At 52.3% G+C, this 49,213-nt stretch carries 37 protein-coding genes; 7 read left to right on the top strand and 30 right to left on the bottom strand.

Annotated elements, in window-relative coordinates; genetic code table 11:
- A partial coding sequence (locus ACK5LI_RS04995) for a transposase (RefSeq protein ID WP_416945781.1) occupies nucleotides 1–107 on the bottom strand: 107 nt, incomplete at its 3' end.
- Nucleotides 108–292: 185 nt separating this feature from the next.
- On the bottom strand, nucleotides 293–1,645 hold the full coding sequence (gene nhaA / locus ACK5LI_RS04990) for a Na+/H+ antiporter NhaA (RefSeq protein WP_416946837.1): 1,353 nt from the start codon (nucleotides 1,643–1,645) through the stop codon (nucleotides 293–295).
- A gap of 244 nt (nucleotides 1,646–1,889) precedes the next feature.
- On the opposite strand from nhaA, the gene ACK5LI_RS04985 reads away from it, so the two are divergent.
- Nucleotides 1,890–3,128 carry a glycosyltransferase family 92 protein gene (locus ACK5LI_RS04985; protein WP_416946835.1) on the top strand — a complete coding sequence of 413 codons (1,239 nt, stop codon included), beginning with the start codon at nucleotides 1,890–1,892 and terminating at the stop codon, nucleotides 3,126–3,128.
- 281 nt (nucleotides 3,129–3,409) lie between these two features.
- Here the strand turns inward: ACK5LI_RS04985 and ACK5LI_RS04980 are convergent, their stop codons facing one another.
- Both ACK5LI_RS04980 and ACK5LI_RS04975 read right to left on the bottom strand, forming a co-directional pair.
- Nucleotides 3,410–4,942, bottom strand: a complete 1,533-nt coding sequence (locus ACK5LI_RS04980; RefSeq protein ID WP_416946833.1) for a YifB family Mg chelatase-like AAA ATPase — start codon at nucleotides 4,940–4,942, stop codon at nucleotides 3,410–3,412.
- A gap of 452 nt (nucleotides 4,943–5,394) precedes the next feature.
- Nucleotides 5,395–5,604 (bottom strand): hypothetical protein, encoded by a 210-nt coding sequence (locus ACK5LI_RS04975; protein WP_416946831.1) that lies wholly within the window; start codon nucleotides 5,602–5,604, stop codon nucleotides 5,395–5,397.
- Between the two features lie 1,033 nt (nucleotides 5,605–6,637).
- Here ACK5LI_RS04975 and ACK5LI_RS04970 point away from each other — a divergent pair.
- A complete protein-coding gene (locus ACK5LI_RS04970) occupies nucleotides 6,638–8,812 on the top strand; it encodes a bacteriohemerythrin (protein WP_416946829.1) in 2,175 nt (724 codons plus the stop codon).
- Between the two features lie 661 nt (nucleotides 8,813–9,473).
- On the opposite strand, the gene lepB is transcribed toward ACK5LI_RS04970, so the two are convergent.
- Nucleotides 9,474–10,079, bottom strand: coding sequence for a signal peptidase I (lepB, locus tag ACK5LI_RS04965; RefSeq protein WP_416946827.1), 606 nt, complete (start codon nucleotides 10,077–10,079; stop codon nucleotides 9,474–9,476).
- 85 nt (nucleotides 10,080–10,164) lie between these two features.
- Complete coding sequence (lepA, locus tag ACK5LI_RS04960) at nucleotides 10,165–11,970, bottom strand: translation elongation factor 4 (protein WP_416946825.1); 1,806 nt, start codon at nucleotides 11,968–11,970, stop codon at nucleotides 10,165–10,167.
- Between the two features lie 407 nt (nucleotides 11,971–12,377).
- On the opposite strand from lepA, the gene ACK5LI_RS04955 reads away from it, so the two are divergent.
- Nucleotides 12,378–13,079, top strand: a complete 702-nt coding sequence (locus ACK5LI_RS04955) for a periplasmic heavy metal sensor (RefSeq protein ID WP_416946823.1) — start codon at nucleotides 12,378–12,380, stop codon at nucleotides 13,077–13,079.
- 71 nt (nucleotides 13,080–13,150) lie between these two features.
- On the opposite strand, the gene ACK5LI_RS04950 is transcribed toward ACK5LI_RS04955, so the two are convergent.
- Both ACK5LI_RS04950 and ACK5LI_RS04945 read right to left on the bottom strand, forming a co-directional pair.
- Nucleotides 13,151–14,476, bottom strand: coding sequence for a radical SAM/SPASM family putative metalloenzyme maturase (locus ACK5LI_RS04950; RefSeq protein WP_416946821.1), 1,326 nt, complete (start codon nucleotides 14,474–14,476; stop codon nucleotides 13,151–13,153).
- 343 nt (nucleotides 14,477–14,819) lie between these two features.
- A complete protein-coding gene (locus ACK5LI_RS04945) occupies nucleotides 14,820–15,245 on the bottom strand; it encodes an arsenate reductase ArsC (RefSeq protein ID WP_416946819.1) in 426 nt (141 codons plus the stop codon).
- Nucleotides 15,246–15,693: 448 nt separating this feature from the next.
- On the opposite strand from ACK5LI_RS04945, the gene ACK5LI_RS04940 reads away from it, so the two are divergent.
- Both ACK5LI_RS04940 and acs read left to right on the top strand, forming a co-directional pair.
- A complete protein-coding gene (locus tag ACK5LI_RS04940; RefSeq protein ID WP_416946817.1) occupies nucleotides 15,694–16,617 on the top strand; it encodes a LytR/AlgR family response regulator transcription factor in 924 nt (307 codons plus the stop codon).
- 3 nt (nucleotides 16,618–16,620) lie between these two features.
- Nucleotides 16,621–18,600 (top strand): acetate--CoA ligase, encoded by a 1,980-nt coding sequence (acs, locus tag ACK5LI_RS04935; RefSeq protein ID WP_416946815.1) that lies wholly within the window; start codon nucleotides 16,621–16,623, stop codon nucleotides 18,598–18,600.
- A gap of 153 nt (nucleotides 18,601–18,753) precedes the next feature.
- Here acs and ACK5LI_RS04930 read toward each other — a convergent pair whose 3' ends face one another.
- The 16 genes from ACK5LI_RS04930 to amrA all read right to left on the bottom strand — a co-directional run bounded on the left by ACK5LI_RS04930 (nucleotide 18,754) and on the right by amrA (nucleotide 39,542).
- Nucleotides 18,754–19,836 (bottom strand): hypothetical protein, encoded by a 1,083-nt coding sequence (locus ACK5LI_RS04930; protein WP_416946813.1) that lies wholly within the window; start codon nucleotides 19,834–19,836, stop codon nucleotides 18,754–18,756.
- Between the two features lie 208 nt (nucleotides 19,837–20,044).
- Entirely contained in the window at nucleotides 20,045–20,239 is a 195-nt protein-coding gene (locus ACK5LI_RS04925) for a hypothetical protein (protein WP_416946811.1), read from the bottom strand.
- Nucleotides 20,240–20,560: 321 nt separating this feature from the next.
- Nucleotides 20,561–24,478, bottom strand: coding sequence for a DUF748 domain-containing protein (locus ACK5LI_RS04920; protein ID WP_416946809.1), 3,918 nt, complete (start codon nucleotides 24,476–24,478; stop codon nucleotides 20,561–20,563).
- 155 nt (nucleotides 24,479–24,633) lie between these two features.
- Entirely contained in the window at nucleotides 24,634–26,103 is a 1,470-nt protein-coding gene (locus ACK5LI_RS04915; protein WP_416946807.1) for a carbon starvation protein A, read from the bottom strand.
- 279 nt (nucleotides 26,104–26,382) lie between these two features.
- Nucleotides 26,383–27,576, bottom strand: coding sequence for a tyrosine--tRNA ligase (gene tyrS, locus ACK5LI_RS04910; protein ID WP_416946805.1), 1,194 nt, complete (start codon nucleotides 27,574–27,576; stop codon nucleotides 26,383–26,385).
- 102 nt (nucleotides 27,577–27,678) lie between these two features.
- Nucleotides 27,679–28,458, bottom strand: a complete 780-nt coding sequence (locus ACK5LI_RS04905; protein ID WP_416946803.1) for a TIGR00282 family metallophosphoesterase — start codon at nucleotides 28,456–28,458, stop codon at nucleotides 27,679–27,681.
- Nucleotides 28,458–29,723 carry a gephyrin-like molybdotransferase Glp gene (glp, locus tag ACK5LI_RS04900; RefSeq protein WP_416946839.1) on the bottom strand — a complete coding sequence of 422 codons (1,266 nt, stop codon included), beginning with the start codon at nucleotides 29,721–29,723 and terminating at the stop codon, nucleotides 28,458–28,460. The genes ACK5LI_RS04905 and glp overlap by 1 nt, the downstream gene beginning before the upstream one ends.
- 299 nt (nucleotides 29,724–30,022) lie before the next feature.
- Nucleotides 30,023–30,688, bottom strand: a complete 666-nt coding sequence (locus ACK5LI_RS04895) for an ABC transporter ATP-binding protein (protein ID WP_416946801.1) — start codon at nucleotides 30,686–30,688, stop codon at nucleotides 30,023–30,025.
- Between the two features lie 14 nt (nucleotides 30,689–30,702).
- Nucleotides 30,703–31,401 carry an ABC transporter permease gene (locus ACK5LI_RS04890; RefSeq protein ID WP_416946799.1) on the bottom strand — a complete coding sequence of 233 codons (699 nt, stop codon included), beginning with the start codon at nucleotides 31,399–31,401 and terminating at the stop codon, nucleotides 30,703–30,705.
- A gap of 142 nt (nucleotides 31,402–31,543) precedes the next feature.
- The gene (locus tag ACK5LI_RS04885; RefSeq protein ID WP_416946797.1) at nucleotides 31,544–32,356 is read right to left on the bottom strand and encodes a substrate-binding domain-containing protein; all 813 of its coding nucleotides are present in this window, start codon (nucleotides 32,354–32,356) and stop codon (nucleotides 31,544–31,546) included.
- A gap of 457 nt (nucleotides 32,357–32,813) precedes the next feature.
- A complete protein-coding gene (locus ACK5LI_RS04880) occupies nucleotides 32,814–34,715 on the bottom strand; it encodes a sigma 54-interacting transcriptional regulator (protein WP_416946795.1) in 1,902 nt (633 codons plus the stop codon).
- A complete protein-coding gene (locus ACK5LI_RS04875; RefSeq protein ID WP_416946793.1) occupies nucleotides 34,715–36,265 on the bottom strand; it encodes a PAS domain-containing protein in 1,551 nt (516 codons plus the stop codon). Before ACK5LI_RS04875 ends, ACK5LI_RS04880 begins: the two co-directional genes overlap by 1 nt.
- Complete coding sequence (locus ACK5LI_RS04870) at nucleotides 36,250–37,077, bottom strand: universal stress protein (RefSeq protein WP_416946791.1); 828 nt, start codon at nucleotides 37,075–37,077, stop codon at nucleotides 36,250–36,252. Before ACK5LI_RS04870 ends, ACK5LI_RS04875 begins: the two co-directional genes overlap by 16 nt.
- 12 nt (nucleotides 37,078–37,089) lie before the next feature.
- Complete coding sequence (locus tag ACK5LI_RS04865; protein ID WP_416946789.1) at nucleotides 37,090–37,605, bottom strand: hypothetical protein; 516 nt, start codon at nucleotides 37,603–37,605, stop codon at nucleotides 37,090–37,092.
- 122 nt (nucleotides 37,606–37,727) lie between these two features.
- The gene (locus tag ACK5LI_RS04860) at nucleotides 37,728–38,909 is read right to left on the bottom strand and encodes an MFS transporter (RefSeq protein WP_416946787.1); all 1,182 of its coding nucleotides are present in this window, start codon (nucleotides 38,907–38,909) and stop codon (nucleotides 37,728–37,730) included.
- Between the two features lie 66 nt (nucleotides 38,910–38,975).
- Nucleotides 38,976–39,542 (bottom strand): AmmeMemoRadiSam system protein A, encoded by a 567-nt coding sequence (amrA, locus tag ACK5LI_RS04855; protein ID WP_416946785.1) that lies wholly within the window; start codon nucleotides 39,540–39,542, stop codon nucleotides 38,976–38,978.
- A 116-nt stretch (nucleotides 39,543–39,658) separates the two neighbouring features.
- On the opposite strand from amrA, the gene ACK5LI_RS04850 reads away from it, so the two are divergent.
- Together ACK5LI_RS04850 and ACK5LI_RS04845 are read left to right on the top strand one after the other, a co-directional pair.
- Nucleotides 39,659–40,789: an ABC transporter substrate-binding protein gene (locus ACK5LI_RS04850; protein ID WP_416946783.1), complete on the top strand. Its 1,131-nt coding sequence runs from the start codon at nucleotides 39,659–39,661 to the stop codon at nucleotides 40,787–40,789.
- Nucleotides 40,786–43,023 (top strand): ATP-binding protein, encoded by a 2,238-nt coding sequence (locus tag ACK5LI_RS04845; RefSeq protein WP_416946781.1) that lies wholly within the window; start codon nucleotides 40,786–40,788, stop codon nucleotides 43,021–43,023. The genes ACK5LI_RS04850 and ACK5LI_RS04845 overlap by 4 nt, the downstream gene beginning before the upstream one ends.
- A 214-nt stretch (nucleotides 43,024–43,237) precedes the next feature.
- Here ACK5LI_RS04845 and ACK5LI_RS04840 read toward each other — a convergent pair whose 3' ends face one another.
- From ACK5LI_RS04840 to ACK5LI_RS04815, 6 genes are all read right to left on the bottom strand, one after another.
- Entirely contained in the window at nucleotides 43,238–43,873 is a 636-nt protein-coding gene (locus ACK5LI_RS04840) for a LysE family translocator (protein ID WP_416946779.1), read from the bottom strand.
- 106 nt (nucleotides 43,874–43,979) lie between these two features.
- The gene (locus tag ACK5LI_RS04835) at nucleotides 43,980–44,909 is read right to left on the bottom strand and encodes a LysR family transcriptional regulator (RefSeq protein ID WP_416946777.1); all 930 of its coding nucleotides are present in this window, start codon (nucleotides 44,907–44,909) and stop codon (nucleotides 43,980–43,982) included.
- Nucleotides 44,910–45,435: 526 nt separating this feature from the next.
- A complete protein-coding gene (gene purN / locus ACK5LI_RS04830; protein WP_416946775.1) occupies nucleotides 45,436–46,110 on the bottom strand; it encodes a phosphoribosylglycinamide formyltransferase in 675 nt (224 codons plus the stop codon).
- Between the two features lie 61 nt (nucleotides 46,111–46,171).
- Nucleotides 46,172–46,609 (bottom strand): MOSC domain-containing protein, encoded by a 438-nt coding sequence (locus tag ACK5LI_RS04825; protein ID WP_416946773.1) that lies wholly within the window; start codon nucleotides 46,607–46,609, stop codon nucleotides 46,172–46,174.
- 235 nt (nucleotides 46,610–46,844) lie between these two features.
- Entirely contained in the window at nucleotides 46,845–48,356 is a 1,512-nt protein-coding gene (cobA, locus tag ACK5LI_RS04820; protein ID WP_416946771.1) for a uroporphyrinogen-III C-methyltransferase, read from the bottom strand.
- Nucleotides 48,357–48,616: 260 nt separating this feature from the next.
- Nucleotides 48,617–49,213: class I tRNA ligase family protein (locus ACK5LI_RS04815; protein WP_416946769.1), on the bottom strand; the 597-nt coding region annotated here is incomplete at its 5' end.

The following is a 49,213-nucleotide window of genomic DNA, read 5'->3' as shown; positions in this document are numbered from 1 at the left end:
GCGCGCTTCTTCTCTCCGTAAAAAACTTGCCGCCGATACTTTGGCGCAAACACTACGTGGTATTTGCAGTTCCATTTTGTGTGGGCTAAACTCTTAGTGTCACCCATTGTGGCCTCCTTTTGATTTGCCACCTGCAGTTGCCAGACCGCAGGGATTAGTTAGCAAATCAAAAGGAGTTTTACTAATATCTCTATAGCTTTAAGCTTTACGGAACCCCCCGCCTAGCGGGGGGTTTTCTGCATACAAAAAAAAGGGCGCGATAACGCGCCCTTCATATTCAACCTATCCTACATTACGATTCGGAAGACTCTCTGCCGCGCAACAGAACCTTCATAAGCAGGTAACCACCAAGACCGGCCACAAAAGAGGCACAAAGAATACTCATCTTTGCGGCTTCAACGTGGGCGGGATTCTCGAATGCCAGTGTGGCAATAAAGATAGCCATGGTGAAGCCTATACCAGCAAGCCAGCCTATTGCGTAGAACATGCCTATACCGATACCCTTGGGCAACTTGGCAATGCCGGTCTTGACCAGCAGCCACACCGCCAGGGTTACGCCGCCCTGCTTACCAAGCAGCAGGCCGAAGAAAATGCCCAGCGAAAGAGGTTCAAACAGCATGCTTACCATTTCACCGGAAACGGTAACACCGGCGTTTGCCAGAGCAAACACAGGCATGATGAACCACGCAACCCACGGATGCAGTGCATGTTCAAGACGCTGCAGCGGGGTGCCTGCCTTTTCGGCGATCATTTCTACGTGATGAATGGCATGTTGCTTGTCGTCACAGGCCAGCACGGGCTTGTCTCCCTGCAATGCATTTTCAAAGACCGACAAAGCCTGACGGGCAGTGCCACGCAAAGCCTGAGGAGCAAGAGCCGCACGGGCAGGAATAGCCATAGCGCCAAGCACACCGGCAATAGTCGCATGCACACCGGACTTGAGCAGTGCAAACCACAGGACAATACCCACCAGCAGGTACGGGGTGATACGGCGCACGCCAAGCCAGTTAAGCAGCAGCATAACGGCAAAAGCAGCGGCACCAAGCATCAGGAAGCTGAACGAAAGATCCGCGGTATAGAACAGTGCAATAACCAGAACAGCGCCAAGGTCGTCAACAATTGCTACTGCAGTCAGGAAGACCTTAAGGCTAAGCGGCACTCTGTCACCTAGCAAGGAAAGAATGCCCAACGCAAAGGCAATATCCGTAGCCATGGGAACACCCCAGCCGGAAGCTGCCGCGGTACCGCCGTTGAACATCAGGTAGATGCTGGCAGGCACAACCATACCGCCGATGGCAGCAGCAATGGGCAGTGCCGCCTGTCGTGGTGATGCAAGTTCACCTGCCAGAATTTCACGTTTTATCTCAAGACCGACAACAAAAAAGAATATTGCCATCAGACCGTCATTAATCCACAGAATCAGCGCCTTAGAAAGCGCGTAATCGCCAAAACCGATAGTAACCTTATTCGCCCACAAAGCATGGTACGAATCGGCAAGGCCGGAGTTGGCCCATACAAGCGCCAGCACCGTTGTGGCCATCAGCAGGATACCGCTGGACGCCTCTATGGCGAAAAAACGCCGGAATGGCGCCAGCAGCTTGTCAATGGGCTGCGCTTGCGCCCCGGGTATTTCGTGGTGTTGCATGAGAGATCCTCCCGTTTTTTACTGTTTGTCTCCGGTAAACTGACATAACATTTTTTAGCTCCCAAGATTCAAAACAGAACGAAACGATACTACATCTACAGTATCAAAATGCTTCATTTTAAATCAAAAAGAACAGACATGCCTACACATCAATGACAAATACCTTGAAAAAACATACCCATACTTGTTACTATTGGCACTCTGCATACCTAGTAAAAACACAACCTTTCACGGAGAAGGCTTCATGCAATCATACTACGCAGGCATTTGCGCCATAGTTAAAGATGAAGATCCTTTCCTCGAAGAGTGGATATTCTACCACCACCTGCTGGGGTTCGAACATTTTATTTTGTTTGATAACCAGAGTGCTATCCCGCTTACCCGCAGCTTAAAGCGTTTTGTAAAAAACGGCCTTGTAACCGTACATGAAATTGCAGGCAAAAGCATGCAGCTACCTGCCTACAGGCAATGCCTGCAACAGCACGGCCACCAGTTCAAATGGCTTGCCTTTTTTGATCTGGACGAATTTCTGGTGCTGAAAGAACACAAAGATGTTCGTTTGTTTCTGGATGAATACAGGGACCATGCCGCCGTTGCAGTGCACTGGGTACCGTTCGGTTCCGGCGGGTATATTTCCCGTCCGCAGGGTCTGGTTACAGAACGATATTTTGAAACACTAAACTCGCCGGTCGAAAGGATGCACGTAAAGTGCATTACCCAGCCCCGCTATACAGACGGCACGCGCGACCCCCACTGCTTCAGCTACGTCGCAGGGCTCTACTGTGTGGATGAAAATCAGAACCCTGTAATGAATGCCCTTGCGCCTTTCACAGTCCGAAAAGCACAGCTGAACCACTACCATTTTAAGTCACAGCAGGATTATGAAGAAAAAAAAGCAAAAGGAAGGGCTGACAACGTTAACTTGAGCCACAGCCGCAAGCTGGAAGACTTTTACGCACAATCACGTGCTCACACAGAAAAAGACTACGCAGCCATGAGGCAGAGCCCGCATGTCCGCAGCGCAATGAACGATTCAGCACTGCCGGATCTGACAAAGATTACGCAGCAGCGCGTAAACGATATGGAGCTGTTCGAGATTATAGATTCCGTGCAGCAACGACTCGCGAAGGGAGATGTTCACTGCGCACTTATGTACCTGCTGCTGGCAGAAACGCGCTTTGCCGATATTCCCACCCTGCTGCACGCGTTTATTCTGGCGTACCTTGCAGCCGGCAACACGCACAGGGCAGAACAATATGCCCGTAAGCTCATATCCATCCAACCTGCCACCACGTCGTACTACCTGCTATTTCTGGTGCAGGTGAAAAAAGCAGATCGGGAAGCCGCCAGTAGTCTGGGCAAATACATCAGGCATGCCAGCACAATTTTTCCCAGCCCGAACCAGCCGGAAAACAACGAGATGCTGCGGGAATTGAAAAGGCAGGACGAAGCCCTAGGACTAGGTATCTGGGAGTTGGAGTAAGCGATCGTATCGGGCAGAATGCCAGCGGCTATCTTGTATGGCGCCGCGTAAAACCTGCCGAGCCGACACGACGGCGTGCAGCATCACGTCGAACGTCAATCGCCCCGTAAAGTAAAAGATAAAAAAGTCTGAAAAACGGCAGAATACCCATGCGGCGGCGCCAGTAAAAGCAGTACGATACACGCGACAACAAGACGCAAAGCTGTGTGATAGCATAAGATTCTTGGCATGCCGTCACGCACTTACAATTCACACCGGCCCACTGAGGCAGGATTAAGCTGCTACAAAGTCTGTCTGTCCAGCGTGCGGCAGTTCACCGCCTCTGCAAGATTGGCACATGAGATATCTTTCTGCCCTGAAAGATCGGCAATGGTGCGGGCTATGCGCAGAATTCGGGTATAGGCTCTGGCAGACAACGCAAGCGTTGTTACTGCTTTTTCCAGAAACGCATGTTCAGCCGCTCCCAGCCTGCAGTATTCCTCCAGCCATTTACCGGAAAGGTCGGCATTGGTCAGACAAAGGCTACCCGCGTACCGTCCTGCCTGCACTTCTCTTGCCCGTAAAATCCGCTCGCGCATTGCTGCAGAGTTTTCTCCCTTTCCGGCAGCTCGCAAATCATCATATGCAACAGCCGCCACCTCAACATGCAAATCAATACGGTCAAGCAATGGGCCCGACAGCCGGGAACGATAACGCTGAATCTGCGCAGCCGTACAATGACAGACATGCCGTTCATCAGAAAGATAGCCGCATGGACAAGGGTTCATAGCTGCGACCAGCATAAAATCCGCGGGGTAACTTAACGACATTGCAGCGCGCGAAATAGTTACGTTGCCATCTTCCAACGGTTGCCGCATTACCTCAAGGACGCTTTTTTTAAACTCCGGCAGCTCATCCAGAAAAAGCACCCCTCTGTGAGCAAGTGAAACTTCTCCAGGTCTGGGATGAGCACCGCCCCCTACCAGTCCGGGATCTGAGATAGTGTGGTGCGGCGTACGAAAAGGGCGCTGTGTAACCAATGAATTATCTTCGCCAAGCTGGCCGGTAACAGAGTAGACTTTGGTCACTTCCAGCGCTTCGTCAAAGGATAATGGAGGCAGCACGGTAGAAATACGCTGAGCAAGCATGGTCTTTCCGCTGCCGGGAGGACCGATCATCAGCATATTATGTGCGCCTGCGGCGGCTATCTCTATGGCGCGCTTTGCATGCTCCTGCCCTTTGACCTCGGCAAAATCGATATGCCAGTGGTCCGCCTGCGTCCAAAGATCATGCGCTGTGCACGGATGCGGGCACGGATCGGATTTACCGGCAACAAAAGCTACAGCCTCCCCCAGCGACGCCATGCCCCATACGTCCAGCCCTGCGACAACAGCAGCTTCAGCCGCGTTGCCTTTTGGCACCAGCACGCCATGCGCACCCGAAGCCTTGGCCAGCAGAGCAAGCGGCAGAACGCCCGGAACAGGTTTAATCTCGCCTGTCAGCGAAAGCTCACCGGCAACAAACAATCCGTTTAGGCGCTGCTGCGGTATCACTCCCGCCGCCACTAAAAGCCCCAATGCAAGAGGCAGGTCATACCCGCTTCCACCTTTTCGCAACGATGCCGGTGCAAGGTTTACGGTAATCCGCGAGGGGGGCAGCTTGTGCCCCGTATTGCGCAATGCCGCAAAAACGCGCTCTTTGGCTTCGCGAACAGCCCCTTCTGCCAGCCCGACAATGGAAAATGAAGGCATGCCCTGCCGCGCCAGATCAATTTCAAGATCAACACGACAGGCATCCACCCCTTGCAACGCTCCGCACGCGACTCCAGCCAGCATGACTCCTCCCCGAAATACAAATAGCAGCAACACCCTGTAACCATAGAGCGTTCATCTGTACACGAAAGGAGAGGCAACAACAATACGGGCAAAACGCTCTTTACCCGAGGGCATAGTCAGCGCAGTTGGTCAGGGTTTGAGCTTTCCATGTTCTGCGACGAGTAGGAAAATAGGCAGCCTATCGCCTTACTAATGCAGTCATCGGCAACAAGAGGCATAAAACGGCAAGAGAAAGATGCGCAATCCGGCAGGTGCGCGAAAGCAAAGTGCATTCAACAGTAGCAGATACATTTTGCATGCTCTTTCCGATAGATAGCAAGGTCGCAACAAATATCCCGCCATCACGGCCACTGTAACATTAATAAGGAAAGCTCCCTACTCCAAATGCTCCTTTCCTGTTGAAGCCTCCTGAAAGCAAGGCCGGATAGGTTACACCCATCCGGCCCATGAAGCTAATTAGCCAAAAGATGCAGCTCGCTTATTGCAATTACGGCAAAAAACACTGCAGCTACTGCCGCAAACTTTACCGCCATTACAAGCAGCTGTCTGGTGGAATATGTACGGGGTTCATACAAATTGGCAGGATCAGGTTCTGCAGGCACAGCAGGTCCCGCCGCTGCTTTTTTCTGGTTAAGAGCAGCAGATTGCACGTCGCTTTTCATGACGTCTCCTTTATTCAACGGGCATAGAAAAACCACAGGCAGCTTAAGCACCCGGGCAGCCATGTGAATCGTTAGATCAAGAGTTGAACAAGGAAGGCGGAGCCCTGACCGGGCTAAAAGAAAGAAAAGGACACGGGGCACTATTTTCCCGTGCAGATAAAGGAATGAAAACCCTTAAGTTATCATGCCCTGCTACCGATACGACAGAAGGAAGCAACCAACTATGCAGGTCTGCGAAATAATCCGGGCTGCTCTGCGGCTTTGCAGTAACGGCAAATACAACTTGCTGCTGCAACAAGCCGGAAACAAGAGCGCTTTGCTGTGAACGTTCCTGACAGTGAGTGGCTGCAACAAAACCGCTTCCTGCAAGCAGGGGCAGCAGGTAAAGCAGAAGCAGCACCCCGCCGAAGCGGGTAATTTTTTCATGTCGTACAGACATCCGGCTCACTCACAAAACATGCGTAGTTCACAGCAAACGACGCAGAATCACAACTGGAAACCTGACTGAATCGCAGGAACAATCCTGCTTTTCTATGGACAGGTCAATACGATAACAATAGCTAAGATGCTTCAGGTGCATGGTCAACCGCACACGGCATATTTTGATGTACTCAATTTTTACCTGCGATAACGCTGGGGGAATAAAAGGCGGACAGGTGCAGTATCCGCAAAAATTCTAATTCATTTTTCACCATGTTTGCTGTTTTAGTAAGGATAAAAGACTCAGCCGGGGCTCTGCCGCCGGATGAAGCAGTCCGTTTTTGGCGTATTTTTTTCTTATGCACAACAAAGCAAAATATTATAATCAGTTATCAAGACATGAAACGCACAACGCCCCTGCCTAACAGGTAGTGATCAAAAGTAAACACAAGGGCCAGCACCATCACAAATGAAAGTTGTGCACTCATTGCCTTTAGTCGCCATCGATGCTAAATGAGAAGAATTACCAAAATATAATACGGTCGTTCTTTTTCGGGGGGCAAAGAATGACTGTTCTGTCTTACCTGCCAATTCCCCTCACCATGAGGAAACAATGACCATACGTACGAGACTTTTATCATCGTTATTTTCCGTCCTTGCGCTGGCAGCGATTATGTTTGCCACCAACCTGTATGTTATCGATACGCAGGAATCTGACGGTGTCTCCATTAACCTTGCCGGCAGACAGCGCATGCTGGCAGAACTCATCTCCGGCCGCACCGTGGCAGTTGCACTGGGAGAACAAACCGGCACGCCGGATGCAGAATCCAGACAACTGCTTACAAAAGCCATTGCGGCTTTTGAAGCTACACAAAAAGCCCTGTCCGGCAGAGGCATGGCCCCCCTTACCTTAAACACTTCCGGCCCTTCAGTGGCGCTGTCGACACCATCAGCAGAGTCACTTGCGCTGCTGCGAAAGGCAGACCAATTGTGGTTGGGAAATAAAGGATTGGTAGAGCGGGTTCTGCAGGGAGATGCGGAAGCTTTGCCCAAGCTGCTGGCTAACACGCCGAAGCTGCGCAGCGCCCTGAACGACTTTGTGTTTGCCCTGCAAAAAGAAGCTGAACAAAAAACTTTCACACTGCTCGTAGTGCAGACAACGGGCACCATCCTTATTGCCGTTCTACTGGTGCTGACAGTTGTATCAAGCAGAAAATCTCTGCTTGCGCCGCTCGACAGACTGCGGGCTTACGCACGTGAAATCACCAACGGCAACATGAACGCACAGGCGCAGGGTACATACATCGGTGAACTGGCTGCCCTGAAAGACGACATGACCACCATGGTGGAAGGGCTCAAGCAGACAATGCAGGAAGCCCGCGACAGCCAGCGGGAAGCCAGTGAACATGCTGCAAACACCGGCGTGGCTCTTAAAGAAGCCCGTGAGCATCAGGAGCAGGCAAAAACGCTTCTGAACGCAGTCAACGGCGCCAGCAGCAAAGCACAAGGCTTTTCTGAAAACGTGTACGCAGCCATGGAAGAACTTTCAACCCGCATTGAGCAGGTAAACGCCAACGTCGACATCCAGCGTGATCGCATGATGGAAACTGCCACCGCCATGGAAGAAATGAATGGCACGGTGTACGAAGTAGCCCGCAACGCTGCGGACGCCGCGCAAAGTGCTTCGCGTTCAAAGGAAAACGCCCAGACCGGAGCGCAGGGTGTACAAAGCGCGGTAGCATCCATTCAGGTAATTGAAAAACGATTCCTGAAGCTTAAGGACACCATGAGCCAGTTAGGCACGCAGGCGGAAAGCATCGGCAACATTATTGTTACCATTAATGACATCGCAGACCAGACGAACCTGCTGGCCTTGAACGCTGCAATCGAAGCAGCCCGTGCAGGCGATGCAGGCCGCGGCTTTGCCGTGGTTGCAGATGAAGTACGCAAACTTGCAGAAAAAACCATGACCGCCACCAAAGAGGTGAGCGACAGTGTAAAGCTTATTCAGGACCATACCCGTGAAAACCTTGCCGCAGTGGAACAGACCGCGGCAGACCTTGAAGCAAGCACCCGCACTGCAAGCGAATCCGGCAAGTTCATGGAAGAAATCGTCTTGCTGGTTGAAGATACCGCAACACAGGTAGAGTCCATTGCCGCGGCTTCGGAAGAACAATCCGCAGCGTCTGAAGAAATTAACAAAGCGGTATCCGATGTTACCCGTGTTTCCGCTGAAACTGCAGAAGGCATGAGCGCAGCTGCCCACGCCCTGATGGAAGTCTCCGGTCTGGTAGAAGAACTTGACCGTATTCTGCGCGACCTTGCCACAACCAGTAACGGAAGCGGAAAAAAACAGGTCAGTGAAAATGACAACGGAAACGGCAAGTTGTTCGAATGGTCTGACAGCCTTTCGGTTAAGATTGAAACTATAGACTCGCAGCATAAAGGCCTTGTGAACCTAATCAACGAGCTTCACGCAGCTATGCGTCAGCGCAAGAGCACAAGCCACCTTGTCGGCATCGTGGGTAAGTTGAAAGACTACACCGTCAACCACTTTGACACCGAAGAAAAACTGTTCAACCGTCACGGCTATCCGGCAACAGAAGAGCACATTCAGGAACACCGCAAGTTTGTTGAAAAGGTCCTTGCCTTTGAAAATGATCTCAAACAAGGCAAGGTTACCGTAACAATGGATGTTATGCGCTTCCTCAAAAACTGGCTGACGGGTCACATCAACGGTACGGACAAAAAATACAGTAAATTCCTTGTGAACAAGGGAGTCCGGTAGGTTCTGCAATTACCGGCACGCCTTCATACTAATTACAGCGAAACAAGCCACCCTGCTCTAAACACGGGTGGCTTGTTTTATTTATTCCAAGCAGCTGCAAACCAGACACCCCAATCAATTTCAAGGTAGTGCGTGTAACAGCGCTGTGCCAGCTGTGGAGGCTAGTACTTACCCTCCCCTAACCTCTTATCCTCAGACAAAACACCATGCTATTCCCTGTAGTTTGCGCAGTCTGGCCCTTATAGAAATTCTATCGATATACTCCACAAATTGGGGCTAACGCCTGCCATCGCGTGGGAATGGGGCTCCGCACTATCCGCTTGGCGTGTTTAAAAACACTGAGGGAAAAGGAAAAGCTTAATGTTGACAGTATACAATATGATATTGCCAAGTTCTAAGGCCAAGGTGCTTTTTGCCGAAAAAGTCGCTGCAACAGCTTGTCTGCTTGTCGTAAATCAAAAACAGCCTGCAGTTTTCCATTATCCTCTCACGACACAGCATCTGCCTGTTAACTGAGCAAGCCCGCCCCAGCAGTACGATACCGTGCCTCCTGTCCACCAATCACAGGCAACAAAAAAACACCTGCTCCGGTTAAACCGGAGCAGGCGTATACGTTCAGCATTGCTGATGCCAAAAAGGCGTTGCAGCGGATAGGCACCGATTAGTGCACAAGCGAGCCGATGCGTCCCCAGCGAATGTTGGAAATACCATCCATCGACCAGTAAATTACCAGAGCCTTACCGCGAATGGCTTCTTTTTTAACAAAGGTATTGCGCCATAAACGCGAATCCTGTGACTGGTCGCGGTTATCACCCATGCAGAAATAGCTGTCTTCCGGCACGGTTACAGGGCCGAAGTTATCACGCCGCAGCTCAAACCCGCTGTCCTTATGAATGACATACGGTTCATCAAGCATTTGCCCGTTGCGGTAAACCTTTTTATCGCGCACTTCAATTACGTCACCCGGCACGCCGATGACACGCTTGATGTAATCCACATCAGGGTTGTCGGGGTATTCAAACACGATAATATCGTCGTGTTCGGGGCCCGAGCGTTCCATGATATAATTGTGGGTAAACGGAACTTTAACGCCGTAGCTGAATTTGTTTACCAGCAGGTAGTCGCCTATCTGCAGGGTTTCAAGCATGGAGCCGGAAGGAATGGTGTAGGCCTGTACAATAAAAGTACGAATAATAAGAGCCAGTACCACCGCTACTGTAATTGCTTCCAAAAACTCCACGAACGGGTGTTTCCTCAATTCCGACATTGTCTTTCCTTTTTCGTTACGCGGCGGCACGCACGTCGCCGAGCTTTGTTTGCATCGTTACGTTGCTGTGCCCTGCGCTACGCGTCTATTCGTCGTCCACCTGCAAAGCAGCAAGGAATGCTTCCTGCGGCAGTTCAACGTTGCCCATACGCTTCATACGTTTTTTACCCTCTTTCTGCTTTTCAAGCAGCTTACGCTTACGGGTAATGTCACCGCCGTAACATTTGGCGGTTACGTTCTTACGCAAGGGGGCGTTACGTTCGCGGGCGATAATCTTGTTGCCGATGGCAGCCTGAACGACAACCTCGAACATCTGACGAGGAATTGTACGTTTAAGGCGCAAGGCGATGGCACGTCCCTGATAGTACGCTTTATCCCTGTGCACGATGGTTGCCAGCGCGTCAACAGGCTCGCCGTTGATCATCATATCCAGCTTGACCAAATTGGACAGACGATAGTCGATGACTTCGTAATCCATTGAAGCATAGCCGCGGGTAAGCGATTTCAACTTATCAAAGAAATCGTACACGATTTCAGCAAAAGGCAGCTCGTACGTTATGATTACACGGTTTACGGCAAGGTAGCGCATATCCTTCTGAATGCCAGGCTTTTCCTCGCACAGTTTAAACACGTTACCCACGTAGTCGTTGGGCACATGAATTTCCATGCGTACATAAGGTTCATACAGCGCTTCGATCTTTGTGGGATCAGGCAACGCTGCGGGGTTATCGATATACTTTTCCGCGCCGTCTACAGTGGTCACTTTGTACACAACAGACGGTGCGGTCGCGATAAGACCGATATTAAATTCGCGCTCAAGCCGTTCCTGCACGATTTCCATATGCAGCAGCCCAAGGAAACCGCAACGGTAACCAAAGCCCAGTGCCTGAGAAGTTTCCGCTTCAAAGGAAAACGCGGCATCGTTGAGTTGCAGTTTTTCAAGAGCAAACTTCAACTGCTCGTATTCGCTGGAGTCTGTGGGGTACAGCCCGCAGAACACCATGGGTTTGACTTCTTTAAAGCCGGGAACAGGCGTGTCTGCCGGACGCGCTGCATGGGTAATGGTATCGCCCACTTTCGCATCGCCCAGTTCCTTGATAGCTGCGCACAAAAATCCGACGTCACCTGCGGAAAGACGGGAGATGTCTTTTGCCTCAGGCGAAAAAACACCGACGCGTGTTACTTCATACTTTCTGCCGGTAGCCATCATGATGACGCTGTCACCTTTTTTGATGGTGCCGTCCATAACGCGGAACATAACAACAACGCCCTGATACGAATCGTACCATGAGTCAAAAATAAGCGCCTTAAGCGGAGCTTCGGGGTCGCCTTCCGGTGCGGGCAGGCGTTCAACCACGGCCTCAAGCACCTTGTCCACATTAAGGCCGGTCTTGGCGCTTACTTCCACAGCGTCAGAGGCGTCCAGCCCGATGCCGTCTTCAATTTCCGCCTTCACCCTGTCGATTTCCGCACTGGGCAGGTCGATCTTATTCAGCACAGGAATGATCTCATGATCATGGTCCAGCGCCAGAAAAACGTTGGCAAGCGTCTGTGCTTCCACACCCTGAGTAGCGTCTACTACCAGCAGAGCACCTTCACACGCGGCAAGCGAGCGTGACACTTCGTAACTGAAGTCCACGTGGCCTGGGGTGTCGATAAGGTTAAGAGTATATTCGGTGCCATCTGCAGAGGTGTACGGAATGCGCACGGCCTGCGCTTTAATGGTAATGCCGCGCTCACGCTCCAGTTCCATCCTGTCCAGGTACTGGTCGCGCTTATCGCGTTCCGTCACCAGTCCGGTAACGTCCAGAATGCGGTCGGCAAGAGTGGATTTGCCATGGTCAATATGAGCAATAATACTGAAATTTCGTATCTTTGACTGCTTAGCCATATGTCGGTGGCCGCTTGGTGGCGGCACGCCTCCTGTGTGGACTTGAAGTATCGTTCAATACACGCAGCCACAGCATAACCGGCCGCGGCGCGTTGAACAGAATTTCATACGGCATTTGCCCTGCAAAGTCTAATACTACTACCATAGCCGCCCTGTCAGGCAGGCTTCGGGGCGGAAAAACTTTCACCTGCCCGAGCGACTTTTTTCAAGGTGTATAAAAATCATTCAGTGACAATTTTTTATACACCCCACAAAAATCAACACTGTATAAAAAACATACACAAAAGAATGTAAAAACTGAGCAGTAAAAAATTAATTCAATATTAATAGAATGTTAAAAGTTTGGCACGCCGGTTGCTATATGAGTAACACAACATCAAAATTCATTTCACAATCAGGAGACTACCGTGAAAAACTTTCGTCGTAACGTAACCGCTTTTGCTCTTGTTCTTACTCTCGGCGCTGCCGGCGCTGCTTCCGCTGCTACTCAGCCTGCAGCAGACCACAACCAGATGAATCACAATCAGATGAACCATCAGGTTGAACATAACATGGAAAACGGCATGAACCACAAAATGGGCAAAGGCCACATGATGGGCATGGGGCACAAGCTTCAGCTGAATGAAGAACAGCAGAAGAAGTACGATGTTATCGTAAAGAAGGCTTACAAAGACACAACCGGTCTTCGTGAGCAGCTCTGGGCACGCTCGGCAGAACTCGACGCACTGCGCATGAACCCCAACGCAGCACCCGAGCTTTTCGGACCCCTTGCAGACTCCATTGCAGAACTGCGCACCAAGCTGGATAAAGAGCGCATCAGCATGAATGAAAAGCTCGAAAAAGAGCTTGGCATCAGCATCCCCCTGCAGCACGGAAAGTTTATTTCCGGCGGCAAGAAAGGCTGCATGATGATGGGCATGAAAGGCAAAATGGGTAAAAAAGGCATGAAAGGCATGATGCAGAGCGCCGACAACAAGGCCGGTAAAGGCGAACTGGTAGCCTGCATGAACAACGGTAAAGGTGCTCGTAACGGCGGTTACGGAACCATGCAGTCCGGCCCCATGCATAACAACGCAGACGAGCCCTACTCCGTATCCTTCGCTCTGTAATGTAACTTTCTTCCTTCCTTCACATACAAAAAAGCCCCCGTTCGGGGGCTTTTTCATTTCATTTTACGCAGCTACAGCCTCAGGCATTGCACTCCGCCCAGACACCACGGACAATGGCCGCACGGAACCGTTTCTCCGTGGCAATCCATTTCAAACTCTCCCAGTTCTCCCGTAATATCATCGCAGGGCACCAACGTGCAGTTGCTGCAGTCAGGATACTCATACCGCAGCACGTCATCGCGAAACTGCTTGTAAGCAGTACTGTTCCAGATGGTATACATGGACTGCTCCGCCAGATTGCCGAACGTGCGCGGATAGATCTGCTTTTTCTGACCATCCAGATGGCATGCATAACGATGCCATAAAAAATAGCACGGGTGCACACCACCATCGGCAGTAACAAAAACACCATCCTCGTCCACGAACTCGCACTGTCTGTGAAGCAAAGCCTGCAGAGTCGGAAGAACAAGGCGAATGCCCTCTCGACGGGCTTCCTCTTCTGCCGCGGCAAAAACAACCTCCGTATCCGACCTGAGTTGCAAGGAAGCATCATCCTGCAGATGATTTTCAATCAGACGTTCAAGATGCAACGAAATACCTGCTTCCGATGCAGCAAGCTGCATGTCAGCAACAAAATCTACAAGGCGCTGTTCTTCCGGTGTACGGCTGAATTTTCTGAAAAGAGCATAATATCCAGCCAGATCAAGGCCTGAATCTGCTGCTTTCTGTTTCCATTCGCTGAAAAATTCCAAAGCCTCTTTAGTATCCGCCACAAAAAGCGACTGACGCTGTGTGGCGGCATCATACGGCAACACATGCGTAACAATACAATAGGCCGCCCCCTGCTGCGCCGACCACCGGACAACCTGCGGCAGCTCGCGGGCATTATCCCGCATCAGCACAAACTCAATGCCAATTTCAAATGGATTCTCGCTGTTCTGGCTTCTTCCGCACCGGTCGGCAGCAGCGCGGCAATGTCGCAACGTTTCAACCAAAGTCTGCGTGTGCCCGCCGCCGTGGAGAACCTCCAAAGCAGCCGATGCAAGCGAATCCACCGAAAAGCAAATCGTATCAAGCCCCGACGAGAGCAATTCTTCCGCCAGAGCCGAGGTCAACAAAAGCCCGTTGGACTGAAAGCCGACTTTTGCTGAGGCAGGCATCATCGCTTTTGCCTTGCGCACCATATCGGCAATACCTGCATGCAGCAGCGGCTCGCCTATTCCGTTCAACACCAGTGCATCGGCATATTCCAGCGCAGGCAGCAACGAATCAAACACGGACATTTCCATATCCGTCTCTTCAATACAGCAGCCTTCTGCCTGCTTCACACACATGGCGCAACGCAGGTTGCACCGTGTTGTCACTTCAACATACAATTTTCGGGGGTATTCACTCATGGAACAGCATCTCTTACTGATATGATACGTTACCGCAGCGATGAACGGAGGCTCAGTCTGCAAGGCCATTTATTCCGTATTGAGAATGCACCACAAGTCATATTCCCCGCAATCGACTTACTCTTGAACCGGCACAAGCAAAAAGCCGCAACATTACCGGAAACGGCTTAGTCTCTACATTCCACCATATTGCCGGTTATAATAATTCATGAGGAAGTACGCTGGCTTTTTACTGCAGGCTTCCGGGTGGTAACGCTCCTGCTGTCTGCTAAACACAGCTGATATGGTCAGCTATCTGCCCGTCACTGCCCTTTGGCAGTTTTCATATAATCTTGCCGTAAGCTCACTCCAGGCCTGCAGGCAGACGCTCGACATAAGCGCGGATTTCATCGCGAACACGGCGGTAATGAGAAAGCGCTTCTTCATGCGTTGCTGCATTTCGGGCAAGAGCCGGCGGGTCATCAAACCCGGCATGAACCTTGCGAGTTGCACCGCTAAAGAACGGGCACTGCTCGTTCGCGTGACCACACACCGTCACCACATAATCAAAATCTTTGATATCCAGCTCATCAACCAGCGCTGAAGTATAACCGGAAATATCCACACCAGCCTCTGCCATGACTTCCACCGCAAGCGGGTTCAAGCCGTGCTTTTCCACTCCGGCAGAGCGGACTTCAAACAGGTCGCTTTTCAAGTGACGCGCCCACCCTTCTGCCATCTGGCTTCGGCACGAATTACCGGTGCATAAAAAAAGTAATGTTTTCTTCATAGGTTCCTCTCCCGCTATCATCTTGCTGACAAAAACTTACAGGCTATGCTCGGATAAGAAAACCGTAAAAGCCATCGTCACGCAAATGTCGCCTACATTCAGCAAGTGCTTTTACAATTGCTGCCGCCCTGACGTTGGAACACCCGCTTCACAATTCAACAATCATTACTCAGCGTTATCGCTGTTGTCCTCCATGCTTCCAAAAGGGCAATCCCCAACCATGCTACACTTTAAAGCTTACTCTCATAACATTTCGGTTTTCATAATAAAAATAAGCCTGTTTCTGACTGACATCAAGCCCGTTCCGCCTTGTGTGTCTTTTTATGGGTGCGGGTATCCGCCGCCATGTTTCAATAGCTGACTGGCCATACAATCAAAATGTCTGTCTTCACAGAAAGCTGCTTGCTGTGTACAGTGTTGAAAACCTTATTCTTCCGGCAAGGACGTCATGCCCCGACTGACAACGCTCATTCTGCACCCCGAAGCCGACGTGCGGCAAGGATTACGCCAACTTGTATCGCAGGTATCTTTTCTGCGCGTAGTGGGCGAGGCTGTCTGTGCGGAAGAAGCTCTGGAACTGCTCAATGCCCTTCCTTATGGCGTGATTTTCAGCGGCATAAACCTGCAACAACCGGAACAAGGGCTTGAGCTTGCCCAGCGTTTGCTGGGTCGCAAGCACAAACCCGCACTTATTTTTATCGCTGAAGACGAAACTCATGCCTTTGCCGGTTTCGAGCTGGATGCCACAGATTATCTTATCTGGCCTTGTACAGAGCAGCGCTTTGCCAGAACAGTCTCACGTCTTAAGCAGTTCAGAAGTCACTTCAAGCTGGCACCGGACCCCGGCAGCCGCTGGCAGGAACAAAGCTCGCCTTCTAGCCCACAGGAAATTCAACAGCCTGAAGCCGAAGTGCAGACCAAAACTCTCGAAGACGGCGACCAGACCTTGCAGGTTCCGCTTGCAGACGATGAGCAGGATAACTTTCTTGATGCGCTCAAGCAGGCGTGGGACTACACCAGCACCTACCGTCAGGTGGATATTGAAAAGCTGGCCATCACCTATGAAGGCAAAACCCTGCTTCTGCCCTATGATGAAATAGTCTTTGTAGAGGCTTACGAAGATTACACCTATGTGCACACGGCAGAACAAAAATACCTGACATCGTACCGGCTGAAAATTCTGGAAGGAAAGCTGAAGCCGCACCGTTTTTTCAGAGTACACCGCAAGTATCTGGTCAATCTGAACATGGTTACGGAAATAGCCTCACTGCCCGGTTCCAGCTTTATGCTGCGCACAGCAGGACGTACCCGCATTGAACTGCCCATCAGCCGCCGCCGTATAGGCGAACTCAAACAGGTTTTAGGATTGTAAGGCATGACTACCGATCGCACTTTCTCCCCCGCACCCGTTGCAGGCACTCTGGATACCCTGCTGCGAGAAGAACGCGTGTTCCGGCCCATGCCGCGCATAGTGGCTGAAGCAAACATGAACCCGCAGGATATTGCGCAAGCGCGTACCCATGCGGAAAGTGACTGGCTGGGCTTCTGGGAAGAGGCAGCGGAAGAGCTTTCGTGGTTCCGCAAATGGGACAACGTGCTGGATGACTCTGACGCGCCGTTTTACCGCTGGTTTGCCGGAGCACGGTGCAACATTGTGTACAATGCGCTGGACCGCCATATTGAAACCGGTAACAAAAACAAGCTGGCACTCATCTGGGAAGGCGAACCGGGCGACACGCGCAAGCTGACCTATTATGAACTGTACCGCGCGGTGAACAAAGCAGCCAATGCGCTGCGCCAATGCGGTGTGCAAAAAGGTGACAGGGTGCTCATCCATATGCCGCCCCTGCCGGAAACACTTATTGCCATGCTGGCCTCAGCCAAAATCGGTGCGGTACACACCGTCGTGTTCGGGGGCTTTTCCGCACGCAGCCTTCGTGACCGCATTAATGATGCCAGACCGGCGGCCATCATCACGGTGGACGGATTTTACCGCAACGGACGGGTTGTGCTGCTGAAAAGCATGGTGGATAAAGCACTTTCGCTTTGCAACGAAGAAGCAACAGCTACGCTTAAAAATGTCGTCGTTGTTCATAGAGCCCTTGTGGAAACTCCCATGACGGCCGAGCGTGACCTCTGGTATCACGACATCACCCGCGACCAGCCGGACGAGGCACTGACAGAGTCCGTTGATTCCACGCACCCGTTGTTCATTCTGTACACATCCGGCACCACAGGCGCCCCCAAAGGAATTGTCCATGCCCACGGCGGGTATATGGTCGGTGTCAATAAAACACTGGACTGGGTTTTTGACCTCAAGCCTACGGATATTTTCTGGTGCACGGCTGACCCTGCGTGGATAACCGGCCACAGCTATGTGGTCTACGGCCCGCTGATGGCAGGCACCACAACACTGATGTATGAGGGTCACCCGCTCTATCCGGAAGCAGGCAGGCTATGGGCCATTGTGGAACGATGGGGTGTGACCGTGCTGTACACGGTGCCGACGCTGATCCGCATGCTTATGCGTTTTGGCAAGCAGACGCCGGAAAAACACGTACTCTCCACGCTGCGCCTGCTGGGCTCGGTGGGAGAACCCATCAGCCCCGAGGCATGGACGTGGTTTCATAAATACGTGGGACGCAGCCGCTGCCCTGTGTTGGATACATGGTGGCAGACTGAAACCGGTATGTTCATGATTTCGCCTCTGCCTGTTTCACTATTAAAGCCCGGCTCTGTTACCAAGCCTCTGCCCGGCATTGAGGCTGATGTTGTAGACTCTGACGGTAACTCTGTTCCATCGGGTCGAGGCGGCTATCTGGTTATAAAAAAACCGTGGCCTGCCATGCTGTCTGCAGTATTCAACGACCCTGAAGCATACAAGCGCCTGTACTGGGAAAAATTTCCCGGCTGGTACTTTGCCGGTGATGTGGCCCGCAAAGATGAAGACGGCTACCTGTGGATTCAGGGACGTGCAGATGATGTCATGCTGATTGCGGGGCACCGCATAGGTACGGCAGAGCTTGAAGCGGCACTGGCATCCCACCCCGCCGTGGCCGAATGCGCCGTCATCGGAGTGCCGGATGACATCCGCGGAGAAGTGGCAAAAGCCTATGTCGTGCTGCATGATGACCAGCCGTCCATGGGGGGAATGATGATGTCCGGCGAGACTGATCAGGACCTTATCAACCATGCACGGCGCGAGTTGGGCCCTGTGGCAGTCATCCGCGAAGTAGTCTTCCGTGAATCATTGCCTAAAAATAAAAACGGCAAGATTATGCGTCGTATTTTGCGAGCCGAAGAGGCCGGAGAAGACACAGGCGATACATCGACCCTTGAGGATGTCATCCTGTAAAATGAAGTACGAATAACCGGACAACTGATTGCCTCAGCCATCCCCCAGACGAGCCAGTTGACCGACAAATCAGTTAGCTGGCAGAACGGTTAACTGGCGAATTACCCGAAAGAAACAAGCTGCCATCACTCAGCAATGATGGCAGCTTTTCAATTAGAGAACTGAAATTCTGTATGCAGGCCAGAACCGGAATTCAACCCTGCCGATCAGGCTGTATTTACCCCGTAAGTACTCTAACGAATGGCCGTTTATATATTTCGGAACTCGCGCCATAACGGCAGAATGTCCGGAATCCTGCCTGCGGGTGCAATTGCATTGCCCTGCTTCTGGCAATGTCTTGCTGGAGGCAGGAAAAATTCCGTCTGGCGCATTACGCAGCACGTCCTCTCTATCAGCATCTTCCTGACAACGATATTCATGCCGAACATCTTTCTGCTGCATCAACACAGCAGGATCGTTCGAATTTGTGGCTGCTGTACGCTGCACCTTTTCTGCCGAGTTCAAAACATACATTCCTGCTGTCTGCCGACCTGCATTCCCTGTAACTTCTGCTACAGAATCACCTGCGGATATTGCTTCTTTGCTTTTTGCGGCCTCTATATCTGAAAATTCAGCCGCGTTGGCAGTACCGGCAGCTAATGGCACACCAACATCCTGAGTATCATCAGCGTCGTTTTGCTCAATCAAAGACAGAGCATCGTCAGGAACACTGAACGGTTCATCTACTTCAAGTATCATCATTCCCTTCTCGGGGGAGGTTACGGCAATATAGTCACCTTTTGTATACACTTGAGCTGACGTATTGATAAAAATGTGGTCTCCTGCATGCACTCCTTCTACAAAAGAAGAGTCATCTTTAATTTTAACAAGGTACAGCCTGTCAACAAGATGCTCGCCGAGCAGAGGCTCATAAGGAACAAAAATATAATAAAAGACATAACAAATTGCTAACAAAGAGCCTTTTTTCAAATTTTGCTTTTTTACAGCTCCTTTCTCAGCGAATGAGACGGCATCAACAACAAGAAAAACTAACAGAGAGCCAACCGATAACATCCACAGAAAAAGAGTCCGGGTAAGATTGAATGCTATGTAATAGCCTAACGCCTGATCCAGTACGGTAAACAATACGCAGCTTATCACAGCCCACATCAGCCCACGCGCAACTTTACCAACAAGAATGTGCCCTACTCCGGGGAAACCTAAAGATACCCCGCCTATAAAAAGCTTAGCCCACATCTGATACCTACCTCTTGTTTAACTTGTCCGCCATTTGTCTGAAATGCACAGCATACTTCCGATGCCGTGCGCACTGCACAAAATGATATTGAATTTAATTTTCAATACGACAGAACAAATATCAAACTTCAAGTCAATAAAAAAAAAGCCCGCCTGAATACTCAGGCGGGCATAGCGGGCACTAACCCATGGCCGGCAAAGCTGAAAACTAGAAATTTGTCTGAGGAGACTGCAAAGCAGACATGGCAGCTACAGGCATACCGTGAACCAGCTTGCTATTATTGGAACGGGAAGAGAAACATCCGGCAGCAAGTGCCAAAATAAGACATCCCATTACAGCGCGGGTTACCCAACGATAGATCTGCTGACGATCTTCTTTGTTCATTCTTCTTCTGGTACGCATGAGATTTCCTCACTTTGATTCTGCGAAAGTTTGACTGAACACTTCACTCAAACTGAGCGCTCAATCACGTTGAGGAACATATACATCCCAAGGCTCAACCCGTCAAGCCGAATGTGAAAAAAATAACTTACTCCCATATCAACCTGATTTTACAGCCTATTAGTACATAACTAACTACTCACACAGAGTAAGCACTAACATCTTTTCTTGTTTAAAATTGATTCATCACTCAATTTTACACCATTTGTGTTGATTTTTATTCAAACGTAAAAAGGCAGCCCGAAGGCTGCCTTTTATGAGTTACGAAGATGAATATACAGCTTACCGCAGGGTCAAGGAGACCCCTGTCGCGGAAGCGGCTTTTCCGCCCTGCTGACCTGTAATCACAGGTTGAACAAGGAACAGCCTGTCTGCCACAGAAGGTTGCAACGCAAGAATGGCCTGCTGCACAACCTTCGAGCGTTCCAGAGCAAATGCCCGAAGGTCATCATCGCTGACAGCAGTCTGTCTGCGCAAAAATGCCTCCATAAACTCCACAGCCTGCTCTTTGACAATGCCAAAGAGTGCTGTGGGCTTTGCTTCCGGATCATCAGACGGTTCTTCTTTATAGGCCTCCCAAAGATACTGTTCGTATTCTTCCGGTGCCACTGTTACACTTTCCGGCGAAAGTTCCGCCCGTTCTTTGCGAGGCAGGTCCAGATACTTCTGCGTTTTTATCCGCAGATCAAAAGCAGCCTTTTCCAAGGCCTGCCTGTCACGCACCGCATCAGCCTGCCCCTGCATTTCAAGCTCCAGTCCCGGACGTTCCACAAGCGCTTTAGAAATCGACTTAATTTCTTCAAGTGCAACGTCATCCAGACGGGCAATGCCCGGCTGCATAGCCACAAAGTCAAGATTTTCACCGCCGCCAAATAAACCGCCAAGCAGGGCGAAAGGCGAAGTAAGCGCCTTCATCATTATGTTGACCACGGCCTGAAGTACAATGCCGCCAACACGGAAGTTCGGATCATCTAACCGGCCGCGCACGGGCAGCGAAATATCAATATCGCCGCTTGGTCCGCGAAGCAGAGCAATACCCAGTTCCACAGGATAGCTGGGTGCTCCCGGCCGTTTGTCTTTTTCACCCAGTGCAAGACGTTCGATGTGCAGTTTTGTATCAGAAGTAAGCAGCCAGTTTTCAGTCTTGAACTTAGAAGAAACATCCAACCTTCCCCGCTTTACGGGATAGGCGATCCCCTGCAGCGAATATGGCGTAAACGCTACCAGATCAAGATTTGCCACCCTCAGGTCAAGGTCGGAATATGGAGGAGCCACAAGCGGGTTCAGTGCACCGTTCAGCGACAGCGGCGCACCATTCAGCCTGCCGCGAAGGCCAAGGTCAGGCCGTGAAGCTTCGGTTAACGACACTGCGGAAAGAGTCGCATTGACTCCGCTTAACTGCAGCTCAAACGGAGGCGTTACAGAAACATCCTTAAAGTTGACGGCACCGTCAGTAAGACCGAAACCGCCTAGCCGCACATCGGTGAAGAGCTTCTCAAGCCCTGCCGGTTCACCTGCTTCATCACCGCCTTTCGGAGCTCCAGGAATGGTGGCGTTAACAGAGACGCTCATGTCCACACGCCCTTCCTGTGACTGCTTTGGCTCAACAGTTGCTACGGTTTCCCCTTCACCGGACTGAACACTCTGTTCTGCGCCGCCAGCTGATGCGGCAACGTCCGACATTACGTAACTGCTGATATCTTCAGGTACGCCTGATAACGCAATACTGGCGTCGGCGCTGGCCGTTGCATTGGCTGCGGGGCCGGCAGGTTGTTGCCTGAGCGCCCGCTGTACGTTAAGCACGCCGTCTTTATTGCGCAAAACGTCCAGTCGGGGTTCCTGCACTGTCACCGATTCTGCCTGCAAGGTCTTTGCGGCGCCATCAAAAGCCACACCGTTGATACGCAGTGCACCAAGGGATGCAAGACCGTCTTTATGAATCGCATCGCGCACCAGAACATCACGCACGGCAACACTGCCGCTGGCACGAATCCCTTCCGGCTGTGTTCCACGCATGGAAAGGGTCAGATCACTGTCCACACCGCCCTTTGCCAATACAAGGTCTGAAAAAACAGCAAGGTAGGGATCAAATGCGGGAAGCCCGAGCCTGCGGGTAGAAGTTTTTACATCCACCTGCAACGGATCAAGCACCACACTACCGGATGCAGCCACGGTACCGTACGGCAGCCAGCTTCCTTTTACATCAAAAGCAACAGGCTTATCTAAAGCGCTGCTCACATTCGTTACAGAAGCAGTAAGTTTGGTCAGTCCAAGGCGTCCTGTTCTGGGTAGCGTTTCGTCCAGAATAATGACTTCACTGTTATTAAGCGAGGCGCGTTCCAGCAAAAATTGCCATGGCGCTGACTGCTCATTACCGGCTGCGGATTCTTCTTTGTCCTGTTCTTCGCTACCATTACCAGCTGCCGATGCAGATTCTGCAAACAAACGTTGCAGGTCAATGCTGCCGTTTTTCTCTCGCACCAGACGCACGAAACCGTCATTCAAGTCTACAGACTTTATTCCGGCATTACGACCAGCCAACGAGGCATACACTCCCTGAACCTTCAATTCAGGTACTCGAATGCTGGCGGTACGGTTCCCATCCTTACGTAATTCAAGATTGTTCAAGGTCAAAGCGGCATCTTTCAGCTCAACACCCAGTGTGTTCCGCATGCGGATGTCCACCGCCGCAGTAAGCCCCAGTACACCGCTGTCCAGCAGCAAGGGTTGCGCTTCGTGTATGTATGGAGCAAACAGCTTCAGGTCCGCACCGCTCAGTTTTGCCTTCAGTGCCGCTTCGGCCGGTTTCAAGCCGAAGGCTCCTTCCAGACTGAGCTCACCGACACTATGCATACTCACAGCCACAGTGCCGTTACCGCCACTGGTGTTCACATCGCGCACTCGGATATCCAACGGGCCGAATACGTGTGCAAACCCGCCTGCTACGGCATTGTCGCGCACGTCAATTTTTGCATCATCCACTACCGCTGCATCCACACGGATGATATACGGCAGGGCATCAAGCATACTTTCCGCAGGGTTATTACGCCCTTTTGCGGTATCAGCTTTAGAGGAGGCAACGGAAGCAACTGTAGCAACGGGGGCAGTGCTATTACTCTGTCCGACGACCGTCACTGCAGAAGGTTCCGGCTGCTTCCTGACGGATTGCGGGAAATACCGCTGCCAGTTGGTTACTCCGTCTTCACCGCGGGTGACAGCCACATACGGCTTTTGCAGCATTACTCTGCGCACGTAAATCAGCTGTTCAAGCAGCGACACCCGCCCGATATCATACGAAAATGACTCAAAGCCGAATACTTTCTTCTTACCGTCAGCCAAAGCCAAATTGGTAACTGTGCCGTTGCCGCTCACCCGAAGGGCAGCACCGGAGGCCTGCTCTTCAAATGACAGGTTCACGGCAGTGCTCAAGTTGCCGCTGCTGAGTGCCAGCGGAGTTTTTACAGGCAGATATTCCCAGTAATCCGCCAGCTTGATACCCGAAGCCTCAAAGACAAAATCGGTACGGAACTTATCGCCGAACGGAACAATGCGCCCCTTAAAGTTAAGCGGGTCTCCGTTCAGAGTTGCATTAAGGCGGGGTTCGACGGGATCATCCCTGTCGCTGGCAAGGCTGGAGGTAAAAGGAACCTGCAGATTAAGGTCGGTAATAGTATGCGTCTGCTTACGGGTAAGGTCGTTCAGAACAAGTGAGCTGTTTGTAAGCATAAAGTTACGCACGGCAAACGGGAAAATGGCATTACCGGCATCTGCCTTTTTAGACGAATCTTCGCCCGACTCCAGCAGATCTGAAAAGCTGTATCTGCCCTTGCCCAAAAAATCTGCGGATACGGCAAGGTCTTGTATAGAAATATACCGCACAACCGGAGCCATATAAAAAAGCGAGATAATATCAGGGGCGGCTTTGACACTGCTGAAGGCAATAAATTCGCCTTTGCCATCCTTGCGCTGCACTTTGGTGTCACGCATCTCTACAGAAAGCGTCAGCGGGTTGAAGGCCATTCCCCCCACTGTGCAGTTTCGTTGAAGAGCCATGCCTATCTGTTCTTCAACAATGCCGCGTGCGATGTACGGAACCAGCAGAAATCCGCCAAGTATCCATACGGCCAGCAAACCGCATATCCACATCGCTGCCAGCTTGGTCCTACGCGAAAGGGTGCTCCATTGCTCAACAAATTTCATCACAGCCTCCAAGTTTCAAGAGGGAGGATTATAACTTGAACATGATGATTCTGTCAGCACAACAAAGCATAAAAAATGAAAAGGCCCCCGCAAAGCGGAGGCCCGTCAGTTCATGGCACGGCAAAACAGCCGTTGCTGTTAACTGTTTATCTCAGTTAGCCGATCTCACCCGGACCGTCAGCCGCATCAGGTTCGACAGTTACAGTGCGGCTTTTCACGAGGAAGAGAACTGCCACAGCGGCAGCCACAGCGATACCGATAATCTGTGCAATTTCCATGGAAAGGCCGAAGCCGATCTTGGCGTAGGCAAGATACGTTGCACATACGGCCGTCATAAAGGTTGCCGGAATGGATGCCAACCAGTGAGCTTTGCCGTGACGGACAAGGTACATGGCAGAGGCCCACAGCACGATGGTGGCCATGGTCTGGTTGGAGAAACCGAAGTAACGCCAGATAACGGCAAATTCCGTCTTGGTGATGGCATAACCTACTACAAACAGAGGTACGGCGATAAGCAGACGCTTAACCGGAGCCTTCTGAGGCAGCTTGATGAAGTCTGCAATGATCAGACGGGCAGAACGAAATGCGGTATCACCGGAAGTGATAGGCAGTACGATAACACCGATAACGGCAAGGAATCCGCCGATGGGGCCCATCAGGGTCATGGAAACGGTATCTACAACCGCGGCAGGGCCGCCGTTGGCCAGTGCAGCCTGCAGTTCTGCAGGGGTGTGGAAGAAGCTCATACCAAGAGTTGCCCAGATAAGTGCGATAACGCCTTCACCGATCATGGCGCCGTAGAAGATAGGACGACCGCATCTTTCATCGGGAATGCAGCGGGCCATCAGAGGCGACTGGGTAGCATGGAAGCCTGAGATAGCACCACACGCGATGGTGATGAACATCAGAGGCCACATGGGTAACTCTTTTGGATGCAGGTTTTCCAGAGTAAGACCCTGCGGGTAGAAATCGTATCCCTTGACGATTAGCATGATGGTAAGGCCGAAAGCCATAACCAGAAGAACAACGGCAAACAGCGGATACAGACGGCCGATGATCTTATCTACAGGCAGAATAGTGGCAATGAAGTAGTAGCCGAAGATAATGGCAGTCCAGATCATGGTGGCGGTGGCTACAGCGCCTTCGCCGTCCAGACCGAAGTCAATTTTTACTGCCAGCAGCTTTGCAGGGCCGAGTACGAAAACAACGCCCACCAGCAGCAACAGAACCACCGCAAAAATGTTCATGAACTGCTTTGCAAATTTACCAAGGTTATACCCGACTGCATCAGGAATAGATTTACCCTGATAGCGGACAGACATCATCCCTGCAAAATAGTCATGCACCGCACCGGCAAAAATAGAACCGATAACAATCCAGACCAGTGCGGCCGGACCATACAGGGCACCCAGAATGGGGCCGAAGATAGGGCCGAGACCGGCAATATTGAGAAGCTGGATAAGATAGACTTTTTTGGGGTCCATCTTCACGTAGTCAACACCATCTTCCATGGTGCAGGCCGGGGTAGCCCGACAGTGGTCTGCGCCGAAAGCGCGTTCAACAACCTTACTGTAAACCGCGTACCCTATCAGCAGCGCGGCAACGGCAATAAAAAAGTAAAACATGACGCCACTCCTTTGATCATGACTCTGCAAGATACGCCGGGGCGTATCCCTCCTCTGCCAGAGAGCGGAAACACGCACAGACTGAGCACGTGACCACCTACCCTGAAGTATGATTGCACAAAGTTATACTCTCATTTGCAGCATGTGCAAACAGACAGCCGCGAATTGCACTTGTTCAGGATAAAATGCACGTCTGCATGAGTGAATTGCACTACAAACAAAAAAAGCACCCGTCTTGCGACGGGTGCTTTACACTTTCGGGGTGGCTGAGATGCCGTTCTAACGGACAGTCAGCTTAAGGAAGCGCTTTTTGCCAAGGCGTACAACGTACTCGCCTGCGGCAAGCGGCGTGTTAGGGTCGTCAACCTTTTCGCCATCAACGGAAAGGGCTCCCTGCTTGATAAGGCGCTTTGCTTCTCCGCGGGAACCGGCAAGGCCGGAGTCTGCCAGAAACGCGGGAGGAGTGCTGTCTTCACCATGTTCACACCCGTAAACAGGCATATCGTCAGGCACGCAGCCCTGAACGAAAACGGCATTGAAGCCTGCGCGGGCTTCTGCGGCCTTTTCTGCACCGTGGTACTGGGCAACAATATTTTCCGCCAGTTCTTCCTTGGCAGTCTTGGGATGCAGTTCGCCGGTTTCCACCTGTTTTTGCAGGTCGGCAATCTCATCCAGAGACTTGGTGGTGATAAGCTCGTAGTAGCGCCACATCAGCTCGTCGGAAATAGACATCAGCTTGCCGAACATGTCGGAAGGAGCTTCATCAATACCCACGTAGTTGCCAAGCGACTTGGACATTTTCTTCACACCGTCCAGTCCTTCCAGAATAGGCATGGTCAGCACGCACTGCGGCTCCTGCCCTTCCTGGCTTTGCAGATGACGGCCTACCAGCAGGTTGAACTTCTGGTCGGTACCGCCCAGCTCTACGTCGGATTCAAGCGCTACAGAGTCATAGCCCTGAACAAGAGGATACATGAATTCATGGATGGAAATGGTCATGTTGCTGCGATAACGCTTTTCGAAGTCGTCGCGCTCCAGCATACGTGCAACGGTATAACGCGAGGCAAGACGGATAAAATCAGCTGCGCCGAATTTGTCCATCCACTCGGAGTTGAACCGTACTTCAGTCTTTTCGGGATCCAGAATTTTAAAGACCTGCTGTTTATAGGTCTCGGCATTCTGCAGAACCTGTTCGCGGGTAAGGGGAGGACGGGTTTCCGAGCGGCCCGAAGGGTCGCCGATCATACCTGTAAAGTCACCGATGAGGAAAATGACCGTGTGGCCGAGTTCCTGAAAATGACGCAGCTTGTGGATAAGCACAGTGTGCCCAAGGTGCAGGTCGGGCGCAGTGGGGTCGAATCCGGCCTTCACGCGCAGCGGCTTGCCCTTTGCAAGCTTCTTTTTCAGCTCTTCTACATCGATGAATTCTGCACAGCCGCGCAGAATCGTCTGGAGTTGATGATCCATGTCCATTTTCGCACTTCCATGTAATTATATTTGATCGGGAGGATGTTGCAAAGAAAGTCCGGCATGTCAATGCCGCATAACGTTGCCCACCCCCGAATCAGCCTTGTATCAGGGCTCTATTCTGATAATTTCCACGTGTACTGCCTTTGCGGTGGCGTCATCCAGTTCCACCAGCAGGCCATTAATACCGCCGCGACCCTTGGCAGGCACAAAACGGCGCGGCAAGCGGGTTACCATCCGTTCCAGAATACAGTTATAGTCCATACCGAGCACCGAAGCCTCTACCCCGCACATGCCAAGATCAGTCAGGTAGGCAGTGCCTTGGGGCAAAATCTGCGCATCATTCGTCTGCACATGGGTATGCGTGCCCGCCATTACAGAAACACGTCCGTCCAGATACCAACCCATGGACTTTTTCTCGCTGGTAGTTTCTGCATGAAAATCCACCAGCCGCACTGTTGCATCCTGCGGCACAGAAGCAAGCAGCGTATCCACAGACTGAAACGGACAGTCTACCGGATCCATAAAGGTACGGCCCAGCAGGTTGATAACCGCAACTTTATGACCGGATGCGGTCTCCGCCACGGTCATACCTTTACCGGGGGCACCGGCGGGGTAGTTTGCGGGGCGCACCAGCCGGTCTTCACGGTTCAGCACATTGTAAATTTCTTTGTGTTTCCATATGTGGTTGCCGGATGTCACCACATCGGCCCCTGAGGCCCTTATCGCTGTAAAGCCTTCACCGGTCAGACCTATGCCGCCCGAAGCGTTTTCGCCGTTGGCCACCACAAAATCAATCCTGCGCTCTGCACGCAGGGCAGGCAGATGCTCACGCAGGGCTATCCGCCCCGGCTTGCCCACCACATCGCCCAACATCAGAATCCGCATCAGCAGCTGCCTCCGAACAATAAAACATCTACCGTAGCACCGCCATCCAGTCCTTCACTTGCGGCGGGAATGCGCACAACCCCCTGTGCAAGCAACATGGTACGCAGCAAGCCGGATTTTCCGGTCACGGGCACAGCTTCTGTTTCACCGCTTTCTGCATTCTGCAGACGAACCCGCACATAGTCTTCGCGGCCTTGTCTGGATGCGACATTACGCACAAGAACAGCCCGCCTGGAAGGCCAGCCCCGCTGGTCAAAAGGTTCGCGTTCGCCGGAAAGCCAGCGTAAAAAAGGCATTCCCAGCACAAACATGACCACCTGTGCGGAAGTAACCTGTCCGGGCAGCCCCCACACGGCGCACTGACCTTGAGCTTTTTTTGCAGATGCCAGAATAAGCGGCTTACCGGGGCTGATGGCGACACCATGATTGATAACCGTAGCGCCGTCCAAGGAGTCAAGAGCGGCCATGGTAAGATCACGCGTTCCTACGGAACTGCCACCCGAAAGCAGCACAACGTCATTTTCCGCCACAGCTTTTGCCAGCATCTTTTCCAGCGCACTCTGCACGTCCGGCACAATGCCGTAGCAGGTGGCAACACCGCCTGCGCGTTGTACAAGAGCAGTCAACGCGTACGAGTTCACGTCACGCACCTGCCCCACTCTGGGCGTCTCGCTGACAGGTATCACCTCATCGCCGGTGGAAAAAATTCCTACTCGCGGGCGTCGGTGCACAGAAACAGACTGAATGCCGAGTGCAGCCAGAAGACCGATTTCCTGCGGCCGCAAAACAGTTCCGGCTGTAAGCGCCACAGCTCCAGCCGCAGCATCTTCGCCGCGCAGCATGACATTCTCATGCGGGGCCAGCGACTTTCGCATCTCAACGGTTCCTGCGCCCATGTCCTGCGTATGTTCAACCATGATAACGGCATCCGCACCTTCCGGCAAAATGCCTCCGGTAACAATTGTGGCGCACTGCCCTGCTTCCACTACAAAGTCAGCAGGACGCTCAATATCCACCACACCGATATGTTCAAGGTATGCGGGGTTTCCTTCCGATGCGCCGAAAAGGTCTGCCGCGCGCACCGCGTATCCGTCCATGCAGGCTCTGTGGGCAAGAGGCAGGTCTTCTCCGGATAGTACGTCCTGCGCAAGAACGCGGCCATCGGCTTCTTCCAATGCAATGCCTTGCACTGGCATGGAGGCAAAGCCGCGTAGTTTTTCTATGAATGTCTGAACATCAAGAACATTAAAAAAGCCAGTTTTCATTCTACCTGCCTGTGTGGTGTCGAACATTCAGTCTTGCGGCATCTGCGCAATGTTTCTGTCTCACGTGCGACACTTTCGGGCATCAGCACATGAAAAATACGCATAACTTGCCGAATTTGCATACGACAAACCGGAGGACTATCCGGCGAACCGGCAGCATAGCCGCCAACAGCGTGATGCACAAGGAGCAAAGCTCATTGCGTATACACCGGTTCTGCAACGTGCCAGCGGCATACCTGTAAAAAAAGCTGCCCGCCGCGCAGCAGCGCAACGTTGCAGCCCTGCAGCAGACATTAAGCTTAAGGTTCTATTGTGCCTTTACGCAGACGTATTACTCTGTCGGTCACATTGTTCAACCACTGCTGATCGTGTGAAACAATCACCAGCGTTGTACCGCGGGTCTTGCGCTCATCCAGCACCGCCATTCGTACAGCCAGCGAACTGTCTTCATCCAGAGATGCCGTGGGCTCATCCAGCAACAACACACGGGGTTGCAGAGCAAGACGCGCAGCCAGAGCCACACGCTGTGCCTCCCCGCCGGAAAGCTGGTACCATTGACGATGCAAAAATTCAGCGGGGTCCAGCCGCACCCGTTCAAGCGCACTTGCAAGCTGCTGCTGCGTAGGCCGGATGCCACGCACCTTCAGGCCGAACCCGATGTTAGCAGCAACGCTGCGGTGCAAAAGATACGGCTCCTGTGTAAGCAAGGTCACCTGCCTGCGGACATCTGCCTGCTCGCCGTCTGCCCTGTTACCCCGAAAATATATATGTCCTTCTGCGGGGCTTTCCAGAAAAGCCAGAATGCGCATCAAAGTGGATTTGCCGCTGCCGTTGGAGCCTGCAAGCCCGACAATCTCACCCTGCCTGATTTCCAGCCGGTCGATGCTTAACGCAACGTAAGGTTTTCCATCCCGCCCTTCAAACCGCTGAACAACATTTTCCAGCCGATATACAGAAGTATTCATCTGCTCCACCGCACTCATCGGGTTGCCGTCCTGCGCTTAAGTCCGGCCAAGGCAAAATTCACTGCGAATGCGATGACCATCAACACCACTCCCAGCGCGATGCCCATGGCAAATTCCCCTTTGCCTGTTTCCAGCGCAATGGCTGTTGTTATGGTTCGCGTATGCCATTTTATATTGCCGCCCACCATCATCGAAATGCCCACTTCCGACACAATGCGGCCAAAAGCCGCCATTGCCGCAAGCAGCATATGATACCGGACCTCCCACAGCATGGCGCGCAGCACCTGCCCGTTTGAAGCGCCCAAAGTACGCAACGTGTCCCTGAGACCGCCGTCGGCATACTCAACGGCATTGGCGGTAAGGGCGATAATGATCGGCAGGCCCAGAAGCGTCATGCCGATAGCGACACCCGGCAGAGTAAAAAGCAGCCCCAGATCACCAAGCGGGCCTCTGTTTGACAACATGGCATAGACAATAAGCCCTATGACAACCGTGGGAAACGACAGCAGCGTATCTGCAATCATGCGTAAGGCACGTTTGCCGGGAAAAGAGTAATACCCCAACAGAAATCCCAACGGCGCCCCCATAAGAAAACTGGCGACAACCGACATGGCCGTTACAACCACCGTGGCATACACAGCCGACCATGTTTCCGGATTTCCGCTGAGCAGCAGGTCCGCAGCCTGCCCCATTCCATCCACAATAAAGCTCATGTCTGTTCCTGAGTGTGCTCTTAACAACCGTTACAGCCCGAATACGTAACGGATTAAAAATAACTTCTGCCAACCTGAAATGACAAGAGGGGCGACAAAGCGCCCCTCTAAGTATCAGTTTGTCTGGTGGAGCAAAAGCCCGTTACTGCGCGTTGGGAGTAAACAGGGGCTTGCCCAGCAGTTTGAAGTCGCCGATGGCTTTCTGCGCCTTTGCGCCGGCCATCCAGCTGACAAACTTGTCTGCAAGGTCTTTTTTCACATTCGGGCAATGTGCGGGATTCACAGGCATGGCGCTGTACTGGTTGAACAGAATTTTGTCGCCATCCACCAGAACCAACAGTTCAGGATTGCCGTTTTTGGATGCTTCGTACTTAATGTAGGTGCCGCGGTCGGTCATGGTGTAACCGTTCTTTTCTGCTGCGACAGCAATGGTCTGCAGCATGCCCTGACCGGTCTGTACGTACCATGCTTCTTTTTCAGGAGCAGAGCCCATGGTCTTCCACAAGGAAAGTTCTTTCTTGTGTGTACCGGAGTTGTCGCCACGGCTTACGAAAACAGCCTGCTGCTTTGCGATCTTGGCCAGTGCGTCCGCAACGTTCATACCCTTTACGCCTGCGGGGTCGCTGGCAGGGCCGATAATTACAAAGTCGTTGTACATCAACTCGGTACGGGCAGCACCGAAACCGGCATCAACAAATTTCTTTTCTGCGGCAGGAGCGTGTACCAGCAGTACGTCTACATCGCAGTTTTCACCCATTTTCAAGGCCTTGCCGGTGCCTACGGCAGTCCAGCGCAGCTCAATGCCGGTGTCTTTGGTAAATTCGGGGGCAAGCACGTCAAGCAGACCGGTGTTATCGGTACTGGTTGTGGTGGCCATCATCAAAACGGGCTTTTCGGCATACGCAACGCCGGTCAGGCACATTACCAGTGCCAGAACAAGAAGCAGCTTCCTCATCGCATCCTCCGTAATGGTTCTTCCTAGTCAATATTAGTCTTATTTAGGCTAATTTAAACACAACTTCGAAAGCGATACCCGAAGCGACACCTTTATGTCTACAAAAGAACTTCTTCCCCCTGCTCCGGCACTTGTATTTTAAGGAAAAAAAATTCCGCCAGCTTTGGCCCGAAAACATCATTCAGACCAATACCAACGGAAACACATTAAAATAATTTGAATTATTAAAACAAAAAACAAGCATGCCAAAACCTACGTCAATTACAGTAATCCTTACGGTGCCCTGCCATAGCAACATAAAAAGCCGTTACCGATGGCAGACCACACACAAAAACACTGCTGCACCAGTCTGCCTGAGAGCTTCTGTATATTGCAGAGTGGCCGGGGGCATCACGGCAGACGAACCGGAAGGGAAAAGAAGGGCTGCAACGAGCCGCTAATGCTCCCTTGCCCGCGATTACCCTTCCAGCCCCAGTTCCCGCAGCTTACGATATACGGTCTGGCGCGAGACCCCCAGTATGCGTGCGGCCTTGGCCTTATTACCGCCTGCTTCTTTCATCGCGGCTGCAAGACGTTCTTCCCATACATCATCAGTCTGGTATGCAGCGGAATAATTGTAAGTTGCAGGAGGTTCAGAAACAAATCCGTTTTTTACTCCCTCAACCGGCTTATAGGTCGCTGTCTGACCGGCGTACAGAATTTCTGGAGGCAAAGCGGAGGCAGGAACAATTGAGCCGTTGGTCATAATAAAGGCATGCTCCACCGCATGGCGCAGTTCGCGAATATTGCCCGGCCAATTATACTGAATAAGCAACCGCTGAGCTTTACTCTCAATCCCGCTTACGCGGCGCTGGAAGTGGTTATTGAACTCTTTAACAAAGCAATCCGCCAGCAGAGGGATATCCTCACGGCGATTCCGCAGAGGAGGCAGATGAATTTCCACTACTTTCAACCGATAATATAAATCTTCGCGAAACAAGCCCTGCGCAACCAGATCCCGCAGACTTTTGTTAGTGGCGGCAACTACCCTCACGTCCACTTTAATCGGCTGGACATCACCTACCCGCTCGATTTCCTTCTCTTGCAGCACACGCAAAAGCTTAAGCTGAACGGAAGGGGAAATATCACCGATTTCATCAAGGAACAGTGTTCCGCCATGCGCCATCTGAATACGTCCGATACGGTCACGGGTCGCTCCGGTAAACGCTCCCCGCACATGCCCGAAGAGTTCACTTTCCAGCAGATTTTCAGACAGCGCGGAGCAGTTGACCTTTACAAACGGCCCCTTACCGCGCGCTCCGGTATGATGCAGTGCATCAGCAATCAGTTCTTTGCCCGTACCGCTTTCGCCTGTCACAAGAACAGTGGTATCTGTGTCGGCAAGGCTTTCAACCAGTCTGAACACATTGCGCATTTCACTGCTGCGTCCGATCATGCCCAGTTGCGAACGCTGCGCTTCCAAAGCCCGTTCCAGACCAACCAGCCTTGTTACGTCACGCGCCATCAGCATCACGCCCACACCTGCGGAGGGCGCGGCATCCTGCACACCTGATATGCCTTCGCTGCCAGCCCGCGCTGCCTGCGACGCTGCTTGCTGCAACTGCGGATCAAACTCATCCGGAACAGACTCCGGGGCAGGCTCCGTACTTTGCGCAGAAGGAGCGCCAAGAGGTACCGCAGTCAAGTCAACAATGACTTCGCCGGAGTCCAGCACCAGCGGTTCGCCGGACCGCTGAACGCTATGCTGATGCCTGAGCGCTTCAATAAGCATGGGCATGCATACACCCGCAGCGGTCCCCAGTGCATCCACACAGGGCTTGCCCTGCACTTTTTCCGGATCAATACCGAGAATCGCGCGTGAGGCTTCGTTCGCACTGAGCACGGTGTAATCATAAGACACGGTGACAATGGCGTCCGGCACTGCGTTAAAAACCGCCTTCAAATGGCTGCCAAGCGCTTCCTTTTCTTCCTGCAACCGCTCTTTTTCATCCATCAGGCATTTATGGCGCAACGCGATAGTCGCGGCCTGTAGCAAGGCCTCTTTATCCACCGGCTTGAAAAGGTACTGAAAAGCCCCCAGAGCAACCGCTTCTACAGCAGTGTCCATGCTGGGTTCGCCGGTAATCAAGATAAAAGGCGCGTCAAGATCACGGGCGCGTACGGAACGCAGCAGATCAATGCCGCTGGGGCCTCCCAGCATAATATCAGCAAAAATCAGATCAGGAGTATGCTGGCTGATGCTGTGCATTGCTTCGGCATACGAAGAGGCTGTCTCCACCGTATGCCCCGCACCGGACAAAAACACTCTGAAAGTAAAGCAGATGGACTCTTCGTCATCCACTACCAGAATACGTGCCATTACTCTGCTCCTGAAGACACCGGCAGCCTGACCAGCACACGGGTATAGTTCTGACCGTCACTTTCCAGATCCAGCACGCCACCATGGGCCTGCAGAATACTCTGACTTATGGAAAGCCCCAGACCGGTACCTTCGCGTTCAGGCTTTGTGGAAAAAAAAGGATTCAGCACTCTGGCATGAATATCACGCGGAATGCCTCCGCCACTGTCTTCAAACTCCGTAACAATCCATTGCCCGCCCTGCCTGCGCTCGCTGAACAGACGTATTGTCAGGCGCTTATCCGGACAAGGCTCTTCATAACGCAGGTTCAGTGCGTAACGGGCGTTGCTGATCACATTCAAAAAAACCTGCTGCAATTCACGGCTGCGTCCGCGCACCAGAGGCAGATCAGGGGAAATCACGATATCAAGGTCAATGCCTTCGCGCTGTAGCAACGAACGGGTAAGGTCTAATGATTCGCTAAGAACAGTCGGCATGGAAATCACATTCAGCGACTGTTTTCTGTCTCTGGCAAAAAAAAGCAGGTTATGTACGATATCTGCTATTCTGCTGCCTTCTTTAATAATCTTTCTGGAAAGATCCGCTTCAAATCCGGCTTCTTTCTGTTCCACCAACTCAAGCAGGATCTGAGCATAGTTAATGATGCCATTCACGGGGTTGTTAATTTCATGAGCAACCCCCGCTGCCAACTCTCCCAGCGAAGCCAGCTGACCGGCACGTACCGCGTCCGCGCGCAGTTGCATGACTTCGGAAACATCTTCCAGCACAACCACCCCGAAAAGAGGCAACTCTTCTGCCGCGTTAACTCCCAGACAGCTGACCTTGCACCAGCGTTCCGGCTGTTCCTCAATGCACAGGCGGGCGTCAAAGGAAACGCCGTCCACACCTGCCAGCACTCCGCACGAGATGTGACGTTGCACTAGCTCCCTGTCTTCAGGATGAAACAATTCGGCAAGGCTGCGCCCTCTTAGCTCCTGTTGCTGCAGCCCCAGCATTTCACAAATAGCGGTACTAGCCTGCATGACCTGCCCTGTTGGTGAAAGATAGGCCATCGCAGCACGTGCGGCATGGGCTTTTTCCGGTTCAAGCTGCGTCACTTGTGTAAGGCTTTCGGCAGAAAACGTCGCAACGCCGCGGGCGGGTTGCGATGACAGCAACAAAGCATAGCCCGCAACACACGCCACACGCTGACCTGCTGCAGACACGGGGTATAACGAAAACGCCCGCCATCCCTTCTGCGTCAACAATTCGTAGCGCACAGTCTCGGCGTGCTGTACGCAATGTTCAAAGGCACGCTCGTGCACTCCCCAGTCCGCACCACGCAACACTTCCCGCAAGTTTTTGCCTGTGAGTTCTTCTGCTGATTTGCCGACAATGGCCGCAAACGTCGTATTGCACTCCAGCAAAATGCCTTCGGCAGAAACAAGATATGCCGCTGCAGGTGCCGCATTCAGCAGTGTCATAGGCGCAATAAAGCCGGGAGTATGGCGCCGCACACCGGCAAGGCTGGTAAATTTTTCCGCCACAATGTCCTCTATTGGCTGACCCACAAAGCAAACCTTTGCGTGTTTTCCTTAAGTCGTAACGTAACAGACTGAGTAAAAAGTCTGCTGAAAAAAGTATCAGGATGACGTTTGTTGCGGCCTACAGCCACCACTGCATAGCTGTCTTCATCAGCTATACGAAGAATACTTTCCACAGGGGTTGTGCTGTCCATGACCAGAGTATTGATACGCACGGCAGACATTCCGTTGCGCAGCAGAATATCGCGCCCTTTATCAACAACAGCTTTGGAGTCCATTCCTTCACGCCTGAAGTGCAGCAGCGTGACTGAATGGCGGGGAGAGTCATGCAGCATAAACGCAGCATGATCCGCTATCCTGTACGATGCTTCATCCCCGTCGAGGCACAAAAGCAGATTCCTGCGCTGTGCATCAGGCTGGTGGCATATCCAGACAGGAAAATCAACAGCTTCCCACAGTAACCCGCGGCTCACGCTGTCTTCATACATCTGCTCCAGCCTGCTCAGATACCTGCTGCCAACCACAGCGGCATCATATAAGCCCTTGCGGGCTTCTTCGATGATGTCGCGCAGCACTCCGAACTGGCGCGCCAGCGCTTTTGTCTCAATATTACCAAAGGGAATTTTTTGCGACGCTGCCCAGGCTTGAGCTCCGTCCAGCAGGCTCTGCGCTTTTGTCCGGGCCAACGCCCCTTCTGCCGAGGCTTCTTCATACGGAGGCATCACATACAGCAACGTCAGCCGCACACGTGCCGGTTCATCAAAGCACCCGCACGCAAACCGAAGACCGGCGGAATACGCACTGTGTTCACTGACTGTCACCAGTAAATGCTTTTCCACATGCGCCTCCGGTTACCGTTCAAACAGGTAGGAATACTTCACACCGATACCATCGGTACGTTCGGCAAGCGCAAGCGCAATATCCTTTACTGAGTCCATTGTGACAACACCCACATCGCGCGCCAGATAATGACGCAAGGTGCCTTCACTTTCAGAATAAACCCAGACTACAGAAAACACGGAGCCGACCTCCGGCCGTGAAGGAAACTCCGCCATAGTCGAAATCAGCACCCGATACTTGGGCTCGTCTTTTTCCGTCAGGGTAAACAGTCCGGAACTGTTGAACAATTCTTTCAGTTCAAAAGCCAGCCGCGCTCCCGCGGTATCCACGCCTTCATGTTCTATGGCAACAGGAACGCTGCGGTCAGGCGCGGCTGCGGGGGTATCGGGCAGTGTCTTACGGGCTGTGGGCTGCGCTGCATGGGCAGATGCAACCACCAGCGAAAGTATAAAAACTGCCGCAACCAGAATCATTGCACGCCGGAAATGTACCGAAGTCATCACACTTACAGATTGAGAAGTAACCATATCAGCCTCCGCAGTTTGACGGTTATTACTGCAACAATAGCCACCCCCAGAGAGTGAATCAAGCTAATCCGCAAGATTAACCCGCCGTTATGCGGAACAGCGCTTTTCCGGCACTCTTTCGCCTATTCTGCTTTGCGCATGGTCAAGGGAATAAACTGCGACATAAGCAAGGAAACGCAGGCGAGAGCGGCGGCCCCCACAAAAGGAATTCTGTAATCAATCATCCACAGATACCCGCCAAGAGCCGGTAATATAACCGCACCGATGTGGTTGATGGTAAAGCTGGCAGCCATGCTGGGCGCAATGTCCGCAGGATCTGCAATTTTTTGAAAATAGCTTTTTATGGCAAGCGCAAAGTTATAAAAAACATGGTCTGCAATATATAGTGCCGCCACCTGCCACTTGGTTTGCGCCACTGCGTAACCAAGAAAAACAAAAACCAGAGCCACGTACTCCACTGTAAGCATGCTGCGTTCGCCGTAACGGTTTACAGCCCGCCCTATGGCAGGGCTTAAAAACCAGTTTACCACGTTGTTGGCAATAAAGAGCAAGGTGACTTCCGTAATGCCGAAGCCGAACTTGTCCACCATAAGAAATACGGCAAACGCTACGAAAATCTGTCTTCGCGCCCCGCTTAAAAATGTAAGCAGATAAAAAAGCCAGTACCGGCTTCGCAAGACAATGCCTTTATTCTGACGCGGTGCCGACGGGCTGGAGGGGTTCTGCCCTAAAGCCCATATACCGCCGCATACGGCAACGCCGCCCACAAGAATAAACAGAGAAGAATATGACAACCACAATGACAGCAGCGCAATGGAGCCGCCTACGGCAAGATTGGCTCCGGCAGTGAACCCGCGTATGCGCCCCATAATAACCGGAGCTTCGCCTTTGCCGAAGTACTGCAGAATCAGGGACTGGTTAAGAGTTTCGTAATAATGAAACCCGAAAGACATCAACATGGTGGTTGCCGCCACACCTGCAAAGGATGGGAACTGTCCGGTTAGAATGACGCCGCACCCCAGTATGACAATAGAAAATGCGGCCAGTTTATGCTCGCGTATAAACAAAAGCAAAAAAACCACGCCGAGCGCTAAAAAACCGGGAACCTCACGCAACGACTGCACAAGCCCCATCTGCAATCCGGAAAGACCGGCAACCTCCACTGCATAGTTATTCAGCAGAGTGCGCCACCCCTGAAAGGCAAAAGCAGAACAGAGCGCAAGTATCACAAGAAAAATCAACATACGACGGTTATCCACCGCGCTATGCTCAGCCCCCGCGACAGCAGGTGTATCACCAGACATAGTTCGTCTCCAGAAACAGTTCAGCAACAGTGTTCAGAGGAAATTCCACAGCCATGCTGCGGTAACTTATTTCAGCACCACAGCTTCGAACCACAAAATGCGGGTGGCAGCATCCTGCCATGCATCAGCAGGTAAACCGGCTTTACGGCAAGTCTGAGCCAGAAATGTATTTCTGTCCCACTCCCACTCAACGGCGACTTGCGGCAGCAACAGCCCCGAACGGGCACCCTGCTGCATAATCAGCCCGTGTCTGCCCACTTCAACAAGTTCAGGGTCAGGGCATACCTCTATCGGCCCCATTATGGAAATGGAAATATGCACATCATCCGCCTCTTCCCTTGTAAGAGGCAAAAAACGTCCGTCGTCGAACGCCGCAGCCAGAGCCATACGGGCAACAGCTTTATACAACGGCCCCTTGCCCACAACCTGCCCGATACATCCGCGAAGCGCACCACCCTGTTCCAGCGTCACGAAGGCACCCAGTTCCATGGAAACAACGGAAGAACATCCAGCCGACGGTTCAGAAAGAATCTGCTCGCGCCCTTCAAGTTTGTCTAAAATGACAGAACGTGCTGTAGCCATTAAAAAAACACGGTCAGCGTCCGTCACCTGCAATGTGAATGCAGAGGGCATAACACCTCCATAAGAGAACTATTTTGCTATAAGGGGTTGCAAAAGCAGAATACGGGCGAGATAATTAAAATCTGAACATCAGCCTGTCCCGCTTAATCTGCAGTCTGGAGAACCGCATGGTTGCAACAATGCGTCAAAAATTGATTCCGGTTCTTATACTCATCATCGGTGGCATTCTTTTAGCCTGTGCGCTGTATCTTGCACAACCTCCCAAGGAAATAATCATCGGCTTTTCCGGCCCTCTGGAAGGCAAGTATTCCGATTTAGGCGTGGAAGGACGCAACGCCGTGATCATGGCCATTGAAGAGCTGAACGCCAAAGGCGGCATTCACGGTGCAAAGCTGCGGCTGTTATCTGCCCATGACGGTTATACCCCGAAAGAAGCCGTCAGTGCCGACAACTCCCTGATTTCGCATGGAGCCGTAGCGATCATCGGGCATATGACCAGTGCCCAGATGCAGGCAGTATTGGATGCCGGAGTTGACACGTTGTACATTTCTCCCACGGCTTCCACATACAAGCTCGAAGGGCGGGATGACAACATGTTCCGCATGATTACCAGCAATGCTAAGATCGGTCAGGCAGCAGGAGAACATGCAGGCAGCCATGGTGCAAAAACAGCAGCAACAATATTTGACGTGGTTAATGAAGAATACACCCACACGTATATTGATGCTGCAGTACAAGGTTTTACAAAAAAAGGCGGGATGGCCATCGCTTCAATTCCGTTTGTCTCTACCGACCCTTCCTCTATCTTGAACGCTGCTAAAAAGGCTGTGCAATCAAAAGCAGAAGTAATTTTCACGGCATCATCCGCCAGAGACACTGCACTCCTGCTTACACACATGGGCCAGATGGGCTATACCGGCACCAGATATTCATCCTCATGGGCACTCACCCCCGCATTAATCTCACAAGGCGGCTCTGCAGTTGAAGGCACAATCTTCGCGCACCCGTACCCCATCACTGTGAGCCGACAGGAACACAAAGAGTTTCTTGACAGATTCCAAGCCCGCTTCGGGTGGAAGCCCGGCTTTCCCGGCGTGTACAGCTATTCTGCAATGATGCTGCTTACAAATGCGCTTGAAAAAACAAAGGGCAGCAAAGAGGGGTTGCGAGATGCCTTAAAAAGCATTCGCAAGCATGACGGGCTGACCAGCATAATAACGCTGGACGAATACGGCGATGCTCACATGCCTCTTTATATTTCCACGGTAAAAAACGGGGTTTTTGAGGCGTTGCAATGATGACAGGCAGGCGGCCTTCTCTCAGCAGAACCATCAGTTCAAAACTCATACGCTGGATGGGGGCTCTGGGTTTACTCAGTGCACTCTTTCTGGCCTCTTTTTCTTATCAGAGCAGGATTAACGAATTCGAAAGCCGAAGTCAGTATAGCGCCAACATCGTTGCCACGCTCGTAAACGATTTCATGAATGCAGCGTATAAATCACTTGATGCCGGGATACAGGAAAGTAAGTACGGAAAACAACAGGCAATGCACAGTTTGCAGGAGCTTTACCCTCATTTCACTAAAATAATGCTTGTTGATACGGATAATAAAATTATCCACAGTGTCCCTCCGTCCAACCCCGGGCAGGAACTTGCGGTGCCCCTGCTACCCGTTTTTATACCTAACGCACTGGTAAGCCAACCTTTAAGCATGTCCACCGATGGCGAAATGGGTATTTATCTGGGACAGGCGCTTCCTGATGAAACCATGCTGGTAGCAGAGTTACGGTTAAAAACCATCCAGCAATATCTGGCAGAGCTTTTCCCGCAGGAACAAAGCCTCATGGTTCTGACAGATGCATGGGGCAATATCATGGCGCACCCGCAATGGGACAATGTGCGCCAGTTTGCCAACATCGGGTTACGCCCGGTCTATGCCAAGATACAAAGCAAAGGATCATTTTCCGGCTCTGCAGACTTTAACGGTGAACTGGTACGCGTGTCTGCCATGCGTCTGCCGACGACCGGCTGGGTAGTGCTGCACATTATGCCAACCAGTCAAATCCTGACAGAAATTTCCAGACAGATTCTTGCGTTTGTCGCGTTATTCACCACATTGTATGCCATGCTGGCAGCAGCGTTTTTGTATGAACTGCAGCGCGGCATAGCAAAACCCCTGCAGGAATTCACCGGCACCATCAAAAGTGTGGCAATGGGTGCATGGCCTCTGAAACACAGCAGTCTGGAAACGTATGAAGAATTTCATGAAATGCGCATGGAATTTGACAATATGTCAACTGCGCTTGAAGAACGTCAGGCAGAAATCTGGCGGGAACGCACTTTTGTGCAAAGTATCATCGACGCCATGCCTTCTGTAGTGGTTGCCCTTGATGCACAAGGCAATGTCACACATATGAACCGTCATGCGAAAGAGCGGGTGAACTCTGAACTTACCTCGCACCCTTTACCGAACATACAAAGCATCCTTCCTCAGATTGCGGACCAGATGGACCAACTGGTTGAAGCAATCCGCAACCGCACTCCGTTACGTCTGACCCTGACCAGTAAAAACAAGCAGGGTGTCACCGTACATGAAGAAGCGCAACTAGCACCGCTGCCGGAAGGGTTTGCAGGCGGTGTGCTGCGTGTTGACGATATAACCCAGCGAATCCATATGGAAGAATTGATGATTCAGACAGAAAAAATGATGTCTGTAGGCGGTCTTGCTGCCGGTATGGCACATGAGATCAACAATCCGCTGGGCGCAATCCTGCAAGGTACGCAGAATATACGCAGAAGAATTTCAAACTCTCTGTCAGCCAACCACGTTGCGGCAGAAAAGTCAGGCTGTACGCTGCACAGCATTCTTGCATACATGGAACAGCGTAAAATAACATCGTTTTTGCAGGGGATACAGGATTCCGGAGAACGCGCAGCGGCTATTGTATCCAACATGCTCACTTTCTCACGCCGCAGTGACTCCAGCCCGACGACGACCAATCTGCACTCCACTCTGGACCGGACAATACAGCTTGCCTCCAGCGACTATGACCTGAAGAAAAAATATGACTTTCGCATGGTAACAATCGAGCGCAACTTTGCCTCTGACATGCAGGATGTCATCTGCTACCCCATCGAGCTGGAACAGGTGCTGCTTAACCTGCTGCGTAACGCTGCGCAGTCGGTTGCAGCAAAAGGGGCACAGTTGAAGCAGGCAGGAAGCAAGGCTGATTTTGTGCCGCGTATAAGCCTGACCACCCGTCAGGAAGGAAAGTGGGCGGTTATTGAAGTAGAAGATAACGGAACAGGAATGAGCACCGAAACCAAGCGTAGAATTTTTGAACCGTTTTTCACTACCAAGCAGACAGGGCAAGGAACAGGGTTAGGCCTTTCCGTGTCGTACTTTATTATCGCCAAAAACCACAGAGGTTCACTGACGGCGGAATCTGAAGAAGGGCTTGGCACAAAGTTCACTATCACTATTCCCGTCGAAGGGCCGCAATCCGTCCCCAAACTCGATGATTTTTCGTAGTGCCGGCAGGCAGCGGCGAAACTGGCAACGAACCTGAATCCAAGTTGCAACGAACACTCAGCGGGCTACCTGTTACGCTGAGTCACTTGATATCCATTCAAATAATTATGGTATGGCCTGTCAAACCTCAAGTCTACTGCGCCTAACCAACTGATATCGCAGACACCGCAGTGCTCGCACAAAAGAACCCACCCGCTTGTTGCTGCTCCCGAAATCAGCCAGCCAGCAGCATGGCTACGCCCAGCACCGCAAACAAAATGCCTGTAATCAGATTCATGGCGCCCTGCCTGCCCCCATATAGGCGACGAATGAACGACGTGTTCAGCATGCAAACAAACAGCAGCCAGCCGAAAAACGCCTCCACCACAATAATCCCGCCGTAGACAGCCTTCTGCCACTGGGTGGAATCCACAGAGACTATCTGTGTAAATACGCTGAGGATAAACAGGGTGACTTTAGGGTTAAGAAGGTTGCAAAACAAACCGTCAAAAAAACCCTGTTTTACACTAACCTGTTTGCGCATCATATCAGCCGTTGCAAACAGCGAACTTCCGCCACGAACCCCCTGAAAACAACGGTAGGCCACATAGAGCAGATAGAGTGCGCCAGCTATCTGAATACCGCGAAATACCGCAGGGTAATTTTGAATTACCAATGCCAGCCCCATCACGGAAAGCGACACATGCACCATAAGTCCGAGGCAAATGCCTGCTACACAGGCATACGCCGCAAGCGGCCTCTCACCTTGTGGCACAGCCATGGCATGGCGCATTATCAGCAGCATGTCAGGACCGGGGGTCATACGCCCGAAAAAACAGGCAGCCAACAAAATCATTATTGATTCAAGCACAGATAACTCCCTGCTGATACATAACGAGAACTCATAACACCTGTAACCTAAAAAAAACAGGCAGACGAATAAGCGCCTGCCTGTCGTCAGATTTAAAAATCATTACTTAATGGGCAAACAGCGAGGACTGCATCTGGGCAAACAGCATCTCGCGCACCCACCTGTGGCCGGGGTCGCCATGGAAGCGGGCATGCCAGATAATGGCATATTCAAACGGATCAATCTCAAAGGGTAACGGCACCCACACAAGTCCGGCCTCGCCGTGGGTACGCGCCTGAATGACATTGCGTGCAACGTGGGATGGCAGCGTCAGAAGAAGATCGGTACGCGCAACGATTTCTATGGCAGACGCATAAAACGGCACATGTAACCGGATGTTGCGTGCATGCCCCAGCTTGCCGAGCATTCTGTCGATGATCCGCACTTTATCGCCGCCGATGGTAATGACAGCATGGGCAGCGTCAACGTACTCATCCAGAGTAATGGCACCAGCCGAAGCCAGAGGGTGGCCTTCACGCATCAGGCAGGCAAAGCGGTCTTCACCCACGCGCAGCTGTTCCACAGAAGAAGGAACTCCTTCTGTCAGGCAGGTAGCCATATCGATTTTGCCTTCGGCGAGCGAACGCATACTGTCCGGTTCCCAGCCAATGGCCTGAATATCTATGCCGGGCGCTGCTGCCAGAATAGCGCCAAGCGCATCCGGCAGAATGTATTGCGCCACGTAGTCCGTAACCGCCAGAGTAAACGAACGGCGACATGTTGCGGGGTCAAAATGCTGCGCCTCAAAAAGAGACCGGACATTCCCCAGCACAACTTCCAGCGGCCCTTCCAGATCACGGGCTCGCTCGGTAAGTACCAATGAATTACCGGAACGAACCAGAAGGGGGTCGTTGAACAGTTCGCGCAACTGGGCAAGGTTCTTGCTCATGCCCGACTGTGTTATGTGCAATCTTTCGGCTGCACGGGTCACGTTGCCTTCGTCCAGCAGCGCTTTAAGCGCAACCAGCAGATTCAAATTGACGGAAGAAATATCCATGTAGCAGCCTTCTTTTACTCTGCAGACATACAAAAAAAGCATAATGAGCGCTGTCATCCGGCAGGATTCAGGCACGGACTGCCGCTTGCACAGCCCGAGTCAACGACAGCAGACGAATATTCAATTCAAAAGTACCTGCTCAGACCTTACCGCAGCAGGTGCGTTGCAATACTGGTTCGGCTACAACCTAAGCTGTACCCTTTACACCATCCGCCGGCACCATAACCGTTAAACCGGATTACGAAAAGCCTTTGCGCTACAGGCAGGATAGCACTTTCAGGTAGCACTGGGCTGGCTGCGGTTAGGGGTGATTATATACTTTCATGCCGCAACCCGTTCATCAGCCCGCTCGTCAGCACACTCGCCTAGCCACTCGTCTGGCCACTCGTCTGGCCACTCATTAGTCCGGCCCGTAGCCTGTCCGAAAGATCACCCGGAAGTCCGGCCTGAAGCCAATCCGGCAACCTGTCCAGTTGACGCATTGTACACGTCTGCCTGCTGGCCGGCTCCCTCTAAGCCTGCCGGTCTAAAATCCCTGTTCCAGAGCAGGCGAAATGAGCATGTCAGGCTGCGGGGCAGCAAGTCCCTTGTCAGACGAAGCAAGGTGAACAACGCGCCCTTCAAGCTTCAGCCGTCCTTCCGCAAGCCACTGAAGAGCCTGCGGGTAAATTCTATGTTCCACGGCATGCACCCGCTCGAGTACGGCATCAAGGGAGTCCGCCGCAGTCATGGGGATGGCGGCCTGAATAATCACCGGCCCGTGGTCCATTATTTCATCCACAAAATGCACTGTGCACCCAGCAATGCGCACACCGTAATTCACGGCATCCGCCACGCCCCGCACTCCCGGAAAGCTGGGCAGCAGCGCCGGATGAATATTAATGACCCTGCGGGGAAAAGCATTCAGAAAAACAGGGGTGAGCAGGCGCATATAGCCCGCCAGCACTATGGTATCCGCCCCTGCCTGCCGGATGGCTTCCACCAGCGCAGTATCAAAGCTTTCCCTGTCTGCAAACGCGGTATGGCTGCGTGCCCATACGGGCACTCCTGCCTTGCGCGCACGTTCCAGCGCAAAGGCGTCCTCTTTGTTGGAGGCGACCAGACGCACCTCTGCATCCAACGCTCCATCAGCAATTCTATCAAGCACAGCCTGCAGGTTCGAACCATTGCCCGAAGCCAGCACCGCCAGTTGCAGCGGCATAACGCCTCCTGTCACAGTTATAAAACACCGCCCCGCAAAAAAGCAGGGCGGCAGAATACGCTTACATTAAAGCAATGGAATCGCCGTCGCGCACGGTGCCGCCTTTCAGCACCCGTGCAAACACCCCTTCAGTGGGCATTATACAAAATCCGACGGTTTTGTGAATATTGCACTTATTATGACACTTCTTGCCGATCTGGGTAATTTCCAGCTCTACGCTGTCACCCACGCGCAACTTGGCGCCCAGAATAAGATTGGTCAGAGGCAGACCTTCCACCAGCAGATTTTCGGCAAAGTCACCGGCTGCCAAGGTAGGCATGCGGGAGCGCATCTTATCCACACTTTCCACGGCAAGCAGGCTGACCTGACGACCGGAGCCGCCGTGCGCATCGCCTTCTACGCCATAATCTTCACGCAATTCGATGGAATCCACCACCTGCTTACGCTCCCCCTTCCGTTCGCTAATGCACACTGCTCTAACTGTGCCGGTACGGTTCATAGAATCCTCACTGGTTACTAATGCTGAAAAACAGGCGCTGCATACGCAAATCACCCGCACACGGCTACCATGCACCATACGGTATCCGTATAAAAGGCGACCGGGCTTCCTGTCGGTTCAGCACAGAGTAAAAGCGATTAACCTGCGCCGCAAGCGGTCACACCGTCGTTGCACCATAGAACAAAGAACACGGGCCGGAACAATCCGGCCCGTGAAGCATGCATAGTAAGGAATATTAAGCCTTGGGCAGCTGGACAACCAGCTCATCCACAAGAGCGGGGATGGTGTAATCTTCCGGCTGGATTGTGCAGGCAAAACCATAACGTTCCAGCGTCTTGCGGGTAACAGGGCCGATGCAGGCCATGTGCACCTTTTCGTACTGACGCATGACTTCCGGCTCAACCAGCAAGAAGAAGTTATCAACAGTGGACGAGCTGCCGAAGGTGATGCAGTGAATGCGGCCCTCTTCCAGCATATCCAGCACAGTCTGGCGATTGGCGTCGCCAGGTACGGTTTCGTACACGGGCAGAATGTCCACCTGCGCACCGGCGCGGACAAGCTCTTCGGGTAACACTTCGCGGGCAACTTTTGCGCGGGGCAGCAGAATCTTGCTGCCGTCCATGCCAAGTTCGATCATGCCTTTGACCACGCCTTCGGCGACGTACTTTTCAGGAATAAAATCAGGCTCGATGCCTTTTTCACGCAGAATATCGGCAGTGGCGGGGCCGATGGCCGCAACCTTTGCCTTGCCCAGAGCGCGGCTGTCCAGCTTGAGTTCTGCCAGCTGCTGCCAGAAATGTTTTACGCCGTTGACGGAGGTAAAGACCAGCCAGTCGTATTCAGGCAGGCGGCGGATTGCGTCATGCACAGGCGCATAATCTTCCAGCGGGCGGATAAGAATGGTGGGGAACTGGATTACTTCCGCACCCAGATCGGTCAGGCTGGAGGCAAGGCCGCTGGCCTGCTCGCGGGCACGGGTAACAACTACGCCCTTACCCAGAAGCGGCAGTTGTTCAAACCAGTTCAGGCTATCGCGCAGTTTGACCACATGGCCCACTACGATAAGGCTGGGAGAAGAGAATCCGGCCTTTTTACCTTCTTCAGGCAGCGTACCGATGGTAGCGGCAAGGCTCCGATGGCGCGATGTGGTGCCCCAGCGGACCAGTGCTGCGGGGGTATCGGGGTCCATGCCTGCTTCAATAAGCTTGCGCGAAATTTCAGGCAGGTTCTTCATACCCATAAAAAAGACCAGAGTGCTGGCGCTTTCTGCCAGAGCCTTCCAGTTATGGGCGGATTCAGGCTTTGTGGGGTCTTCGTGACCGGTGATGAACGATACGGAAGAAGAATAGCTGCGGTGCGTCAGCGGAATACCGGCATAGGCGGGCCCGGCAACGGCGGAGGTGATACCGGGCACTTCTTCAAACTCAACACCGGCATCAAGCAGTTCTTCGGCTTCTTCGCCTCCGCGACCGAAGACATAAGGGTCGCCGCCTTTCAGACGCGCAACCACTTTTCCTTCTTTCGCCTTATCGACAATAAGCTTGTTGATGCCTTCCTGCGACAAGGTATGGTCGCCGCCTTTCTTGCCTACATAAATAATTTCTGCACCGGGCTTGGCGTAATTCAGAAAGGCATCATTTGCCAGATAGTCATATACGATGACGTCGGCGCGCTTCAGCACGTCACGCCCCTTGATGGTCAGCAGGCCGGGGTCGCCGGGACCGGCGCCGATCAGATAAACTTTCATCCTTCCTCCATATGGGGGCCGGAGCGCTCCGGCGTCTTTAAAAGCTCTGTGTGGTGTGTGCAGACTCTGTTGCTGCAACATGCTGCCGAAGCAGCCTGTTTTGCCGTTGCAGAACAGAACCGGTGCTCTGTTCCTGCAGGCAGCACAGGCGGGAACACACCTTGCGGGCTGAAGCCCGTAAGAAAAAGCGGGCGCGCCGCCGGCTTTCCGACCATAACGCGACGCACCCGCACTGCAGCATAAGGTACTCTGTTTTAGAGCTAATTCATAGCGTCTGCAAGCCGCTTGCGCAGACTTTCAAGCTTTTCCTGCGCTGCGCCCAGTTCTTCGGCACGGGCACGCTCTTTAGCTACGATGTCAGCAGGGGCACGGCTTACAAAGCTCTCATTTGCCAGTTTGGCTTCCAGCTTTTCTTTTTCTTTGCCCAATTTGCCCAACTCTTTATCCAGACGGGCAAGTTCAGCGTCAAAGTCGACCAGACCTTCCAGCGGAACGATAACTTCGTTGCCTTCAACAACTGCTGAGGCAGAGGCTTTAGGTCCGGTCACATCAACACCCAGAGTCAGCTCGTTCAGGCGGGCAAGCACGCGGATAACTTCGTCATTGGCCTGCAGTTCCGCCAGAGCATCTTCGGACGCCACACGCACCATTGCGTTCAGACGCGTTGTGGGGGCGATGTTCAGTTCGGCCTTGATGGTACGTATGGCGGAAATAACACCCTGTACCATTTCCATGCGCTTTTCAGCTTCAGGCTGTACGCAGCCGGGACGAGCTTCGGGGAAACGTTCCAATGCGATATCGGAACCTCCGGCACCGGGCAGCACGCTCCAGATTTCTGCCGTAACAAAAGGCATGAT

The sequence above is a fragment of the Oleidesulfovibrio sp. genome (genome assembly GCF_047973035.1).
Taxonomy (GTDB): domain Bacteria; phylum Desulfobacterota; class Desulfovibrionia; order Desulfovibrionales; family Desulfovibrionaceae; genus Oleidesulfovibrio.
The sequence above is the reverse complement of the archived record's forward strand: the minus strand, read 5'-3'. Positions and strand labels throughout refer to the sequence as shown.

Excerpts from the sequence above, each read along its gene's own strand:
- nhaA (WP_416946837.1), bottom strand. The coding sequence starts at position 1,645 with ATGCAACACCACGAAATACCCGGGGCGCAAGCGCAGCCCATTGACAAG.
- ACK5LI_RS04985 (WP_416946835.1), top strand. The coding sequence starts at position 1,890 with ATGCAATCATACTACGCAGGCATTTGCGCCATAGTTAAAGATGAAGAT.
- ACK5LI_RS04980 (WP_416946833.1), bottom strand. The coding sequence starts at position 4,942 with ATGCTGGCTGGAGTCGCGTGCGGAGCGTTGCAAGGGGTGGATGCCTGT.
- ACK5LI_RS04975 (WP_416946831.1), bottom strand. The coding sequence starts at position 5,604 with ATGAAAAGCGACGTGCAATCTGCTGCTCTTAACCAGAAAAAAGCAGCG.
- ACK5LI_RS04970 (WP_416946829.1), top strand. The coding sequence starts at position 6,638 with ATGACCATACGTACGAGACTTTTATCATCGTTATTTTCCGTCCTTGCG.
- lepB (WP_416946827.1), bottom strand. The coding sequence starts at position 10,079 with ATGTCGGAATTGAGGAAACACCCGTTCGTGGAGTTTTTGGAAGCAATT.
- lepA (WP_416946825.1), bottom strand. The coding sequence starts at position 11,970 with ATGGCTAAGCAGTCAAAGATACGAAATTTCAGTATTATTGCTCATATT.
- ACK5LI_RS04950 (WP_416946821.1), bottom strand. The coding sequence starts at position 14,476 with ATGAGTGAATACCCCCGAAAATTGTATGTTGAAGTGACAACACGGTGC.
- ACK5LI_RS04945 (WP_416946819.1), bottom strand. The coding sequence starts at position 15,245 with ATGAAGAAAACATTACTTTTTTTATGCACCGGTAATTCGTGCCGAAGC.
- ACK5LI_RS04940 (WP_416946817.1), top strand. The coding sequence starts at position 15,694 with ATGCCCCGACTGACAACGCTCATTCTGCACCCCGAAGCCGACGTGCGG.
- acs (WP_416946815.1), top strand. The coding sequence starts at position 16,621 with ATGACTACCGATCGCACTTTCTCCCCCGCACCCGTTGCAGGCACTCTG.
- ACK5LI_RS04930 (WP_416946813.1), bottom strand. The coding sequence starts at position 19,836 with ATGTGGGCTAAGCTTTTTATAGGCGGGGTATCTTTAGGTTTCCCCGGA.
- ACK5LI_RS04925 (WP_416946811.1), bottom strand. The coding sequence starts at position 20,239 with ATGCGTACCAGAAGAAGAATGAACAAAGAAGATCGTCAGCAGATCTAT.
- ACK5LI_RS04920 (WP_416946809.1), bottom strand. The coding sequence starts at position 24,478 with ATGAAATTTGTTGAGCAATGGAGCACCCTTTCGCGTAGGACCAAGCTG.
- ACK5LI_RS04915 (WP_416946807.1), bottom strand. The coding sequence starts at position 26,103 with ATGTTTTACTTTTTTATTGCCGTTGCCGCGCTGCTGATAGGGTACGCG.
- tyrS (WP_416946805.1), bottom strand. The coding sequence starts at position 27,576 with ATGGACATGGATCATCAACTCCAGACGATTCTGCGCGGCTGTGCAGAA.
- ACK5LI_RS04905 (WP_416946803.1), bottom strand. The coding sequence starts at position 28,458 with ATGCGGATTCTGATGTTGGGCGATGTGGTGGGCAAGCCGGGGCGGATA.
- glp (WP_416946839.1), bottom strand. The coding sequence starts at position 29,723 with ATGAAAACTGGCTTTTTTAATGTTCTTGATGTTCAGACATTCATAGAA.
- ACK5LI_RS04895 (WP_416946801.1), bottom strand. The coding sequence starts at position 30,688 with ATGAATACTTCTGTATATCGGCTGGAAAATGTTGTTCAGCGGTTTGAA.
- ACK5LI_RS04890 (WP_416946799.1), bottom strand. The coding sequence starts at position 31,401 with ATGAGCTTTATTGTGGATGGAATGGGGCAGGCTGCGGACCTGCTGCTC.
- ACK5LI_RS04885 (WP_416946797.1), bottom strand. The coding sequence starts at position 32,356 with ATGAGGAAGCTGCTTCTTGTTCTGGCACTGGTAATGTGCCTGACCGGC.
- ACK5LI_RS04880 (WP_416946795.1), bottom strand. The coding sequence starts at position 34,715 with ATGGCACGTATTCTGGTAGTGGATGACGAAGAGTCCATCTGCTTTACT.
- ACK5LI_RS04865 (WP_416946789.1), bottom strand. The coding sequence starts at position 37,605 with ATGGTTACTTCTCAATCTGTAAGTGTGATGACTTCGGTACATTTCCGG.
- ACK5LI_RS04860 (WP_416946787.1), bottom strand. The coding sequence starts at position 38,909 with ATGTCTGGTGATACACCTGCTGTCGCGGGGGCTGAGCATAGCGCGGTG.
- amrA (WP_416946785.1), bottom strand. The coding sequence starts at position 39,542 with ATGCCCTCTGCATTCACATTGCAGGTGACGGACGCTGACCGTGTTTTT.
- ACK5LI_RS04850 (WP_416946783.1), top strand. The coding sequence starts at position 39,659 with ATGGTTGCAACAATGCGTCAAAAATTGATTCCGGTTCTTATACTCATC.
- ACK5LI_RS04845 (WP_416946781.1), top strand. The coding sequence starts at position 40,786 with ATGATGACAGGCAGGCGGCCTTCTCTCAGCAGAACCATCAGTTCAAAA.
- ACK5LI_RS04835 (WP_416946777.1), bottom strand. The coding sequence starts at position 44,909 with ATGGATATTTCTTCCGTCAATTTGAATCTGCTGGTTGCGCTTAAAGCG.
- purN (WP_416946775.1), bottom strand. The coding sequence starts at position 46,110 with ATGCCGCTGCAACTGGCGGTGCTGGCTTCGGGCAATGGTTCGAACCTG.
- ACK5LI_RS04825 (WP_416946773.1), bottom strand. The coding sequence starts at position 46,609 with ATGAACCGTACCGGCACAGTTAGAGCAGTGTGCATTAGCGAACGGAAG.
- cobA (WP_416946771.1), bottom strand. The coding sequence starts at position 48,356 with ATGAAAGTTTATCTGATCGGCGCCGGTCCCGGCGACCCCGGCCTGCTG.